Here is a 57,671-nt window from a genome sequence, read left to right as displayed (position 1 = left end):
GTTTCCTTTAGTTCTAATAAATCTTCTGTTGTTAAATTTAGTTTTTTCTGCATTTTTGAAGGAATTTCACACGCTTTCTGCTGCAAATTTCTTCCCTTATCAGCTAAAAAAACTTCAACTACTCTTTCATCTTCTTTTTTTCTTTTTCTGATGATAAAACCCTTAATTTCAAGTCTTTTCAGTAGCGGTGTTAATGTACCGCTGTCGAGAAACAGTTTTTCGCCAACTTGATTTACAGTCATTCCATCTTTCTCCCAAAGCACCATCATCACAAGATACTGCGGGTAGGTAATATCAAGTTCATCAAGAAATGGGCGGTACAAACCGATAACTTCCTTTGAAATAACGTAAAGCGGAAAACAAAGCTGGTTTCCCAATTGGAGCGAATGGTTATCTTTCATAATCTAATGGAAAAAAATAAAGTAAAAATTATTTTCTGATGATAAATTCCTCCATAGGAATTCTTACTTTCTTCATTTGAGATAGCCAGTCCTTTTCTGTATCTCTATAACCAAGATATAAAAGTGTAACGCTTTTCAACCCTAATTCCTTGAGATTCAAAATCTCATCTACGACTTCATTGCTAAAACCTTCAGCCGGAGTAGAATCAATTTTGAGTTCGGCCGCCTGTGCCATTGCCAAACCTAATGCAATATAAGTTTGTCTTGCTGTGTGTGCAAAATGCTGCTCAGGAGTTTGAGCTCCGTAGATTTGCTTAATCTGATCTGTGTAACTACCAAAACGACCTCTTGGTAATTCTCTTACGTCAGTATGATGATCATAAACTTTATCGATTTTCTCATTAGAGTAACTGTCCCACGCTGCAAAAACCAGTACATGAGAACAATCTCTCATAACTTCAGGATTTAATGCACCTTTTACCATCTTCTCTTTTAATTCCTGATTTTCAACAACAATCACACGAAAAGGCTGTAAACCTGATGAAGTTGGAGCTAATCTAGCCGCTTCTAAAATTTTATCTAAATCTTCTTCTGATACTTTTTTTGTTGAGTCATATGCTTTTACGGCATGTCTCCAGTTTAAATCTTCTATTAATGACATTTCTTCTTATTTTATAAATTAAAAAACTAATTCTTAGATCTTTTTAAATAAAGATAACAGTGCAAATGTATAAAATAATTAAATTGCGCACAATTTAATTGCTGGAAATATATTTTCTTTTAACAATCCTTTACCATATATACAAACCGCTATGGAGTCAAAATGTAAAATAATTGTCTTATTATTTTACTTGATAAATTTCCCAATGAACTTTAAAGATACATTAATAACTAATTTATAATGAATCGATTACACCTTATAAAAAATAAACCAATTATCAGTAATTTCAGATTTAAAAAGTATAGAGCTATACCCTTTCTATTTTACAAATAAAACAACAGGCCTCTGAATTTCTTGCATGAAGATATTCGACATCACATTTTGTTTCAAAGATTTCAGCAATTAATAAATCGATATCATCATTACCCACTAATTTAGTAAAAATCATTTTTTGTTCTTTGCTATAGCCAATTAGCGATAAAGGGAAGTTTTCTTTATCTGCTTTGATTTCTGCGGGAAAATTGTAAATATCCGAATATTGCTCTACTTCGTTTTTATGAATAAATATTGGTCCGGATTGATTAAAAGCATTGCGCTCTGAAAAAGGACTATAAGCAAAAACCAAGCGAATATCCTGATTAACATTAAATGGTTTCAATGAAACTCGACACGGTCCTTTTCCTGTTGCTAATTGCTCGTAAACTTGATTACCAAAATTATCACTTTTTGTTTCCCGAATTTGTCTTGCAAACTCTTTAGACAACGGAACAATTTTAAAATTTTTCATGTTTTTTATATTTTAAATCAAAACAAATTTATATTCTGGTTCTCTTATTAAAAATCCGTTTCTTGCTCAATTAAAAACCCCAACCAAAAGAAAATTTTCTTGCTGGAGCAGAAAGATGTAATTGAAGACAAACTCTTGAAACAAATTTCGGCAGTATTAAAAATTCCTGTGGAAGCTTTTCAGAATTTTGATGAGGAACAAGCGATAAGTATTATTTCTAATACTTTTACAAGTAATGATACATCAACATTAAATGCAGTTAACCCACATTGTACATTTAATCCAATTGACAAAATTGTTCAATTATATGATGAAAAAATTGCTTTGTACGAGCGTATATTGAAAGAGAAAGATGAAATGATGGTGAGGCTTGAAAAATTGATCAATAAATAATTATTTGTATAGATATATTAAAACAAAATAGAGACTTTCGAGTCTCTATTTTGTTTTATAACATTATTTTCGGGTGCGAAGTCAGAAGATATTCAAAGCTTTTCATTAGAACTCTTTGGAGATCTGAGGTAAGATTTTTTACTAGATCGTAATCATGATTTTCCATTCCCTTCCAATATTTTTTCAGTTCGATAATTTGCATTTCCATCATCGTTTTATAAATTCAATACTTTATAGGAAATCTGACAAAGTATTATTTATTGTCAAATTCTCTACGGTTGTAAAAGGAATCATCGTCACTGTAATATGCAGAATCAGGATTATTTTGAGGATAGTAAGAATTCATTACCTTTCTTTCATATTCCCTGTCAAAATTCTGCTGTCTATCATATCTGTTAGTGTTTCTAAAGGTATCATATCCTAAAGTGTTCGCCATAACAGTTTTGGTGTCTTTATTTATACTTACCGATCCTATTGGTATAATAATATGACTGGCTCCTTCTTTATAAATAAACTCTTTACCATTGTCATTTGCTATAACATCTCTAACTTCGTTACGGCTATCCTCTAACAATCGTTTATCTAGTTTAACATCAAGATAAATAACACGTTGCATGTCTTTATTCACCCATAAATTATCAATTTCGCCTATAGTTTGATTATCAGAATCAACTATTTTCCATCCTCTTACATCGGAATAATTTGATGCTATTTTATAATCAGATAGTTCGTCTAACCTGTATAAATTTTTATGTTTATTTTCCATAATTTCTTGTTTTAATTGTATGCATTCATATTCACTTTTCGGCTGGGTTTAACTTTCGTAATTCCCATTCATTGTGTTCTATTTTGCACTTGTAGTATTTTCGATTTCTACATTGCTTTCGGTATGAGTTTCATGGTCCACAAAATAGATGTAATATATAAGTCCTCCGATAACCAGTAATAACGCAATCCACGGCCATACTGGTTTTTTCTTCTCAATTTTAATTTCTGCCATAACTTAATATTTTTTGATTTTATAATAGTTTTAATAACAATATTAAAGGTACAAATGAGGAGAGACTACGAAGTATTTAATTTCAGCAGGATGTTACAAAATTCCCAGTAGATTTGTTTCCTAAAAAACACTACAACCTGACTATAAGATACTTGTTATGTTTTTAATGATAATATCTTCGAGATAATTGTTTTTTAAGAATGATGTAAAAGCAAAGTCGCTAAAATGCAATGAATAATCTTTTAGCATAAAAAATGTAGTGAAAAGAGAAGCTTTCTAATTCTAATACACAACTTGAACAGAACAAATATATCCTAAGTCGAAAGGCTTTTAATCACTGATATAAAGAATTTTATTTAAGTAACATCCTCTCAGTAATTAATTTATTTGAAGAAGCATCAATTCCAGTAACTTCGGCATATTTTACATTTGGCAGCCAAAAAGAACCTCCTTCAATGCGTACAAATATTTTTTCTACTTGTATTCTTTTCTGATTTACACTTACAAAAACATGGTATTTTTGATCGGAATCTATCTTTTTTAAGGTTAAGGGCAATTTTTTATACGATACAAATTGAAGTTCAAATTCCTCATTATTTACCGTTTTGCTTTCTATTCCGTAGGCAAATTTGCGTTGCATATAATTAAAATCCTTCTTCTCTCCTTTCTCGGCATATCGAATCCAATACGCTTTTATAGGATTGCTTTTGTCTATTTTTCCATTTTCCTGATAGTTTATGGCATAAATAGCAGTATTTGTATTTGGGTCTCGCTGAATATAAAATAGCATATTATCTATATTTTTTGGCGTAGGAAAATTTAATGGCGACGGATTTTTAGATTGTGCCAATAGATTTCCAGAAACTATAGTTACTAAGATCGTTGTAACGATTAGTGATTTTGTGAAATATTTTAATGATAATTTGTTCATAACCGAAATATTTATATGAAGTGTTGTGCATTATTTTAACACATAGTCCCGAAGCCTCGGGATAGATGCAGAACGCTTAAAAAAGGCGTTTCACTTGTTTAAAACAAACATAGCTATGTGTAAAGAAACTAGTTTCTTTTTTTATATTCTTTTTACACATCTAAAATCTATCCCGAGGCTTCGGGACTATGTGTTTAATTACTTTTTTTGATTTACAACCAAAAGATTAGTTTGATTCGGTTACATTTTGTTTTTCGTTTGTTTTAAAAACCCAATATTTAATAAGTGGATAATTAAACCCATAAGAAACAAAACTATCCGTGATTAATCTTCCGATTCTGTAATCTATTTGAAATACTTTTTGCAAAATAAGCGTACCAAATGATTTTAAGGAAATACTTCCTAATACAACCAACGCAAACTTAAAAAGCTGACTATTGATGCGGCTGCTATAACCCGATTGATTTTTAAATACCCAAAATCTATTGATGCTAAAATTGACAATTGCGCCAACGCTTCCAGAGATTAGAATAGAAAAAGTAAAATGCAATTGAAAGACTTCTGTTAGTAAAATCATTAAAGCATAATCGGTAATGCCGCCCACAAATGCTGCAACTTGTGCTTGTAGAAAAGTATAAATAGACTTTTTCCTGAACATTTCAGTCTTGGTTTTTATCTTTCAAATCGCCCTGCTTCAAAAGTTTGAAGCTATCTATGGTATTGATTATAAATAGAACAATAGTGATTAAGCCTGCTAAATAGGTTATTGATCCCTGAAATAAAACTTCCAGAATTAAAATTAAAGCAATAATAAATCGAAGTTCTGTTGGGCCAACAAAGCCGGAATCTATACTGTATTCATTTGTAATTTTGTAGCGCAACTGGCTAATGATGATAGACCAGCCATACAAGGCTACAAAAGCAAAGGCTACTATTTGTGTGCCATTTTTAGCATAAATGTAGTAGCCAAAACCTATTAGTACAATACCAATCCAATCGGCAATAATATCGAGTGCAAAACCATACCAGCGACGCGGAATATTTCTATAGTAGGCTAATCTTCCATCAAGAGAATCGCCTAACCAATTTATAACCAAACCAATAATTCCCAAAAGCAAATACCAATTTGTTACATAAGTTCCTAAAACAAAAGCGAGAAAAACCAATCCCGAACCAAGCGTACCTATTAAGGTGAGTAAGTTTGGCGAAATGAAATTTGGCACCTTTGGGAGCAAAAATACAATCGTAATCTGTTCTGCCTCTTTTAAAATATTAGTACGCTTACGGTCTGAAAATGTTCTTTGTGCAATTGCGCTATACGCTTCAAGCTGTGTTTCCTTTCCCATTATTAGCCCAATATTTGTAAGCCAGATAGTATAGCCAATTCTAATTTTGCAGTTTTTAGTTTTATTTTTCTATGTGTATTTTTAAAAAAATCTGAGGTACTTTTTAGCTTACCTGATCTAACCAGATAACTAAATGCGAGGATAATTAGCATAATTATTTAACAATACCTGCAAAACGTTGATAAAAAACCGTTGGGCTGTTCTCATTTTTAGGAGCATATTTTCCTGCTATAATTGGAACATAAATAACCCTTCTTCTACTTTCTTCGCCACGAATAGAAGATTCTGCAACTCTGTGCCACAAACGACCATCGTGAATGGTTAAATCTCCAGCTTCCGGATTGATAGAAACCTCCTCTGAGTCGGGTTTATTATCTAAAAAGTATTTTTTACGAAAAAGCATTTGATAAATACTTTGTTTGTGAGTACCCGGAATGATTTTAAGACCACCGTTTTCGGGTTTTAAAGTGCTTAAATGAATACCCACATTTAGCATTGGGTTTAATTTTCCACCATAAAAAATGTCTCTTAAACCGTCTGTATGCCAGCCCATTTTAGTAAACTTACTTTCAGGGCCATTGATGTAGTGATTAAAAACCATTCCGTCTTTTTCTTCCGTACCTAATCTTGCGTCGTCGCCTGCTAACGGTAGTAAAGCATTAAATCTTGGATCAAGTAAAAGACCGCTTAAGGTTTGATGATGTTGATTGATAAAAGCAAAACGTTGTACTATAGCTGCGCCATCTAAATCTTTGCCGTATTTAATAGGAACACCATTTACTTTTTGAAGATCGTTTTCAATCCAATTTTGCTCTACTTGTTTCGAGGCATCAATGATGGATGAAACCGTTTCCGGATTTATAAATTTTTTGAAATGAATGAAGCCATGTTCGTTAAAAAAGGAAATTTGCTCATTAGTCAATTGCTCAGTAAGGGTAAATGTTTTATAAGAAGATACCATGATAAATATATTTAATAAATGAAATAATAGTGTTTGTAATTTTCTAAAAGTCTAGCAACAGCAACAACAGCACATTCGCATATTTGCGTGCATTCGATCTTTAGGAAAATTAAATCTATTTTTTCTTTTATTTGACATACTCTATAGGATTAGTAGAATTTAATACAAACATAATATATATTTTCTCTTTTCCAAAAATTATTTTTTATTTTTTTTCGAAAAAAAATTAAATTTTATAAATTCCTGCTGCCGTTTTTTCGATGAATCCCTTTGGTAGTATACGATTGGCATACACCGAAATGATATTTGTAAAACCCGGAATAACTTCTGATTTTTTGCTGAACATGGCTTTTACTGCCATTTTTGCAACTTCATCAGGCTGCATATTAAACTTTTCAGCCATTTTGCTAAAAGCATTTAAACCTGCTCTTGCAGCAAAACCCGTATCGACCGGGCCTGGACTAAAACAAGTTACTGAGATTGAAGTTTGTGCAAGTTCAAAACGCAAAGCGCGCGTAAACGATAAAACAAAAGCCTTTGTAGCCGAATAAACAGCCAACGTAGGTACAGCCTGATATGCAGCAGTACTCGATATATTTAAAATATAAGCTTCTTTTTGTTGTGAAAGTATAGGTATTAATAAATGCGAAAGTTCAACCACTACATTCATGTTAAGTTGCATCATACCAAGCTGATCGCTTAGAGAAGACTGACTGAAATCGCCCCAAACACCATAACCGGCATTGTTAACTAAAATGCCAACGGGATAGTTATTCTTTTTTATCCAATCGGTTACTTTTAGCGACGCGTCATTTATCGAAAGATCAATCGATAAGGCAGATGCATTGGTGCCGTATTTAACTTTAAGATCATCAGATAATGCTTTTAGTTCGTCCTCACTTCTTGCAACAAGCAATAGTGGATATCCCTGTTTAGCCAATTCATAAGCAATAGATTTTCCAATGCCTTTGCTGGCGCCAGTTATTAAGGCATACGGTTTCGTTTTTTCGCTCATTTTATTTATTTAATAAATCAAATATAAAGATTAATTGTAAACTGTTGGGTGCAATGTACATAATGGTTCTCCCCTTCCTTGCTATTCGTCTTTCTTACAATCTTCCTCTTTTAAGCAGGCAGATTGTACTTTTAAGCCAATTATTCGACCAAATTATCAGTACTAAAAACAAATACATAACATTAAAAAAGGCATTGAAATCAACTAAAATTTGAAATCAATGCCTGTAAATAATATATATGACTTACCTATTTTTTTGCTTTAAAAACTTTGTAAAATACAAATAGAATCACCAACCAAATTGGAATTAACTCTACAGATAATTTCATATTTGTCATCCACATGATGGCTAAAATACCCAATAAAAATACAAAACAGATATAATTACTTACGGGATAAAATAAGGATGGAAACTTCGTTTTTGTGTTTTCTTTATCCTTAGAAAGTCTGAATTGTAGATGTGTATACGAAATCATAACCCAATTGATAATTAGTGTAGATACTACTAAAGACATTAAAATACTAAAAGCTTCTTTTGGAATTACTTTGTTTATTAAAATGCAAATCGCCGCAAAGCACGATGAAATTAAAATAGCATTAATGGGTACTGATTGTTTGTTTAACTTCATTAAAAACTTAGGTGCATTACCTTGATCTGCTAAACCATACAACATACGAGAATTGCTGTATACGCTACTATTGTATACAGATAAAGCTGCGGTTAATACAATTAAATTAAGCACATTAGCAATAAGGCTTGTAAAAAATATTTTGTGCCCAAAAAGCTCAAATTCCATTCCGTTTAAATTTTGGAAAACCATTACAAACGGGCTACTATCTGTCGTAATTTGTTGCCAAGGCGACAAAGCAAATAAAATTACCAATGCTCCAACATAAAATATTAGAATTCTATATATAACCTGATTGGTTGCTTTTGGAATATTTTTTTCCGGATTTTCGGCCTCAGCGGCAGTAATTCCAATTAGTTCTAAACCACCAAAGGAAAACATAATTAGAGCCATTGCCGATAACAATCCCTGAAAATCGCCTGTTGCCGTTTTTTCAAAGAAACCTTTTGGAAAAAAGCCTCCATCGTTGTATAAATTATGAATCGTAGCGTGCTCTCCTCCTGTTCCACTTATTAGCAAATAAATACCAAAAAGAATCATTGCAATAATTGCAACAACTTTTATAATTGAAAACCAAAATTCAGTTTCTCCGTACACTTTTACCGAGGCAAAATTCAATGCATTTATAACCAAAAAGAAAAACAAACTGGATGCCCATAGCGGAATTTCGGGCCACCAAAACTGCACATATACACCAATGGCAGTAAGTTCGGCCATACTAACCAAAATATATAAAATCCAATAATTCCAACCTGAGGCAAAACCCGCAAAAGAGCCACAATATTTATAAGCAAAATGACTAAAACTTCCTGATACCGGTTCTTCGACAACCATTTCGCCAAGTTGTCTCATAATAAAAAAGGCAATAATTCCGGCAATAGCATATCCCAAAATAACTGATGGACCTGCTAATACAGCCGCTGGACCAATACCAAGAAAAAGACCTGTTCCTATTGATCCGCCTAAGGCAATTAACTGAATGTGACGATTAGTCAACCCGCGTTTAAGCTGATTCTCTTCTACGACTTCCTGTTTATTCTTCACAAATTAAATTTTTAAATGAGTAAAATGTACTCACAAATGTATAAACCGCGAAGATAAGTTAAAAGAAGATAAGTTAAAAAAGGAATTTATCCCGTAAGAGATTCTCCTTTTAAGCTAAAAAGAGCGGTCGATTTATCTAGTTTTCTATCATTTCATATAAAAGATTATTGTTGGCATGCGATACATCAGTATTCCTTTTTTCTCTCATAACTCCCCATTTTAAGCAAGTTGCACCCCAAGAAAATCCTGCTCCAAAAGTCGTGATGAGAATGTTTTGTCCAATTTTAAAGTCATTTTGAAAATCCCATAAACATAACGGAATTGTTGCTGAGGTTGTATTGCCAAATTTTTCAATATTAACCTTTACTTTATCCATTGCAATATTTAGATTTTGACCTACGGCCTTGATAATTCTCAAATTTGCCTGATGTGGAATTACCCAGTCAATATTTTCTGTTTCTAAATCATTAGTTTTTAGAACCTCTTCACAAACCACACTCATCGATTCTACAGCTTTTTTAAATACAAATGCGCCATCTTGATTTATAAAATGCTGTTTGTGTAATATGCTTCGCATACTGGCGGGAAATCTTGAACCTCCGGCTCTTACCAATAAAGATTCTGTTCCGCTGCCATCAGTTCTTAAAATGCTTTTCATTACTCCGTATTCTTCTTTATCGGGTTCTAAAAGAATTGCTCCTGCACCATCGCCAAAAAGAATACAAGTATTACGGTCTTCATAATCTACAATCGAACTCATTTTATCTGCCCCAACAACCAGAATCTTTTTATAACGTCCGCTTTGTATCATGGCAGTTGCCATTTCCATTGCAAATAAAAACCCACTGCAAGCAGCATTAACATCAATTCCAAAGGCATTAATAAGACCGCTTTTTTCGCATACTTTGCTCGCTGTAGGAGCCAAAAGATGATCCGGAGTTGCTGTAGCCAACACTAATCCTTCAATTTCTGTTTTGTCAACATCATAGCACTGCAGAAGATTTTCAATTGCAGCCGTTGCCAAGTCCGAAGTAGCCTGCTCACTTTCAAAAGCAATTCTTCTTTCCTTAATTCCCGTTCTTTTCTCAATCCAGTCTTCAGTAGTCTGAACCATCTTAGAAATATCTTTATTAGTAAGGGCTAAAGTTGGAACAAATCCACCGATAGCCGTAATTGCTGCATTCATTTGTAATTTTATATCTAAATTATACGTGTTTTTTTATTTAAAAATTAGGAAGTGATAATAGTGGAATATCCAAACCAACTGCCATTATTCTGGTTTTACTAATATGAACCAGTGAGTCCCAGAATCCATATTTTTGCGGTACCATTACCAAAATATCGGCATTGTAATTTTTAATTTCTTGTTTTATTTCATTTACAACTGAATTTGATCTGACACTTTTATAAACAAACCTTACCTTTTCAAAAGCTTCTGGATCTGTATTGTTTAAAATTCCTTGCTCCTGAACGAGTTCTTCTACTTTTTCATCAACACTAAAAAATTCTACTTCTGACTGCAATTTTTCTACAATCTCCATAAACCATTTAAATTTTTCGATGGTTGTTAAACTTAAATTATCTGAAGCAAAAAGGAATTTTTTGGCGCTTTTAAAAGCAACATTTGCCGGAACTGCTAATACTGGTATAATTAGATTCTTAATTACCGAAGTTGTTTTATTTCCTAATAATTCTTGCTCAAGCGAACGTTCTGCCATTCCCATAACTACTAGTTCTGACTTATTTTTTTCGATAAGATGTACAAGCTGATCTTCTAAAAAAGAATAACTGCAAAAACTTTCTACTTCGATATTAAACAAAGTACTAAGCTCTTTTCCTAAAGAATTAAGTTTCCATGTTGCAGTCTCTAATTCTTTTTGCATTCCTTCGGCCGAAATCCTTGAATTTGAACTGTGTATCGATAAAGTAAAAGAGTTGAATAAAATAAGTTTTGCTCCTATTGCCTGAGCTAGTCCGGCAGCATATGTAACAGCATTTGTTGCTGTGTCTGAAAAATTTGTTGCAGCAATTATTGATAATGGTGAATTCATAACTATAATATTTAAGTAATTTGATAATTAGATTTTTTAATAAAGTCGAGATAAAAATGCTTATTGCTGAAACATACAAGATGTCCATAGCGGAAGCATTTTTTTTCTTTCTTCAAGCAAAACAAGGTATCGCCTGTTTTCTGTAATTTCTGAATTTGCAAAGCGTTTAACGGTCGCCAATGGTAAGAGAATCATTCCAATAAGATTTAAAATTTGCTGTACTGGATTAAATTTATTCTTGCTCTCTTTTTTAAGTTCTAAAATTTGCATCATAAAATAAGAATTCAGCAAATATTCCCGCTTAATTGCAATGACATCTATTTTACTGGAATCTGATAATAATTCATTCAGGATAAAAGCAGCAAAATCTGGTTTTTCTAGCAGTAAATCAATATAGGCCAATACTATAAACTCTATTTTTTGAATAACGGTTTTTTCTCTACTATTGAGAACCGGAGCCAGAACATTAAAAAGCATAATAGTATTTTGTACGATCACTTTTTGAAGAACTTTTTGCTTATTGTTAAAATAGTAATTTGTCAACAATGCACTGCCGTCATTTTCCTTTCTTACATCCCAAACTTTATGACTCGCATAATTTTTTTGTTTAAAAAAGAATCTAGATGCGGCTATAATTTTTTGTTGTCTAATTTCTTCAATATGGTTTCTTATCGTTTTTTCAGCTTTCATCATTATAAGTTTTAACAATGTTCCTCTTTTAAACATGGAAACAAAATATTTGCTCCAACTCTATTCACAATTCCATGAAGAAAAAAACTATTGATATACGACAAAATATTATTTTTCTCCACGACAGCTATAGAATCATCTTCAAGCGCAATATCTATTTGTTTAAAATAGAGTTCGCCCGTAAGTTTACTATTTACTGATTTCCTGTAACATCCTTCCAGTATACCCTTGTCTACATTTTGTATAAAAAAAGCAAAAACTTAGTGGTTCTGTATTTTAAGAGATCATCATTTACCGTTGGATAAAACTTTAAAAGATCACTTATAAAAATGGGTGTAAACACAGCAACATTAGCCTGTAAAAACTTCAAAAAATTAATGAGTTCAGCTATTGCATCATTGGCAATCTCTAATAATGTTTTAATATAATTATCAATCTTGCTCAAGGCATTTATAACAACATCTTTTACAATAGTTTCTTTATCTCGAAAATATTGATAGAATGTTTTTTTGGATATCCCACAATGCTGACTGATTATATCTACCGAGGTTTTCTTAATTCCTTCTTCAGAAAAAAGTAAAGAGGCAATCTCGATAATTTCTTGTTGTTTGCTTTTCATTACTACACTAGTTTAATTACCGTTTTGCATTTGCTTTTAATGAAAAAGCGATAACTTAATTAAGGCGTTTATGAATTGAAAAAAAGAATATTTTTTATTCCTACACGATCTAAAAGCTAAATTTGCATGGCGATAATTCTACAAAGATATTTCTATAAACGGCAATCAAAAAGGTCGATTCAACGCCAAGATTAGTTTATTTGTCGCTTTATTTTAACTTTGCCGTAGAATTTCAGTAAAATGATATTTTATTGTACTATTGCACAAACAGGCAAATCTGTTATTACTTCGGCACTGTTAGCATTAAAATAGCTGTATTTCTTACATCAAGTAGTTTCTTAAACAGACATGCTGAATATTTTTTTTTTGATTGATTAATTTCTTTGCTATACTATGGATAATCAAGTTTATAATCTGACTCTTGAAGAGCTTATAAATCAAGTAAAAACCGATTTAATTACGAGAGAATATGTTGTTTGTTCGATGGACAGTACTAATTACAATATAGAACTTAATATGCCACATAAGGCAGATTTTTTCTCTCTTGTATTAATTGAAGAAGGTTTTTGTACCTACAAAGTAAACGACAATAAATCGAGAGTTGAGGCAAATGATGTGCTTTTTTCGCCTATTTCTGAAACATTTATAATCGACCATATTTCTGATGATTATAAGGCCAAATACATTCTATTTACTACTAATTTTATAACTCAAGCCGGCTTTAATTACCGTTCAAACGACATATTAAAAAGTATTTCGAGTAATCCTGCCATAATTATCAATAATGAAATAGCCTTATTTAAAAGATTAAAATTTTATCTCGATGAACTGGAATCTTTAAACGATGCCGAAAATAAAAACTATTATTTCAACGAATTAATCTGGCATTCCTTTTCGCTTCTTATTTATGAAATAGACAACTATTTTAGGAAAATTGAAATTGTCCGCCCTACAACACCTCGAGGAGAAGATTTAACTACCCGATTTTTTGAGCTTTTACGAGAAAACTATAAAGAGCATCATGATGTACAGTTTTACGCTGACAGTCTTTTTGTTACCCGAAAATATCTTAGTAAAATGATAAAGAAAACAATGCTTAAATCCAGCCGAGAAATCATTAATCATTTATTGGTTACCGAGGCCAAAATATTATTACGAAATTATAATACTTCGGTAAGCGACGCGGCAACAGAACTTAAGTTTTCTGATCAATCTGTGTTTAGCAAATTTTTTAAAAAACACACCGGACAAACTCCATCCGACTACAAAAAAGACGATCTCTACTAAAATCTAAAACACAAAAGCCTTTTAGACATACACTTCATTTATATTACTAACTTAAAGTTCTTAAAATCATACATTACCCTATTATTATAGGATAGCAAGCCTGCTTTAAATGTTTTAAAATAGGCGACTTTTAGACAAATATAGGCGTCTTCTGGTTTTTTTTCATGATCTTTTTTAATCGAAATTTGCACCCGATTATTAAATTTCTAATTAAAAAAATCAATGAACCGATACTCCATTTTCACGTTTTCAGTACTTTTTTCTGCTCTTTTTCTTTTGGAAGGATGCGGTAAAAACAATCAAGATCAGGGTGCGCAACAAGGCCCTATAGAACTTCCTATGGCAACTATTGTTAGTGGAAAAGTGACCACTCAAAAAGAATACACTGCAAGCATAGAAGGTGTTTCTGATGTCGAAATTCGCCCGCAGATTTCTGGATATTTACAAAAAATTCTTGTTGACGACGGTGCCTATGTAAAAGCCGGACAAACGCTTTTTGTAATAGAAAGCAGCATTTACAGAGAGCAATACAATACTGCTCAGGCCAATCTAACTACTGCCAAAATTGAACTTGACAGAAAAAAGGAACTTGCAAAAAGCAAAATAGTTTCTAATCTTCAGGTTGAACAAGCGCAAGCCGTTTATCAAGCCGCTGCGGCACAAGTAGGATCAGCAAGAATAAATCTGAATTTCTGCACGATAAAAGCGCCTGTAAGCGGTTATATTGGTAGAATTGGATATCGAATGGGAAGTTTGATTGCGCCTACAAATACAGCTCCGCTAACACTTTTATCTGACATCCAAAAAGTGAATGCTTATTTCAGTATGAGCGAAAATGATTTTAATACTTTTCAGCAGCAATATCCCGGAAAAAACATCATTAAAAGTGGACCAAAAGTTGAACTTCTTGTCTCAAATGGAGATAAGTATGAGCTTCCCGGAAAAATTGATGCCGTTGACGGACAATTTGATAAAACGACTGGTTCTATAACTTTAAGAGCCAAATTCGACAATCCAAAAACCGTTTTAAGAAGTGGTAATACGGGCAAGATTATTATACAGCAGGACAATAACAATGCTGTACTTCTTCCTATTGCTTCTACAATTGCGGTTCAGGACAAAATATTTGTGTTTACAGTAGATGCGAAAAGCAAAGCCATACAAATTCCTGTTGAGGTTTCTGGAAAATCAGGTACAAACTATGTTATTGCAAAAGGGCTTCAGGCTGGTGATACTTATATCGTTTCCGGATTTGACAGACTACAAGCGGGCGCTTCTGTAATCGCTCAAAAAAATGCAGCAAAATAATTTTTAATTATTCTCAAAAACAACAACATGTTAAAAACAATCATAAAAAGACCTGTGCTTGCAACAGTAATTTCGCTATTGCTGGTCATACTGGGTATTGTGGGAATGACTGGACTTCCTATCACAAAATTCCCAGATATTGCGCCTCCTACTGTAACGGTTATGGCTACTTATCCGGGAGCCAATGCAGAAACTATTGGGCGATCTGTGGCTCCTCCGTTAGAAAATGCCATTAATGGTGTAGAAAACATGGATTATATTAATTCTGTTTCCAGTAATGATGGTACGCTGGCTATTACCGTTATTTTTAAATTAGGAACAGATCCTGACCAAGCAGCCATAAATGTACAAAACAGAGTTTCGCAAGTTACCAATCAGCTTCCTGCCGAAGTTGTTCAGGCCGGAGTTACTACTCTAAAAAGACAAAATAGTATGATGGCCATGATTACTTTAAGTAGTGAAGATGGTAAAATCGACGATTTGTTTTTAGAAAATTATGCCAAAATCAATGTCCTTCCGGAACTTAAACGTGTTAAAGGTGTTGGAGATGCAATGGCATATGGAAATAAAGATTACTCTATTCGTGTATGGCTTGATCCTGCAAAATTAAAAGCATATAATCTTGCTCCTGCCGATGTTTCTCGTGCTATTCAATCTCAAAATATGGAAGCCGCTCCTGGAAGATTTGGAGAGCGAACAGATGAATCGATGGAGTACGTAATGCGTTACAAAGGTAAATTTACGGAGCCTGCTCAATATGAAAATATTGTTATAAGAGCCAAAAGCGACGGATCGATCCTGCGTCTAAAAGATGTTGCAAAAGTAGAATTTGGAGCTTATAATTATGCTGTATCTTCTAAATACAACAAAAAAGCCGGTGTTGTAATGGCTATTTTTCAAATGTCGGGATCTAATGCCAACGAAGTACAAATTGCGATACAAGAACGTATGAAAGTATTAGAAAAATCATTCCCTCCAGGCATGAAGTACGATATTCCATACGCAACAAAAGAATCTCTGGATTTATCTGTTAGCCAGGTAATTCACACGCTAATTGAAGCCTTTATTCTTGTATTTATTGTCGTTTTTATCTTTTTGCAAGATTTTAGATCTACCCTTATTCCTGCAATTGCAGTGCCTGTATCTATTGTGGGTACATTCTTTTTCATGCAGCTTTTTGGTTTCTCCATCAATACCTTAACATTGTTTGCATTAGTGCTGGCGATTGGAATTGTGGTCGATGATGCCATTGTGGTTGTAGAAGCCGTGCACGCCAAAATGGAAAAAAGAGGTTTAAATGCCAAGGCAGCCACCATGTCTGCCATGAGTGAAATCTCCGGTGCGATTATCTCCATTACACTGATCATGTCGGCGGTATTCGTTCCGGTAGCTTTCATGGAAGGTTCAACAGGATTATTCTACAAACAGTTTGCTATCACACTGGCAATTGCCATTATAATTTCGGCAGTAAATGCCTTGACGCTTAGCCCTGCCCTTTGTGCTATTTTACTTAAATCGCACGATCCAAGTCATGCAAAAACAGGATTTAAAGAACGCTTTTTCTCAGGCTTTAATGCCGGATTTGATAAATTAACAACTCGATATGCAAAATCAATATTGTTTCTGCTAAAGAAAAAATGGGTAGCATTCTTAATTATATTTCTTTTTGGAGGATTGTTTATCTGGATGTCTATGACTACGCCAAAAGCCTTTATTCCAGACGAAGATCAAAATTTTATCATCGTTACAGCCAATCTTTCTCCTGGTGCTTCTCAAGACAGAACAGGAAAAGTTATTAATACTGTCGAAGACAAACTTATGGCAAATCCAGCGGTCGAAAAAGTAATTACCGTAGACGGATTAAATTTGTTTAGCGGTTCATTATCTTCTTCTTCAGGAACTTTCTTTGTGAAATTAAAAAATAGTAAAGACCGAGGCAAAGTTCAAAAAATAGACGATGTAATGGGACAAATACAGGCAACTGTATCTCAAGACAAAAGAGCTAATTTCCTTGTACTAAATGTTCCTACTGTTGACGGATTTGGAAATACCAGCGGAATGGAATTAGTGCTACAAGACCGTACAAATGGCGAGTTACAAAAATTAGGCGCTACCTCTTACGGCATGATGGCGGCCTTAATGCAACGTCCGGAAATTGCCGTTGCATTTACCACTTTTAATGTAGGATTTCCGCAATTTGAAGTTCTTGTTGACGAATCAAAAGCAGCACAATTAGGCGTAAGCGTCGCTGATGTTTTAAGTGCAATGCAAGGTTATTATGGTAGTATACAATCTTCTGATTTTACCCGTTTTGGAAAATACTATCGTGTACTGGTACAGGCAAATCCGGAAAACAGAAAAGACAAGGAATCGCTAAACAGTATTTTTGTTAAAAACAATAACAACGAAATGGTGCCTATAAATTCAATTGTGAGTTTAAAAGCCACTGCCGGTGCCGAGGTAGTCGATCGTTTTAATTTGTTTAATGCTGCCAATCTTACCGTAATGCCAAAACCGGGTTATAGTACAGGACAAGCCATGGCGGCAATTAAAGAAGTAAGCGAACAAGTTTTGCCTCCGGGTTATACCTACGATTACAAAGGAATGAGCCGCGAGGAAAGTTCGTCTAGTTCGCAATCGGCCGTTATTTTTGCCTTGTGTTTTATTTTCGTGTTTTTCCTTTTATCAGCGCAATACGAAAGTTACATTTTGCCACTTGCTGTACTTATTGCAATTCCTGTTGGACTTTGCGGTGTTTTTATCGGAATCTCTTTTGCAGACATTGCCAACAATATATATGTTCAAATTGCCATGGTAATGCTTATCGGATTACTAGCAAAAAATGGTATTCTGATCGTCGAATTTGCCATACAAAGACGTCACGCAGGAAAAAGTCTAATTGCCTCGGCGGTCGAAGGTGCAAAAGCACGTTTACGTCCTATTCTTATGACTTCGCTTGCGTTTATTACAGGATTATTACCGCTAATATTTGTTGTAGGACCATCGGCTTTAGGAAATCATTCTATCGGATATGCTGCCATTTTTGGAATGTTAATAGGAACTGTGCTTGGAATATTTATTACGCCTGTACTTTTTGTAGTCTTTCAATATCTGCATGAAAGATTAAGTGGTAAACAAGTAAGTGATGCAGATTGGGAATACTAATTCAAAAAATAAGAAATGAATTCATTTAAAAAAATAATTTTCATCACAACAGTTTCAGGCTTAATTGTTTCCTGTTCTGTACAAAAATACAAGCAGCCGGCACTTGACATTCCTGAAACTTTTAGAAATGACGAAACTGTCCAGAAAGACAGCACAAGTAACATTGCCAGAATTAGTTACAAAGATTTTTTCAAAGATCCTGTCCTTGTCGATTTAATCGACAAGGCAGTACAAAACAACTACAATATGAAAGTTGCTTTGAAACAAATCGAATTTGCTTCTTTAGGATACCGTCAATCAAAATGGGGCAATGTCCCAACTGTAAGCGCCAATGTTGCATCGGCAAATATTTCGCGCCCGTCAGACAATAGTTTAAACGGACTTTCTTTAGGACAGTTTTTAGGGCAAAAATATATTGAAGACTACAGCACTTCGATCAATATTTCGTGGGAAGCTGATATTTGGGGAAAAATTAAAGGTGCTAAAGAAGAATCTCTAAACAGCCTTTTGCAAACCCAAGAAGCTGCCAAGGCTGTAAAAACTCGTTTAGTTTCTGAGGTTGTTACCGGTTATTATAACCTGTTAATGCTGGATAAACAACTTGAAATTACGCGTAGCAATTTATCATTTGCCGATAGTACTCTTACAATCCTGAAAAAACAGCAAGAACTTGGTATGATTACTTCATTGGCTGTTGAACAACAAGGAATTACAAAAGATCAAATTCTAAAAACCATACCAGCAATAGAAGGTTCTATCAACATGCAGGAAAACGCATTAAGTATTCTAACGGGCGTATTGCCTAACCGAATCGAAAGACATGCAAAACTAGATCAAATTGAAATTCCCGAAATGTTAGCTTCTGGTTATCCTTCAGAAATTTTAACTTTACGACCAGATGTAAAAAGTAGAGAATTAGAAGTTAGAAAATCGATTGCAACAATACACGTTGCCAAAACGAGCATGTATCCGGCTCTTAATATTACGGCTCAGGGAGGTTTGAATTCTTTTAAATCAAGCAATTGGTTTGAGATTCCCGGATCTTTATTTGGCATGGCAGCGGGTTCGATCATGCAGCCTATTCTTGGCGGAAAACAATTGAAAACCAGATTTGAACAATCAAAAATAAGCTCAGAACAAGCCGAATTAAATTTCAAGCAAACTGTACTTACTGCTGTAGCCGAAGTTTCGGATGCGCTGGTGCAAATTCAAAAATTAGAAGAACAACAAATAATTGCTCAGGCTCTCGTTACAAGAACAGAACACGTAGTAGTTAATTCTTTAACGCTGTACAAATACAACGAAGCCAACTATCTTGATGTTATTGTAGCGCAAACCAACAGACTTCAGTCTGAACTCGAGTTATCAGCTATCAAAACGCAAAGACTCAACGCCATAACAACTTTATACAGATCCTTAGGCGGAGGATGGCAATAAAACCATGACAAAAACTGTCGTCTTTTACAGACGGCAGTTTTTTTTTATACAAATTCCTTCTCTCCCATCTTTATTAATAACTATTTGATTTTTAAAGTTTAACTAAAGAACATTTAATGCTGTTACAGAATCAATGTTATCGGTTGTTCTGCATGCTAATTTTTCTATTATCATTATTTTATTTAATTCACTGGATTTTGTTAAATAATAAGAATAGTTTTATAAATACATTTTAATTGTAAGAAATAATTTATATTTGATCTTTAATATTTTTAATATGAGATCTTTTAAAAAATATAAAGTTCAACGCGGAGATACAATAGAAAGCATTGCTGAAAAAATTGGAATTCCCGCTGTCGAAGTAAGAACATTTCATAATCTATATTGCGATGACCGTGATTTGGTAGAATTTAGACTTCCTATTCGACGTGTCGAATATATTTTACTTCCTGACTTAGAGGAATATGTAGCTGCTAAAACGGCTCAAAAAGATGCAATTAAAAAAGTATTTAACAATCCGGAAAATAATCTGAGACTATTGGTTTCAGAAAATCTAAAACTCGATTACGGAACTATAATACAGTATAAAGAGAATAATCGAGTAAAAGATAAAATTCATTTTACATCTCAAATAGAATTCTTAAAAAGAGATGGAAATTTTTCTATTGTAAAATTTCAAATAAATCAAGTTTACATCAATAACAAAGAGCCAGAGTTAGTAATAGAAAAACTAGCCGACAGAATTTCGAAGGCTTTATATCCTGTTTTATTGCGTTTGAATGATAAAGGCGAAATAGACAATATAATTAATATTGATGCTATTCAAAGAAGATGGGAAACAATAAAACCTGCAATTCTTGAATATTTTAGAGGTAATGAAGTAGATAAACTAATTGCTTCTTTCGAAAAAACCATAATGTCGGCGTCTTTATTAAAAAGAAGCTTTGACGATCATCCTTTTTATCAAATATACTTTGCACCTATTTACCAAAAGTATACTTCTGATTTGTCATTTTCCCAAACTGACTCTACACTAAAAACAATTCAAATTATTGATGAATTTCAAACTTCGACGTCTAAGATTTGTTTAAGGCGAAAAGGTCTTGAACAATTGTTTTTAAATGACTCAGAAGATTTGGAAAAAGATCTAAATAAATCTGAATTTGAAATTGGAAAATTGGAAGAAGAAAATAGCAGTAATATAGATTTTCTATACAAACTGCATCACGATAACAACACTATATTTTCTATTACTGGTTTTATAAACTCAAGAAAAAACAGCGATGTTGTATCGACCATAGAGTTTGAAACTTATGAGCGAGCAAAGAGAAAACCAAAACAAGAAATAGTAAATCCAATATCAAGAAAAATAGATTGGAGTGCAGAGGTTATTAATGAGAGAGAAATAAAAGAAAAAGGGTTTTGGGATACTTTTTGGGGAACCTAGCAGTAATAAGGTTTAAGAGTCTAATTGATAATTTTAATTGTAAAAAGATTATGGAATATATAGTAGTATACGGAGCAAAAATAAATTGTGAGTACGGTAGTACAGATTCAACTTTTTTAGAAGTGCCATATGATGGATGTACAATTGATGATAAAAATCCAGTGCTTGAAAGTAATTTAAATATTGGTGATTTTGTTTTTTGTACCCTTCGTGAACAAGCTTGTGTTTTTAAATCATTGGATAAGACTTGGAGAGAACCCGCAAATTGCGGTACTACAGAGGGCAAGTATATTACAACAAAGTCAGTTTTGTTTTGTCAGGAAAGAGGAATGTTATCAATTACAAATCCAGGACAAAATTGCGTAGCAGAAGTTAATGGTATGTTGGTCGTTACCGATTTATAATAATAAAGCTTTTAAGTAAAGTAATTTCTAGTAACCAAAAAAAACAGAAGATGAGCGAAGTACATTTAGTGTGTGAGGGAGCAACTTGCAAGTGCCAGTTTGGTACAGCTCCGGATACTTTGAAAGTAAAAACACAAACCAAACGTTTTATAAATGATACCAAAGGAAAATCAAAATTAACTGCAACTCACAAAGATATTGGGCAAACTTTTGAAAAAAAAACCTTTGGCAGTTGTGCAAAAATGAACAATAATCCATGTAAGCCTGCAATTACAAAATGGGAAAACCTACATGATAAAGTCACACTAAAAGACAATAATGGCAAACCATTATTAGAAAACAGTAAAGCAACTTGTGCAGTTGCAGGTAGTGCTTGTGTAGAAATTATTAATCATGGACAAATTACAGAAGTGACCCAACAGAATATTCAAAATAGCAATGCCCAAATTATTAAAGCAATTAATCCGGCACTAAGTTTAAATATTGAGGACACAGGATTATTACAAATACCAAATATGTAAACATTATGGCCGATAACAAACTGCATTTAATTCCTGAAGTAACCAAAGGACAAATCTATAATCCCGCAATGGGAAACATTGTGCTTAATAAAGCTGATTTTTTTTATGTAAAAATAAAAGAGTATCAGGAAGATGAGAAGTTAATTAAAGACTTAGAAAGCAAGAAAAAGCAAGCCAAAGAATCTGCTGTACAAAAATGGGAACAGCATGCAAAGGATGGTTGGAATGAAAAAAGACTTAAAGAAAATTACGATGCTGACATGGAGGGTTGGCAAAAAATGGACAAAGAATTTCAAGCTCTTACCGATAAATACAATGATGTAAATTGGTGCTGGCAGTTAGTGGGTAAAAAATTAGATTACAAAAATATTTCACATAATCAAACGTTTACCAAAGGAATTGGCGAAATTAAAAAAACAGGTAAGCATAGTATTAAGTTTCCGGAATTATTGGTAGGTGGCGGAATGGCTTGGCTCGAAGCATTTCACGAAAAAGAAGGTGCTACAGGAAAAATTCCGAATGGTATATACGTTCAGGCATACGGAAAACCTAGAATTCTACAAATAGAATGGACAGATTTTGAGTATGAGCCCATAACAAAAAGTGTAGGTTTTATGTCTAAAGTTATTTTGCATATATACACTGTGGATATGTACGGACAAGAGGTTGAAATTAATTTATTGAATAAAAATGTAATTTTCTCTAACGACGAGCTAAATATTTCTAATGTAAAAGTTTTTAAGAGAGAAGTAACAGTTTTAAAAGTTAAAAAAATTGATATTGGCAAAAAAGGAGTGTCAGATCAATTGAACCAAACTAAGCATGATAGCAACAATACAGTAGAAAGTGAACAATACATACAAAAAATTGAAGTACAAGTATTAATTGATGCAAGTTGGGAAAAGTTTGGAAGTAAGTTAGAAATATACCCAAAAATTAAATCAATACAAACCGGAACTTATTTTGAAGATTTTACGCCCAAAACTATAAAAGTCGACGCTAAAAGTTTAATATTAACAGCTACAACTGAAGTAAGCAATAAACCTGTGGTGATTGGACAAGTAGAAACCAATGTAGGTGCTTTTCATCTATGCCAGTATACAGGAATTACACTAGAATACACAAAAGACAAAAAAACTGAAACGTTAGAAATATATAAAGAAGATCCCGGTGTGAGCCAAAACCCTAATATCGAGATAGGACTAATTTTAGGTTCTGCCCCCGAAAAATTCTCCATAAAAGTTGATCAAGAAAGTGATACAAATGAATGTGTGTACAAAGGTAAGCCCAATGATCATGGAAAAAACATTTTTGTTTTTGATCAATCAAGATTGCCTAAAAACATTAATATTACCAAACATGATGCTAAAAGTATTGAAGGGACGGCCCATTTTGATTATGATGTAGACGATTTGCCTAAATATTTCTGGCTTTCAAAAAATAATTCTAGTGCAATGTCGCAGTTGCCTTTAATGGTTTCTACTTGCAGGCACAAGCATAATATTGTATTAAAAGTAGTACCGGAAATTGAATGGACTATTAACTTTTTTTACAATACGCCAGATCCTGTATGGTTCGGACGATCTGAGCCTAATTATAATATTTACAGTACGGAAACAACAGCTATAAGAGATAATATATCTCCTAGTGATATTAAAAATAAAGGTGATGTTGTAGCATTGGCAGATCTTAAAAAAGAAGAGATTATACACAATAGCAACACAAAAGACGGAAAAGTTAAAATAGCCACAACAGCCAATAGGTATTACGGAAATGCTAAATCAAACTTTGGACTTACTGTAAAAGCAACGTATGACGGTGGCAAAAGCAAGGAATTGAGTTTTAAGTTTGCCGAAGAGTACCGTAAAACATTAGGTATTATTAAATCTGTTTATGATTTGGTAGATAAGATTGCAAGGGCAAAAGAGGCAAGAAAGGCCTCCGAAACTTTGCCTCCTTCCTTATTAGGAAGAAAAAACATGATGAGTCTTTCTCTCCTACCTCCTGCTCCATCTGTAGGTATTGGTTGGAAATATACTAACACAAACAATCGATTAGGTATAGAACTGGCTGCAAGAGCAAAAATAGCACCGTTAATAGGCGGAGAACTAAAGATAGATGTGCTGGCTCTGGCCGATAAAATACCTTGGTGCGGAAAGTTAGTAACAGCACTTGATTTAACTACGTGGCTGATTGAAAAAATATCTAGGGATACGCTGACTATAAACTATAGAATCGATCTTACTTTTTATGCCAATGTTGCGCTAGAAGAAACTTTTATAAAATATAGTCAAGCGCAGGAAAAAGGGAAACGTTTGGATGCCGATTTAAATTTGTCAGGAACATTGGGAGGAAAACTAGAAATTTCTACAGATGTTAAAGTGAAAGTAAAAACAGCTACAGAGTTAACTTTTGAAGCAGGAATCAAAGGGGATTGCTATTTTAAAATAGCAGCAAGCCCTAATGCAAATTATGATAATATGATAGATTGGACCACTAAATTTTCAGGTTTAATAGTTACTGGATATATTAAATTTTCAATGAAATCACAAAGAAAGACGGAGCCTAAAAATTTGGATCCCATTCCTTTACTTCCAAGTTATACTGGAAATGCTATTATTATGAAATTATGGACTGATTAAAAAAAAGAAATGTTAATAAGGATAGAAAAAATATTAATTACTTACATTTTAAAGAATGAAAAATATGATTTTAATTGGTTTACTAATATTTAATATAGCAAGTTGCCAAAAAAAAGAAAATGATACTCAAAAAAAAATAATAAATATTAATAAAATGACTTACCAACCTATTTACACTTTAAAAATATCTGTTGCAAATCCATATGAAACATATGTAAACGATATGCCTTTAGAAATCGATTACCAAGCTGGTTCAACAAACAATGAATTACCTATTAATAATTATATCCTAAAAAGCGGTATCCAAGAAATAAAAATTGTTTTATTACCAGACGAAGGGAAGAAAATAGTTGATAGATTAGGAATTAATTATGTTGCTGTTAAAATATATAAATATCCACGTGGACTTGATTACACTGGAGAAAATCGTGTAGAATTGATTAAAGAAATTAATCTAAGAGATTTGAAGGAGTCTCCATTATTAGTGAAAACATTTCAAATAGACATAGATGTGCCATATAATTTACAGGGTTGGTCTGAATCTGTAGATTTAAAAAAAGAAAATCAAAAAGAGTTAAATAATGAGTTGGTTAATAAATTCAATGAATTTAGAGATTTATTAAAAATTCATGATGTAAAAAGCTTTTTATCAAAAACGGAAAAAAGTGAAAAAGATTTAAATGAGGCTTTGTTCTTATCTCAAGAAGAAATTAAAAGTGATTTGAATGATTTGAGTGCAGATATTAAAAATATTATAGATGTATATCCTATTGAAAATTATGAAATTAAATTTTATGGCAATGGTAGAATTATTACGTTGTTAAGAATTGATGGCAAATTAAAAGGGACGTCTGTGTTAAGAACTGATAAAGCAGATTATAATACCACCTATAATCTATATTTTCATCGCCCAAAACCGGGATCTCAATTAGAGGTAATAAGATAAATATAGGTAATGATACTAAGGTGTTTATTAGATAATTTTGTATTTACTTTATTTAACGGTTATCTATTATATCAGTATATGCATGCATGGTTTAGTATAAATCCTGATCCTTTAACTGTAGAAACTTTAGCTGTTTTAATTTGCTCGGAATTTATTATGGTTAATTCTGGAGTTCTTATGGCTGTCTTTCAGAAAAAGCTTTTAATATTGTTTTTTGCATTAGTATATGCACTTTTTGCCTATGAGTTTAATAAAATGCTTCCCTTACAAGATAACAAGATAATGATTGCTTATTTTGTCCTTGTTCTTCATAGAATGCGTTTTGCATTCTATAATAAAAGCGAAAAACAACGAGATAAATTATTAGGACTTTCCGGATTAGCAGCTATACTATATATAGTATCTATTGGTTTTTGTGTTGTGTTTTCAAATTTTCTACGCAAATTAACTTATACCAAAGCTTTTTTGGATGAAAATAATTTTCAGCATAATAATTATGATCCTTCACAAAATTCAATACTTATGGCAACAGGTAGTATTTATTATTCGTTATTAATTTTTTCTTATTTGTCTAATGAATATTTGGAAAAGAAACAAGGTCATTAATTCCCTTGCTAGCGCTAGGAATAAGTTCCTAAATGCAAAAAATATATTTTATTATTATAAACATACAACACAAAACATCATGACTAAAAATATTATTTTATTCTCACTTTTATTGTTTACATCAATATTTACAAATTGTAAAGGACAGGAAAATCTAACTGCCAAATCACTTGGTGAAGAATCTTTAAGATTAGAGGATTTTGATTTCAATACCAAATTATCAACTTTATTACCTGAAAGTAGTAAAAGTAAAAAGTATCATGGATATTACGAGGTAAAAAATGAGCTTATAGAAGTTGATACAGTTTCAGAAATAACATATGACGGTAATAAAAAAGTCCGAATTGATTACAGACAACGAAGCTATTCTAGCAGAGATACTATGGCTAAATTTTGTGAATTCGAATTTAATGCTATTAATCTTGCGACGGATTTAAACGGGAAGATAATACTTATTCATGCAATGATGGATAAAACAGACTTGAAGCAATCTAAAGATTTAATTGCTATTTTAGATAAAAAATACGGAAAATCAAAAAAAAGCGAAAATACTTTCTTTGCAAATAATTTTGACATCTACACTTGGCATTTAAAAGACAGAATCATTAGATATAGTCTTGTTTTTGATAAGGAAGAAAATGTGGTGTATCTTGAAGTAGATGAAAACAATAAAAAGATTGACAGAATAGATACAAAGAACGAGCATTTCAAAGGGTACTTCTATATTATCAAAGCCGAAGATAAGGATAAAGTTTTTGGAAAAGATAAATCCGGAGATTTAGTATATCTCGAATAAAAACTTCCCCGTGATAACGCAAGCATCCTGTTCGTAAATTATTGAACTTTAAAAATATTGTGCTCACGAGCGGGACGCTAGCGCTAGCGAGGGAAAAGTGGTTAGAAGCTTTAGAAGAAATTAAAAGATTAAATGCAGAACTTTTGAAAGCTAAAGATGAGAAGATTGAGGTTTTGGAGAAATTATTAAAAGATAAATAGACTTTTATAAAAATATATTATTTCAAAGAAAAAAAAGAGACTTTAAAAGTCTCTTTTTTTTCTTTGGTGTATTATTTGTTTGAAGACAGAAAAGTTTTAATAAGTTAGTTTCCATAAAACAATATCCAGATTAATAATACAATAGAAATTGTAATCAACACTAAAGGAATTACACATTTTCTCTTTTCCATCAATTCTAAGTAACTTATATTTAATAACTATTTTCATTTAAATATTTATGTATAGCTGAATAAGCTATATTTTTACTTTTTTTAATCTGCTTTTGAAAAGAATTTGTCTGAAATTCATAGCAACAGCGTTTTATATAGCTATGATAATTAGCTTGCTTTTTATTATTTCGCGCACTAAATTTAAATTCATAAAATCCTCTCTCATTTAAAACAAGATTGTACCTCATTTTTCTATTTATTTTCTTTTCAGTTAAATCCCCATCTGTAAATTTTACTGGAAGATTATAAATTTTTCTAAGCTGGTTTTTAAAAATAGTTTTCTTGGCATTTGGATTTTCTTCCATTAACTTTAAAGTTCTTTTACTTTTCCTTTTAACAGTAGAAATTATCTTCCTATAGTATTTTGCTAGATTTGTTGATTTTATTCCTGTATGAAAACCTCTGAACTCAAAACCTAAATACGTCATTGCCGAGGCAACTTCTTTTGAATCTTCAATAATTCTAAAGCACTCTAATCTTATATTGTCATTTTTTTTAATATTTCTGAAAACAAATTTTTCGGTTTTTTCCGTACTTATCTTAATTTCATACTTTTTGATTAGATTGTTTATATCCTTTTCAATTTCATCGCATAAATTCTTATCACATACAATAAATATATCATCTGAATATCTTCTATAATAAGCGTTATGAGGCTTAACCCAACGATTAACAATATCTAAATCAAAATCAAAAAGGTAAAGATTGGCTAAAACTGCACTAATTGGCAGACCTTGCGGTATTCCGTTCTTGACAGTTTTTCCATTTTCTAATTTTTTAGAAAAAGGATTTGAGTAGATAGGTAATTTCCCTTCTTTAATATATGTTCTAAAATCTTCATTAGAATCAAAAAAACATCTAAAACCTTTTGTCTTTCTAATCTGTGCTAATTTACTTTCATTATAAGGAGCTTTTCTTCCATTCTTATTTCTTTTAATACGCAAATCATCTAAAAGTACATATTTAAAATTGGTACAAGCTTTAAACACTTTATAATGATCCTCAGGAATCTGATCATTCTGATTTAAAACTTTGCTCCATTGCTCTTTTAAAATCTTATGATCTAATGTAGAAAAAAAACTTTTTAAATCAATTGCTAATACCGCAACTTCATTATCATTTTGCGCTCTATTTTTAATTTCTTCAAAACATTCTTTTGCAAAATGAATATTAGATTTACCTATTCCTGACCCCTTAAAGGTTTCAATTTTTCTATACGCAATAACAGCTTCATCCTGTAGAGGTTCTTTCACTAAAAGATTCTCATATTTTTCTCTTAAAATATCAGCATAATAGCCATAGATCAAAGCGTCCATATGACTAGCATAATGTAATGGTCGATTTTTTGAATTTTTAACCGGGTGCAAAGTTTTAGTTCTGTAATGTGTATGGCTTCTTTTGTCTGTAGTAAATTTTTTTAAATTTCCTTTTTTAAATTTTCTATCAGAAATGATAGTATGAATTAATGGATAAAATGCATATTTTTCTATATACTTTTTGTCGGTAATTTTTTTTACAGTTTTATGCCAATTATTTCCTAATTCTAAGGATGGAGATAAATGTATATATCCTTTTTCTTTGAGCCAAATAGGTTTATTCATAAGTCAAATTAAAAAAGAATCTGCGATCAGCAATAACGTTAAAAAAATTACATAACTCTCAATTTGTGAGTTGGATCGGTACCCAATTACTGAGTCATTGGTTATGTGAGTAAATATAAAAGATTGTATATGGAATATCTAATAATTGTATTAACTTTGTTTGTATCGCTTGTAACGAATGAACCAAGTATAGTACTAATAGAAATAATTATCCTTCTATTGGAGGGTAGTTTAAAGCTAAACAGCCCAACCGTTGATAAATCTCATTTCCTAATATACCTTTTTGTATAATAGTAAAATAGAATAAATTCTATTTTGCGATCCACACAGCTGTAATTTTACTCATCACGCAGATTCTTTTCAAATTTAACATTAAAATTCATATATTCGACATCTATCCTAACTAAAAAGAAATTATGTCAGAATTTAAACAAGGTGAACTAATTGTTTTCAAAACACATCCCTACATTAACAAACTAACTAATATTAAAATCACAGCATATTCCGACTATTCGTCACCTGTATTAGTTATAAAAGAAATCAAAGAAAAATCATTTGACAAAGAAACTGGTATCGATATTGGACAACAATTAAACTGCATTTACTATAATTCTAAAGAGGGAAAATTCACAGATAAGTGGATTAATAGCAATCTTGTAAACAAAATCTTTTTCTCAATAATAGATCAAAAATTCCTTTTTGAATTTAATTTCAAATCACAACTAGAGGAAAAAAACAAGGAACTAACTAGTAAAAATTATGAAAATTTAATTAAGCAATCATACATTAATAGAAAAGTTGTTTTAAAAAGTGTAGATATAGAATTAAATAAAGTAAAAGTTAACCGAACAAAGGAAAATGGTGAATTAATGGAAACGAATCATTTAGAATTTTTACCTCCAATCATGACTATAATTGGCTTTAAATTTTCTGATGAAAAAAATAAATTTTCTGAAAAATCAGGATTGCCATTAATAGACTTAAAATGCAAATGGTACAATTCAAACTCCAAAACTTTTTCAGAATTATATCTTCCAAGCGAAACTTTATATGAGGTTAAAAATACTCATGATTTATTTCCGGAAAAAGATTTATTGTCAGATATTGTAGAATCAGTCGAGAAAAATTCTTTTTTCAACTTGCCAATATTACCATCAATAAATTCTTTTACATTAGAAGGTAGTTCCACAAAAATATCAAGAACTCTTGGTCACTCCAAAGCAATATTGTTTAAGCATTATTTCTATCAAATGAATTATTTTGATTATATAACACAAAAAAAATCTGCAATAACAATTAATGATACTTTTAGCGTAAAAACCGAAACTCAAATATTTGGAAAAAAGTTTCCAGATTATAACTCACGTGGGTTTAAGTTAAAAACCTTCGATTGTAAATTTGCCCCAAACAGTTACTATTATATCAGATATAAAGACACCTATAATAACATTACCACGAGATTAATAAAAATTATTGATTTATTCATTTATATTAAAGATTTAAAAAAATTTAAAGATTTATATAAAAACTTAAATTCCTGGATTACAGATGGAAACCAAGAATTTGTAAACTACAACTATAATGACAATGGCAGTATATTTATTCATTCACCTGGCGAAATAATTCCTGACAATACTTTACCTAAAACAATTTTTGAAGATCAAAATGTTGAAATAATATTGAAAACAAATTGTCTTCTAAGAGAAGGAAAAATTCGAAACTTCAAAATTAATAGTATTCTTGAAATTCAAGAAATAATTAATGGAAATGAAATTTTTGAAAGCGCAGAGGTGTAACCATGCCCGCAAAGTATATCTTAACCGTTTTTTATTAATATAGAAGCGGGCACGGAAAGAATTTCCACGCTATCGTTACGCATTTATAAGCGATAGAATAAACTACTTCATCTACAGTCCGAAAATAAAAAGCCCATTTCTTACGAAATGGGCTTTTTTTATAACTTTTAGTGTGATTAAGCAAAAGGAATAAAAAAAAATTAGGATTTAAGCGCACCTGATCGAGAATTCGAAATACTCGAAAGCAATTCCAAAGGCTCTACATAATGTTGATTTTTGCTAATCTTTCCGTCTTTAATCACGTAAGGATGTGTAAGCAATATATCTGTAAGTGTGTTTTGGCTGAAACTATTAATATCGTACATACAAATTAATGAAACGGCATGTTGTGGCGTGAGTAAATTCAGTTTAGCCTCATATTCTAAAAGTTCATCGGTTCCTGGTAAGTTTTTAAGTGCCCATACCATATCTCCGCACGCTCTAACACTTTCGTAACCGGCTCTTGAAGCTGATAATAAAGTATTTTCGAGCATAGCATACATTTTATCGGCAGCAAACTTACCACCTTCAATGTAGGTGTTTTCAGAAGCAAGAACTTCTAATTGACCGCTCACTAGTTTTTCGGTAATAGATATTCCATTATCGGCCAGACAACGACAATGTTCGCCATGACGGTTTCCTTCAAGGATATTAATTACTTTATCATTCGCATCCAAGCCCTCTAAAATATAAGGAATAATTACATCATATTGCTGTTCTCTCGAATCGAAAAAACCGCAAATGTGCATTGGAGCCGACAATGATTCTCCACATACCGAAAAAGGTGTCTGTTTGTTCATACATCAAAGATACATAATTAGTATTCTTGAACAACTTTGTAAAAAAATTTTCAATGCACATTCCTTGTTGCTCCTGCTTGATTATCTCAACAATTCTCTCAACAATTCTCTCAACAAATTAGCAACAATCGATATTCTCCTTCATTTTCTATTGGCGCTCTATGAATACAAGGCAGTACTTCTTGTTTTGGATGATCTACAGCCAGTCGCCAAAGATGTCCTAATCCTAAATTAACAGGTTCTGCATCTTGATGTAATTGATAATGCAAATCAAAATAATTTTCTTTCAAAAAGTCTTCAAATTCTTCTTCTGTTCCGTCGTTAAGTTCTTTGAGCTTGGCTCGGATTTCTGGAATCAGGATTTTTTGTTCGGCTTGCGCATTCGATACAATATCGCTTGCCGCTCCGTGATAAGTACACAAATAAGTATCTGTCGCAATGGGCGAACGATCTACATGAAACGAATATACATCTGTCGATATAAAATCAAATTCGTCATCGCGTTCGTAACACTTTAGTAAATTAAGCGAGGGCGAAGCACCAAAATCTGTCAGTAATTGTAAATCGTTTAAGATTATTTCTCTTGCTATATTTCCTTTTTCAGAGAGTTGTAGCGCGAGTAAATCTTTGGCAGAAACTTCGGTTATATTTTCTTCTAAACGTAGTTGGGTTACAATCTCGTTAAAATCGCCCTCTAGATTTCTGTACCAGCACAACGCATTCATTTTTTCTTTGAAATTGGTATGCACAAGATCAGCAAAAGTAGACACTACTCCTATTTGGCTGTTGTTAGAAAATATATTGTTCATTGTATACTATTAAAAAGCTTGTTATTTCATGCATTACAAAATTATGTAATAGTAGTTGGTTACGGCATTTTACGGCTATAAACTTTTATTTAATTTTACGAATAGCCATAAAAAGTTAATTCGTATTTTTAACAGTAAACAAAATCAATATGAAACAGCTTAAAATATTTATTGTATCACTTATATTTATTTTTATCTCTTCGTGCTCGACTGTTCTCAATAGTCCGAAAATTGATTATCTGACTAGCAATTACTGCCAGCCTACAATAGAATATGATTATTCTAAACTCGAAACATCTCCAAACAAAATACCCAAACAAGACAGCATATTACATGCTAATTTATCTAAGCATGATATTTTAATCAGCAAGGCTATTGGCATTGAAACTTATTTGGCAGAATATCTCCTGACAAAAAAAGACACTTTAAAAAGGCTGGTTTTAAAACAAAAAATTACCGATCGCTTAATTCTTACGAGTATCGAAATAAATGCACTAGCATCTGAATTAGACTGCAATGGCGAACGCATCGACAAACTAGCCAATTTTGTTACCGACATCAATAACAAAAAAACTAAAAATCTTACGGTAGCTTCGGTAACGATTGGCGCATTAACCACTGTGGCGACTGTTTTAATAAAAAACAATAATTCTAGTAATATTGTGGGTGTAAGCGGCGGATTATTAAGCGCAGGATTAGGAGCGCTGACGATTTCGCCTAAAGGAAAAAAAATTGAATTAAAACTACAACGAAATCTGCTTAGAAATATTTGGTTCAATGACAATGCTAACGGAGCCTATCCTAACGCAATATGGACCATTCTAAACGATAAAGAATTTAGTAATTCGGGGAAAAATGATCTACAGGAAAGCATTAAAAACAGATGGCTTCAATACAATTTTGATGGAAAAATAGATACTGAAACCGAAAAGCTTTTCTTTTATGATGGCGGAATTTATACCGCAGATGATTTATCGTCCAGAGCCAATATGCTCAACGAATTGCAGGCGACGGTTCGCTCTCTCGAACAAGATTTAAAAAGTCTATCGATAAGGCTTAATAGTATTTAATCGAAAATTTGCTTACGAAATTAAAACTGTCTTAGAAATTGAGTTTAAATACTCTCGAGGAGTAAAAGTCGTAATCTCTTTGAAATATCGATTAAATGATGATTTCGAATTAAAGCCCGCTTCGTAAGCCAGTTCAAGAATGTTAATACTATAATTTTGTTCAGACAAACTCTTTAATTTCTCTTTAACATAAGCTATTCTGTACTGATTAACAAAGGTGTAAAATGGTTTATTGATAAAATGATTTAATGTTTCGCTTATATGGTATTTACTTAAACCTGTAAGTTTTGCCAACTTGTCAAGAGTCAATTCGCTCTGCATGTAATACTGCTCTTTTTCCATAGCATTTTCAAGCTTTAGTACGATCTTAAACATCTCACTCTGGCTTAATATCTCTTTTCGTTTTTGTGCCAGCAAAGTTTCTTTTTCTTCCAGTACAGCATTTTCGGCAGTAACAGTATTTGATAAAAAATCGTTTACGGTTGTTGGTTGCATTTCGGAATTTATTCCTGAAACTTCGATAAAATTAGGATCAGATAAAACCATTTTATTTTCGATGCCTGTTGAAACAGCATCACCAATTGCACCATATTTATAAGTAATAATTCGAATTGTAATTACAATAAGCAACGCATAAATAATAGACCTGCTGAAATAATTTAAAGAGAAAGTAATACTGCTAAAAACGGTAAACAAAACCCCCAATATACCAATGCATAAAAAAAGTGACGCCAGTTGTACAATTAGTTTTTTTTCCTGCGAGCTTCTTGGTAATTTATTGATGGCGAGATAAATAATTCCACAGGAAAAAATAATATCCAACGGAAGAAGCGTATACAAACTAATGGTATTGTACCAATACAAAACCAAATAAGCTTTTGGCGAAGTAACAGTCAACACACATACTGTCGAAAAATAACCTATTGCACCTATAATAAACGGAATAAAAAGATACCATTTTGAAGCACTCACAAATTCCGGACGTATCGTTTTTAAGGTATAGAGATATAATAAAGGAATGTAACAAAACCCTATAAAGGTATTCATCATGGTAAGTACCTGCTGATCTTCGACGAAAGTAAAAATGAAAAATTTAATCGAAAGATGCAGTCCTATACATACCACAAGGGAAATTAATAAATCGTCTGCATTTTTTCGGTACCTAGTTCTTAATAGTAATACCACAGCTAGCAGTGCCTGAAATATCCCAATGGCAATAATATATTTCATCTTATAATTCTTTGTGCTAAAGTAAACTCAGCCTGTTAATTTAATGTTTACTAATTACCAAAAAATTGATTCGTAACAATTTAATAACAAACTATAAATAACTAAAAATCAAACACTTAAAATAAATAAAAATAATTGACACTTCTTAAAAGTAGTTCTAGTTCGATAAAGTCGTTTCGTGGTTTAATTCGACGCAATCTTTGCAGAAAACTACAAAACATGACACCAAAAATTAATTTAAAATCTTTACTTAAACAGAAAAAGATTTTTAAAAAAGTACTTTACATTGCCGCCCTTACAATGGGCTCTATTGTATCAACAAATGCCCAAACAGTAAAAGGAGTGGTTACCAGCGATGCAGGAACACTGCCAACGGCAAATATTGTTGCCAAAACACTCAACAATTCAGTAATTTCAGATTTGCAGGGAGCTTTTACTCTTACTGCACCAACCACAGGAGAAATAGTACTTGAGATTAGCTATATAGGTTTTGAAACCAAAACAATTACCGTAAATCTTGTAAAAGGAATAAATGATCTTGGCCTTATTCAAATGTCGCCCGATGGTTCGAGTTCACTAAAAGAAATCGTAGTTAAAGGTACAATGGCGCCTTCTCAGGCAAAAGCATACAGCATCAAGAAAAATTCGCTTGCCATTATGGATGTAATGGCGGCAGATGCAATTGGAAAATTACCGGATCGTAATGCCGCCGAAGCAGTACAGCGTATGCAAGGTGTAGCCGTTGCCCGTTATCATGGTGAAGCAGATCAGGCAACTGTAAGAGGAACTCCTTTTGCTTGGACTTCTACTCTATTTAACGGTAATCGTTTGCCGAGTTCGAATGTAATGGGAAACCGTTCTTCTGTTTTGGATGCTGTTCCTTCAGAAATGATTCAGTATGTTCAGGTTTCAAAAGCAATCACGCCTGATATGGAAGGAGATGCTATTGGAGGATCTATTAATTTTATTACTCGTACTGCTCCATCAAAACGTGTTTTAAATGTTAGTGCTGCTGGCGGTTACAATACTTTTAGCCAAAACGGTACTTACAATGGTTCGATAACTTACGGCGACCGTTTTTTTAATAATAAACTGGGCGTAATTGTTTCCGGAGCTATCTGGAGCAGACAATGGGGTTCTGACGAATTTGCTGCCACTTACAACACAGGCGCAACTGTTGCTCAACAAAAAAGATCGCTTAACACGGTACTTTTTAAACGTTATATGGGTGAGCGTGAAACCAAAGGGTTAAATGTTGGAGCCGAATATAAGCTTACTTCTTCTGATAAAATATTCTTTAGAGGAATGGCAAATAAATTTGACGACGTTCGTCCAGTTTATGAATCTTATATCGATTATACCAACACTCGTTTTCAATACAATTACAGATACTCTCACTATCAAACTGCTTTAAATGGTTTTGAAGTGGGCGGTGAACACCAAATGAACGAAAAGTTTAAATTGGACTGGAGTTACAGCAATCATAAATCAGAATATTATTTAGATACGCCTCCTACTTCTGGCAACAAAGGACTTCCTATTGCAACTTTCCGCCAAAAAATAACAGGCGGTTTCAATGACCTTTCAAGCGATGGAAAACGTTACTGGGGTTTTGATTCTCCAAACGGAGTTGGTGGTACGGTAGATCATTTTGAAACAGGTATTGCAAATCCAAACGAAGTAATGGATCCAACAAAACTATTATTAAACCAATTGGTAATTGCTCAGCTTAACAACAGCGAAAGAGATCAAATTGGTCAAGTAAATTTAAAAGTCGAAGCCAGTTCAAAAGTCAATTTAAAGTTTGGTGCAAAATACCGTCATAAAGACAGAACAAATACTTACGGTTCTAATTATGTTTATTTGCCGGGAGCAGCTGTGGGAGTACCAAATTCACCAGCTTTAGTGCCACTTTCAAATTTACAAACAACCAATTTTCCAAGCGGAAGCAAGTTTTTTGGAAACATGAATGGTGATTTTAGCCAATTCATCGTAAATCCGTTAACTAAAGATCAGTTGTTTGCAATGTACGGACAACCTTTTCAAACCGCCAACGGATTTATGGATTTTACATCCAAAACTAATGCAACTTCATTTTATACCGGAGACGAAAATGTAATTGCAGGATATGCAATGGCCGAAATCGATGCTACAGACAATTTCAAAATCGTGGCTGGTATTCGCAACGAATATACCGCTATGACCTTAAACGGAACTAAAGCAACTACAGAAGGAACTCCTGCTGTTATAACTCTTAGCCCATCTGTGGTCGAGAATAATTATAATTCATTTTTGCCAATGCTGCATTTAAAATACAAATTAAGCGATAAATCAAATCTACGTGCCGCTTATACACGCACATTTGTTCGTCCGAATTTTGGAGACATGACACCCGGAAGTTCTACAAATACTACTGCTTCGCCAATGACAATTACTCAAGGAAATCCTGATCTAAAGCCAACCTTTAGTAACAATTATGATGTAATGGGAGAATACTATTTTGACAATGTTGGAATTTTATCAGGAGGCGCTTTCTACAAAAACATTACCGATGTTGTATTTACTGATGTAAACATGCAGAATATTAATGGTAGCGATTATTTGGTTACTCAGGCAAAAAACTTAAACAAAGCTTCTTTATTTGGATTTGAAGCCGGAATCAATAAAAGGTTTGATTTTCTAAATGGTTTCTGGAGTGGTTTTGGAGTAGAATTTAACTACACTTATTTAGATTCAAAAACAGAAGTACCACGTGTTAGCGGAACCACTGTTTATAATGATAAAACAAGCTTGCCAAATCAATCTAAAAACTTGTTTAATGCGATTCTTTTTTACGAGCGCAACGGCGTAATGGTTCGTCTTGCAGGTAATTACAGAGGAAACTCTGTAGAGTCAATCAATCAGCAATTAGGTCCTGATTATTATATCTGGACAGATTCTAACTTTACAATTGATGCCTCTGCAACAGTAAATATCAACAAACGATTTAAGGTATTTATTGAGCTAAACAACCTAAGTGATTCTCCGGTTAAAATGTATATGGGTCAGGACAAACGTCGTATTACTTCACAAGAATGGTATGGCAGCCGTGGACAGGCAGGTATACGTTATGACATATTTTAAAAATAAATAATTTAATAAATAAACCCAAAAATAAAATGAAAAAGACACTATTAGCCATGGCCATATTAGTACAAACATTAGCAAATGCGCAACTTACAGACAGCATAAAAAGAGTAGTTCCTTTAAAAGGCGGATTAAATTTTAGAGATGTTGGCGGATACAAAACCACAGACGGAAAAGAAGTTGCCTGGGGAAAAGTTTACAGAAGTGCTGCTATTGATAAATTGACCGATAACGACGTTTTACTTTTAGATAAAAAAGGAATCCACACCGTAGTAGACTTTAGAGGTGTAGCAGAATCAAAAGCAGCTCCAGACCGTTTGCCAAAAAATACCGATTATACGCTTAGTCCGGCAGGAAGCGACAGTATTCCTAATCCGGCGCAAATGGTTAAACTATTAAAAGAAGGCGGTTTTCTTGAAAAATTTTACGGTACAGATGCGGTAAAATACAGTGGAGACCGATTTCGTCCTTTATTTGTAAAACTATTGGTTTTAGACAATAACGAAGCCATTATGTACCATTGTACAGGCGGAAGAGACCGTACAGGAATGGCAACTGCCTTATTTCTTTACATCTTAAACGTTCCGCAAAAAACGATCGAAGAAGATTATGTTGCATCAAACATTTATTTGAAAAAAATGAATAAAGGTATGATGGCACCTCTTGCAAAAATGAGTGGTTTGACTGAAGCGCAAATAGAAAATGAAATGGCACTGAAACCAGAACTTATTCGTACATTTTTTACAGGACTTAAAACCCAATACGGAAGTATCGAGAATTTTTTACAACAAGAAATGGCAATTGGACCTAAAGAGATATCACTTTTAAGAAAAAAGTACACCAAATAAAATTCAATTTACATTATTTTAGAAATCAAAAATTAACAGAGCGATTATTTTTAATCGCTCTGTTTTTTTAATTAGTCTTTCGCAAAACGAATAATCAAATTTGTTACTTCAAGCGCAGAACGTGCAGGTTTGTTTTCGTCTGGCACAACTAAACGGAATGGCCCTACTCCATCAGCCAAAGGTTTTCCGTCTTTTGAATCGGCCAAAATAACCACTCTGTTTGTAAAACTTGGATCTAATTCTGCTAAGGAAAAAACAACTTCATAACCATCGCTGCTTCTTACAAGCATATACTTAGTGAGATTTTCGCCTTTCAATTCTTTTCCAACCGTAACTCCGGCAAGTCGTAACAAATCAAAAATTGGAACACCAGAATATTGCTGTAAAACACCTTCGCGACTTTTCATCGTGACGTCTACATGTTTCAGTTTTGCAAAATCTGAAAGACTTAGCGATAAAGGTTTTAAAACCTCTCCTTCTACTTTTACGACCGCTTCTTTTGCAACAGTTTGCGCATGTACACTTTGAGATATCGTGATAAAAAACAATAAAGCTAAAACGATCGTGGATAAATAGTATTTTTTCATTTTTTAAAAATTTGGTTTAAAAATGGATAATAATATAATGGCTTACCTTTTATTTCTGTTTGATATGCGGATTCGAAAACTTAGGATTATTTACAAAAGTAGAATCTGTAAGCATCTTTAGGAAACTTATAATATTTGCTTTTTCGGTTGCCGTCAAGCCTAGACTTTTCCCATCTACATCGTTTGGTCTGTTTTGTAAAGTTACACTTAAAGACTTGCTAGGCATGATATGTTCATTATAATGATCTAAAACTTCCTCAAGATTTTTAAATCTTCCATCGTGCATATAAGGAGCCGTAAGTTCGATATTACGAAGCGTTACAACTCTAAAACGTCCGCGGTCATTTGCCATTCCGGTAAGCGATTCTCTCCCTAAATCCTTCGGAATACTGTCCAGACCATTGTTATGAAATAATTCCATATAAATCTTTGGCGTACCGTGACACTGCGCACAGCTAGCACCTCTAATATTTTTGTTTGCTTCTGCCGAATTCATAAACATTTCCATTCCGTTTAATTCAGCAGCTGTTGGTTTATATTCTCCACGTAAATACTTGTCATAAGGAGAATTTGCCGAAATTAAAGTTCGCTCAAATTGGGCAATTGCCATTGCAATACGATCTTTTGTGACGTCTGGACTTCCAAAGGCATCATTAAAAAGAGCAGGATAATTTTTTGTTTTTTGAAGATCTTTAACTGCTTTGTCCAAATAAGCACCCATTTCGTGCGCATCATTAAGCGGTATGATGGCTTGAGCTTCTAAACCTTTGGCTCGACCATCCCAAAAAAAGTTTCTCACCCAAAGCAGGTTTGCCAGCGACATCGAGTTCCGTTTTGTAGGTACATTATTAATTCCGGAACTAAATGCTTTTCCATCCGTAAATGCCAATTTTTGCTGATGACAACTCGCACAGGAAATTGTTTTACTCGACGATAATTTCGTTTCATAAAACAACATTCTGCCCAAATAAACCCCTTGTTTAGTTGTTGGGTTATGGTCCGGAATACTAATTCTGTTTCCAAAATAATCCGGATATTCCAATTTATAAGGATCCGTATAAACCGGATCTGCGTTAGTAGCCGCTACTAATATAAGAGCAGCCACAAACACTAATAAAAGCGTAAATTTTTTATAATGAGATTCTATTTGCATTATTATACTTTTCATAATCCGTTGAGTGATTTTTTTAAACACATAGAGACATAGATTTGTATTCTCAAAAAAGGCGTTTCACTTATTTTAAATACACATAGTAACTATGTGCGAGAAATATATTTCTCTTTTATATTCTTAATTGCGCAAAAAACTATGTTTCTATGTGTTTAATTTTCTTTACCCTTTGAGTGTTTTTTTTAAACACATAGAGACATAGACTTTGTATTCTCAAAAAAGGCGTTTCACTTATTTTAAATACACATAGTAACTATGTTCGAGAAATATATTTCTCTTTTGTATTCTTTATTGCGCAAAAAACTATGTTTCTATGTGTTTAATTTTCTTTACCCAATCACATTTTAGAATCAAAAATTAATTAAAAAAACGAAGCGTTACAAAAAAATTGCGTCCTTCTTCAGGAAAGCCTTCTACAAGACTGTAATTCCTGTCGAATATATTATTTAATCCCGCATCAAGGCTAAAGTTTTTTAATATTTTACCCGAAGCATACAAATTTAAAAGCGTATAATCTGGAACTCTTGTACCATAACTCGTGCTGAATCTTGAAGAATTAAATTCGGCATTCGCGATTAATCTCAATATTTTAATCGGTTCATATTCTACAGTTCCCATAACTTTAGTATTAGGAACATCAGTAAAATGAATGCTTGGACTAGTAATATTTTTTCTTTCGATATACGTATAATTTACATTCAGTGAAAGATTTTTCAAAATAGAATAAGCCGCCTGAGCCTCAATTCCTTTATAATCGGCTTTACCAAAATTCTGCATTTGCGCTTTTCCAGGCTGAACATTGCTTACGCTCAAAATCGCATCAGTAAGTTTGCTATAAAACAACGCAGTTTGAAAAGTCAGTTTATCAAAAAACTTACTCGTATAATTTACTTCATAATTTAAAGCAGTTTCGGGTTTTAAATCAGGATTTGGAATCGCCGTTCCCATTCTATACGAATAACGGTCTTTGATAGTAGCAAATCTCGTTTTCTGCGAAACCGTAGCGCCCAACTTTTGATCTTGATTCAATTGATAAAAAAGACCTATTTGCGCATTATACGCATCACTTGCATCCGCGCTTGGATAATCTGAAATTACTTTTGTAGTACTATTATAATCCTGCGCTTCGATGTTTTTTCGAATGTTGTAACTCAAACCCGGAATTACCGTAAATTTATTCGAAACTTTATAGACATCTTCAATTCCTATCAATACAGTATTGTCAATAAAATGGCGTACTGGTTCTCCAAGATTATGCTCGCGATGAACATCTTCTTTAAAATGTACAGCAAATTTGAAATCATTTTTTGGAATAATCTGCGTGTTGTATTCGACATTTCCACCAAAAGTATAATCATCATAAAGACTCTGAAAAGCGTAACCTTTAGTCATTTTCGAATACGTATTGTCATCGTAACTATTCAAAGTATTTTTAAACTTATCGTAGTAAATTCTGGTTTTTAGACTGTTTTTTGTATCCAAATTAGAATTAGAAATAAAGTAATAACTCTCTTTATTCCAAACCGGCCATTGCCAAAAACGAGGGTTCACCAATAATGAGTTTTTGGTATCACTTCCTGCATATACCGGATTTCCTTTTTCGCCTTTTTGGTTGATATAACCCAATGCATATTCACTTTTTTTATTAGGAGTCCATCCTATTTTAAAACTTATCTTTTGATCTGTTCGGTACGAATTATCTCTTTCTCCTCCATCTTCATTTTTCATCGGAACAAAATTGGAAGACATTCTGGTTGAATTTCGATCTAAATAAGAAAATCCACCCTGAACATAAAATTGCCCCAAATTAGAACCAACATTAACGTTTCCTCTATAACCGTTTGAGTTAATCATTCCCAGTGAACCATCGTATTCTAATTTCTTTGAAGGTTTTCTGGATATCAAATTAATTGCTCCGCCCAAAGAGTTTGGTCCATAAAGCACAGACGAAAAACCTTTTGAAACATCAATTGCAGCAAGATCAAAAGTCGTAAATCGTGCTAAATCCACATAACCATCATAAGGAACATAAACCGGAATTCCATCCATATAAACAGGAACCTGTCTCAAATCAAAACCTCTAATCGAAACCATAGATTCGTTTCTTGGTCCGGAAGCTGTTAAAGTAACGCCAGGAAGCATATTTAATGCTCTCGAAACATCGATTTTATTCTGAGCCTCCATTGTTTTAGAAGTTACTCTGTTTAATGTATCCTTATTTTGATGCTGAGTTACGATAACTTCTCCCAACATAAAAATATTTGATGTTTTTACAGAATCTGTCGGTATTGAATTATTCTGCTGACAAAAACCAATAAGCGGAAAAAGCATAAATGCTATACATTTTAGTTTCATAAATTTTACGATGTTTTCAGTATGTTTTTAAATGAATACTGACGGTTAAAAAAAAATGGTTTAGTTAATTGCTCTTTTTTTTCTTAAATACAGTTGATTTCTAAGACGTAAACACTTTGACAGTTTAAACCTTTAGCAAAATAAGTTCTTTTTAAAACTACAAAATATGATCTAAATCATAATCAGAAAAATTAGAATCATGAAAATGTTTACTTTAAAATAATCGCGAGTTAATAAATACTTAGTTTTAAAAATTACAATAATACGTATAAATACTTAATAAATACATTTTATCTACGTGAAATTTAAATTTTGTACTAAAATCGAATACCCTGCTTAATAATTTCACGATATATCGTGAATAAAATCATACTTCATAAACACATAACATATTGTTAAACAATAAGTTATACCTTTAGGCATATTGTTTGAAAATTCAGTTGCATCACAAATTATTAAAACGATGCAAAACGATAGAACTATAAATAGAAATAAAAAATACAATATTTTTTTTTCTTAATCTAGGTTAACCAACAGACTTTCGAAACTGCTGTAAGTTTGTCAAAGAAATAAAACAACATCAATAAAAATAAAATTACAATTAATTATCATTTGAATTTTAACAATTATACAAATAATTTAATAATCTAAAACCATAACAAAATGAGCACATTTAAAACACAAGACGGAACAGAGATTTTTTACAAAGATTGGGGAACAGGACAACCTGTTGTTTTTCACCATGGATGGCCTTTATCAAGCGATGATTGGGATGCACAAATGATGTTCTTTCTAAAACAAGGTTATAGAGTTATTGCTCATGACCGCCGCGGACATGGTCGTTCTAGTCAAACTTCTGAAGGAAATAACATGGAAACCTACGCATCAGATATCGCTGAATTAACTGCTGCGCTTGATTTAAAAGATGCCATTCACGTAGGTCACTCAACTGGTGGTGGCGAAGTAATACGCTACGCAGCAAAATACGGAAAAGGACGTGTTGCAAAAGCAGTTATTATTAGCGCTGTTACACCAATCATGATTCAAAACGAATCAAATCCGGAAGGAGTTCCATTGTCTGTTTTTGACGAAATAAGAGAAGGAACAGCATTTAACAGAGCACAATATTTCTACGATTTCCCAATTCCGTTTTACGGATGGAACCGCGAAGGAACAACAGTTCACGAAGGAATTAAACACAACTGGTGGCGTCAGGGAATGATGGGTTCTGTATTGGCACATCATGACGGGATTAAAGCTTTCTCTGAATCAGATTTTACAGAAGATCTTAAAAGTTTAGACATTCCGGTTCTTGTTTTGCACGGAGAAGACGATCAAATTGTTCCTTACGGACAAGCACCAAGAGCTGCTGCATTATTGAAAAACGGAAAACTAATTTCGTATCCTGGATTTCCTCACGGTATGCCAACAACAGAGGCAGAAACAATCAATAAAGACATTTTGGCTTTTATTAAAGCATAATTAGACAAACTCTAAAATCAATCAAAACTGCCTGCAAAGGTTTTCTTTTAAAGGCAGTTTTAAATTTTCTAACTATGAGCACTTTCCAACAGCCAGCTTTTGATACCGTTACCGAAGCTTTACAATGGCTAAATCTACAAGGTTTTACAGAAAACTTTAACCTTGACGAAAACTGCATTCGCTATAATAATAACACACAAACTATGTCTCCCGAAGAATTTAAAATCGAATATCTGTTTCGTTTTGAAGGAGATACAGATCCCGGAGATGAAGATATTGTATACGGAATTGTTTCTGAAATCTATAATCTAAAAGGAGTCTTAACCAGCGCATTTGGAATTTATGCTGATGCTGTTTCGACAGAAATGATTAAAAAGCTTTCTACACATTTATAATGATTTTCATAACGCAATAATAAAATTACGAAATATCGTAAGATAAAATTATCGCCAAAAATCACAATTACCATCATAACAACACATTACTAGTTTGGCATTTTGTTGGCTTAACTAAAACTATTAAAATAAATAATCTATGAAACCATCAGTAAACTTATTATCACCAGATAATCACGCATTAGTATTAATTGACTTTGAAGGACAAATGGCATTTGCTACAACAAGCATTGCTTTGAGCGAATTACGTAACAATGTTGCCATTATTTGCGGTGCATCAAAAATTTTTAATGTGCCAACAATCGTAACAACAGTTTTTGAAGAAAGTTTTGCAGGTCCGGTTTTTCCGGAAATCGAAGAATATTATCCAATCGCAACCTCAGGATATATCGATCGTACTACAATGAATACTTGGGAAGATGAAAACGCTTATAAAGCAATTACCGGAACAAAAAAGCAAAAATTAGTTCTTGCCGGATTATGGACAGGAGTTTGCATTGTTGGGCCAGCTTTATCTGCAATTGAAGAAGGTTACGAAGTTTACGTAATTACAGATGCCTGCGGAGATGTAAGCACCGAAGCTCACGAACGCGCCATACAAAGAATGATACAAGTTGGTGCACAACCTATCACTTCTATCCAATATTTATTAGAATTACAAAGAGACTGGGCACGTCAGGAAACCTATGTTCCGGTAACTAATTTAATGAAAAAACACGGTGGTTCTTACGGTTTAGGAATTCATTATGCACACAACATGTTGAAACACTAATTCATTTCGACCTAAAAATTAAAATAAAACAAAACCCTCTCACACTTCATTATGTTGGAATCATCAAAATCCATATTGTCAAAAAACAAGAACTTCAAAATCATCTTGATGTGTTTTCTTTTAATAGGAAGCGCAGCATCTGCACAAAGTTTTAAACTTTTGCGATATGATGAAAACTACGAATTTCTTAAAGATTCAAGCAGAAACTTTTATGAGAATCTAAAATTCATTCCGTTAAACCAACAGAAAGATTTTTATATGTCTCTTGGAGGCGAAGCCCGATATGAATATGTCGATTTCAACAATGAAGATTGGGGAAGATTGAATATTGGTCACAACAACTTTTTATTACAGCGTTACGATCTTCATGCCGATGTTCATTTAGGAAAAACCTTTAGAGTATTTGCACAATTGCGAAGTGCTTTGCAAGACGGACGCATCAATGGCCCACGTGGTATTGACGAAGATCAGCTCAATGTTCAGAATCTGTTTTTAGATGTAAATCTATATCAGAAAAAAGATAAAAAACTAACCATTCGCGCCGGAAGACAAGAACTCGATTACGGTTCAGGAAGATTAATATCAGTGAGAGAAGGTCCAAATGCCAGACTTTATTTTACAGGAGGAAAAATAATGTACTCCTCTGCCCGATTCTCTATTGACGGATTTGCGATGATGGCAGATACTATTTACAAAGGAGTTTTTGATAATAAAATGTCCAAACAACTCAATCTTTGGGGAGCATATTCAAAAATTATATTCCCAAAAGCAGGAAATCTGGATTTGTATTATCTCGGAATCAACAGAAAAGAATCACTTTTTGAAGAAGGAATTGCTCCCGAAAAACGACACACTATTGGTACAAGATTTTGGAAATACGGCGGCGGTTTTATTTATAATCTCGAAGCAGCCTACCAATTTGGAACTTTTGGAACGGGAAATATTAACGCTTGGACAGGATCTATCGATATTGGTTATATGTTTGAAAACGTAAAGTTTAAACCCACAATAAACCTGCGAAACGATTATATCTCAGGAGATAAAAAAGATGGCGACGGAAGCCTGCAAACATTCAACCCATTATATCCAAAAGGAGGATATTTTGGTTTCAGTCCGCAAATTGGCCCAGTAAACCTTATCGACATTCATCCCTACGCCACGATGGATTTATTGCCTCAGCTAAAGATGCAGGTCGATGTGGTTTTTAACTGGAGATATTCACTGCAAGACGGTGTTTACAGACCAAGCGGTTCGCTAAATCTTCCGGGAAGTGCCTCAACAGAACGATATATCGGGACCGCTTATCTTGCCAATTTTACCTATAGCGTAAACAAATTTATTTCGGTCGTAAGCGGAATTCAATATTTTAAAACCGGTGCATTTATCGACGACATTATTCCAAACTCTAAAGACGGTGTTTTCTTTAATGCCCGACTTGGATTTAAATTTTAATAATACAAATAAATTTGAACACTGATGACGCGGATTTGCTATCGCAAAAACGCAGATAAAACGGATTTAGAGATAGAAATCAAAAAAGAATCTGTGTAAATCAGCGTTTTTGCGATAGCAAATCCGTTTTATCCGCGTCAAGATCTATGTCTTCATTTGTTTAAACCTTATAAAAACAACATCAAATAAATTTCAAAACATGAAAAAATCAGTCCTTTTTAAAAAATATACCATTAGAACAACGATTCTAATTCTTCTATTATTCGCAGGCTTCACAAATAATGCCTTTGCACAAAACGCTTCTCTGGGAACAACTGTTACTTGGGGAAAAGTAGACGGAGTTGCTGTAAACGGATTAGTTCAAGGCCCATCGGCTTCGGTAGCAGATTTGCAAGTTGCCTGCGTTTTCGAATATACCGAAGGTGATATTTTTAATCCTCCTGCACTTCCAGCCAACCTAAACGGAATGATTCACTTAGACGATGCATTAAAAGGCATTATTACCGAATTACGCAAAAGCGGAAAATTTACAGGACATTCACTAGAAACCTTATTAATTACACCTCCAAAAGGCACATTAGCATCTAAACAATTATTATTGATTGGTCTTGGTGACCGCAATAAATTCACACCAGATTTAATGATTAGTGTAGGAAGTGTTGCCATGCGCGAAGCTTTACGTTTAGGCGTTTCAAACTATTCTTTTGCCAGCGATATTAAAGATGCGGGAATCGATTCGCCAACCGCTTTAGTAGCCACAAATGTAGTTTTAGGATCATTTGAAGCTTACAGAACACAAACCTATTTAAAAGATAAAAAATTAGCCCACTACAAGCCTTTAACCAAAATTATTCTGCTTGCAGGACCTGCTTTTTATAATGTTGCAGGCGAAGGAATCAAAGAAGCCATTGCAAAATTGAACTCTAAATAACCAAACTTATGAAAGCAGATTTAATCTTATTCAACGGGAAAATTCATAGTTTCAATTCCGAAACACCAAATGTTACAGCAGTAGCCATAAAAGACGGAAAATTTATTGCAGTTGGAAACGACAGCAACATAATGGAATTTGCAGCTGAGGAAACCAAAATAATTGACCTTCAGAATAAAAGAGTCGTTCCGGGAATCAACGATTCGCACATTCACCTTATTCGTGGCGGTTTAAACTATAATTTAGAATTGCGTTGGGATGGTGTTCCATCTTTAGCCGATGCACTTAGAATGTTGAAAGAACAAGTTGACAGGACACCAAATCCGCAATGGGTTCGCGTTGTTGGCGGTTGGTCAGAGTTTCAATTTGCCGAACGCAGAATGCCAACTCTTGAAGAAATCAATGCCATTGCTCCGGAAACTCCTGTTTTTATTCTGCATTTATATGACAGAGCCATTATGAACAGAGCCGCTCTAAAAGCAGTTGGTTATACCAAAAATACTCCTGCTCCTCCGGGAGGACAAATCGAAAGAGATTCTAAAGGAGAACCAACCGGACTTATTATTGCGACGCCAAATGCCATGATTTTGTATTCGACTTTGGCAAAAGGGCCAACACTTTCATACGAACATCAAATCAATTCGACACGTCATTTTATGAAAGAATTGAACCGTTTCGGGATTACAAGTGTTATTGATGCCGGAGGCGGATTTCAAAATTTTCCAGACGATTACAAAGTCGTGAATGAACTAAACGAAAAGAAACAATTAACGGTTAGAATTGCCTATAATCTTTTTACTCAAAAACCAAAACACGAATTTGAAGATTTTTCAGATTGGATTGATACCGTAAAATTATATCAGGGAGACAATATGTACCGCCATAATGGTGCGGGCGAAATGTTAGTTTTTTCGGCTGCCGATTTTGAAGATTTCCTTCAGCCAAGACCAGATCTTCCGGAAAATATGGAAGCCGAATTAGAAAAAGTAGTTCGCCTATTGGTCGAAAATCGTTGGCCGTTTAGACTTCATGCTACATATAATGAAAGCATTACAAGATTTTTGAATGTATTCGAAAAAATCAATCAGGAAATTCCGTTTAACGGATTACCGTGGATTTTTGATCACGCCGAAACTATTGACGAACGTAACATCGAACGTGTTAAAAATTTAGGCGGTGGAATCGCAGTTCAAAGCCGAATGGCATATCAGGGCGAATATTTCACAGATCAATATGGCGCAAAAGCAGCAGAGAATACTCCGCCAATTAAAAAAATGCTCGAAATGGAAGTTCCCGTTGGTGGAGGATCTGACGCTACTAGAGTAAGCAGTTACAATCCGTGGGTTTCAATGTATTGGATGACCGTTGGAAAAACCGTTGGAGGATTGCAATTGTACAACGAAAGCAGATTAAGTCGAGAAACAGCCTTAGAATTATATACTAGAGGAAGCGCATGGTTCTCGCAGGAACAAGCCAAAAAAGGAGATATTAGAGTTGGAATGTTTGCCGATTTAGTGGTTTTAGACAGCGATTACTTCACTATTGCCGACGAAGACATTAAAAAAATTGAAGCTGATTTAACGATTGTAGATGGAAAAATTGTGTATGCAAACGGAGATTTTTCATCCTTTTCACCGCCACATATTCCAATTTTGCCAGATTGGTCGCCAACTAATATTTACAACGGTTATCCTGCCAAAAGCAGCTTGCAAAGCGCAATCGAAAAAAATACAAAAGCTGATGCTAAACCAAGCCTGACTTCGCAAATACACAGTTGTAGCGGAAGTTGCGATGTTCACGCTCACAGTCACGATGTTGCCCGAATGAGCAATGTGCCGGTAAATAACTATAACGCATTTTGGGGCGCACTTGGGTGTTCTTGCTTTGCCTTTTAAATTTAAACAAATGACTCAAATTATAAACCAAATTCTGTATTCAGATCTAGGAACAGCATTTAATAATGCAGCTCTTTTAGTTTTCAGAATTTTACTGGCGGTGGAACTTTTTAGAGTTCACGGAATGAAGAAATTCAGAGTTGAAAACGGGCAAAAAGAACACGTTCCGAATCCGTTACATTTACCCGAAAAACTAAATGGATTAGTTGCCACTTTTTCAGATACCGTAGTTCCTTTTTTTATCATTCTGGGTCTCGGAACCAGACTTGCCGTACTGCCTACAATTGGCGTTACAGCCATAGGATATTTTGTCGTACATAAAAATGATTCGCTCGAAGTACGCGACGTTCCGTATATGTACACTTTATCTCTGCTATTAATCCTTGCACTTGGCGCAGGAAAATATTCACTTGATTATTATCTACTAACATTTATAAACAATTAATTTAAACACATAGAAAAATAGATTTTGTTTCACGCAGATTTTACAGATTAGAGCAAATTTAATTTTAGATTTTTATTAATTTAATCTGCGCTTATCAGCTTAAATCATTTTAAATCTGCGTGAAAAAATATCCAATACATAAATTTAAAATGATTACTTATTAAACCTTATATAAAATGAAAGCAAACATCGGAATCAAACAAGAAAGCATCACAAAAGTTGTAGATGTATTAACGAAAGTTCTGGCGGACGAATTTGTACTTTATACCAAAACAAAAAAAGCACATTGGAATGTAGAAGGTCCGGATTTTTACAACAAACATCTTTTCTTCGAACAACAATACGAAGCACTTGACGAAATTGTAGATGCTGTTGCCGAAAGAATTAGAACTTTAGGACATTATGCGCCTGGAACTTTAAAAGAATATTTGGCTCTAACGCATCTTACAGAAGAATCAAGAGAAAAAAATGACAGCACCGGTTACATCAAAGAATTGCTTTTGGATCACGAAAGTATTTTGATTCACTTACGTGAAAACATCAACAATTTTGCGACAGAACTTCACGATGCCGGAACCAGCGATTACATTACAGGACTATTAGAAAATCACGAAAAAATGGCGTGGATGCTTCGCGCTCACCTAAAATAAAAATTATGGAAATACAAAAAAACATTTGGTACGTAACCCTGCTTCTCACAATGATTGCAGGGTATTGTGACACGGTAACTTTTGTTGCCGCCGATTCTATATTTTCGGCACACGTTACAGGTAACTTTATAGTCTTTGCTTATCAAATCATCAAAGGCTCAGATATACATGCGTGGATAAAACTATTAACTTTTCCTGTTTTTATTATTGCCGTTATTACCGGAGGACGAATTGCATTAAAAGCAACAAACCGTTATACTCTTTTATTTTGGGAAGGCTTAATATTGGTTTTAAGCGGAATTGCCTCGTACGTTTTTGGCTATCTGGAAATTTTTTCAGAATGGACAATATACACCGTTGCAATGACAACTGTATTCGCAATGGGCCTTCAAAATGCTTTTGGAAAATTGTATGCTAAAGAAACACACGGCCCAACAACCATGATGACAGGAAATGTTACTCAAGCTTCTCTTGATCTAGGAAATCTATTAAAAAACGGATTAAAAGATGTAGATGTTCTTTTAAGTTTTAAGAAACAATTGGTTACCATAATTGGGTTTCTTATAGGTTGTTTTTTAGGAGCAATAGCCGGAAAATTTTTCGGATTAGGAACTTTAATTTTACCTGGAGCAGCAATGTTAATTTGTTATTGGTATCACCGTAAATAGTAAAGAAAGAGTTGGACAGTTGCGAATTTCTGATAAAATATTATCTTTAAAAAATGAATTTCATCCCCTTTATTTCTCTTAAAAAATACCCGTGCATTTTATGTACTGTGTTCTTATTTTTATTGGCTTCGTTTAATGGAATGGCACAGCACAAACAAGATCCTGTTGTATTAAAAAAGAAAATTGCTGTAGCCGAAAGTAACAACCAAAAAGTCGAATTACTAATTGCTTTAAGCACTTATTATCTAACCAAACCTGGAGAAATAAAAGAAGACCTCGACAGCGCAACTAATTTAAATTTTGAAGCCAAAAAACTAAGTAATACCTTAGGGTATAAAGCAGGTAAAGGGAAAGCAATTCTTTTAGAAGCTCAAATCGACCGAGAAAAAGGAGATTCTAAAAATGGATTAATAAAAACAAATACAGCACTCGCCTACGCTGTAAAAAACAATTTACCAGTTTTAAAAGCCGATGTTTACAGAGAACTTTGCGCTTATAAAGGTTATGAAACCGAGGATTTTGAAGAAAAAATAAAATATCTCGAAATCGCAATTCCGCTTTATAAAAAAGGCAAAGCTTATAAAAAAGAAGCAGATGCCTTAAAAGATCTTGCCGATTATTATGGTATTGTCGAAGACCATCAAAAAGCATTAGAACTTTTAGAAAAGGCCGTTGTTATTTATAAAGCTATAGGTTTTAAAGAACTACAAGGAGTTTATACCTTAATGTCTGATAATTACGGAATATTACAAAACACACAATTATCGTTGCAATATGCATTGATGGCAGAAAAAACAGCCGAAGAAGTTCACGATACAAGTTATCAGCTTTGCACAATTTACAATCATCTTGGACTTGCTTATTATGATCTTCTAAAATATGATTTAGCATTTTCTAATTTTGAAAAAGCCTTAAATATAGCTTTAGAAAACAAGAATGTAAACGACATCAACATTATAGGTTATAATTTGGCATCATTATATTGCCAGCAAAAAAATTATCAAGGCGCATTACGCACACTAAAACGTACCGAAAAAGATTATCCGCCAACAGATGAAATTAACAAAATCAGACAGCGTTTTATATTTGTAGTAAGCTATTCCATGCTCAAACAAATAGCAAATGCAAAACCTTATTACGAACAATTATTAAAAGATTATCAGGAATCTGATGCAGGTCTTGCTTATAAACTCACCGGAATTATCATTTATTTACAACAATCCGGTCAGGTCGAAAAAACGTACGCATACATTGAAAAATTCAAAGAATTTGCCAAAAAATCAAACAAGCTAATTCTATTTTCGCAAATCGAACTCTTGTCATTTCAATCCGATCATGCCAGTAAAAAATACGAGTCGGCGATAAAACATTTGCAAAAGCATCAACTTTTAAGAGATTCCATTTTTAATGTCGAAAAACTAAAAACGTCCGCAGCTTTACAAGTTCAGTTTGAAACAGAAAAAAAGGACAAAAACATAAAACTTCTCACAGAACAGGGAAAATTACAGGAAATAAAAATTCATAATGATAAAGTACTTCGTAATATTTTTATAGGCGGCGTTGTAGTTTTAATTCTTTTTATAGGCTTATTATACAACAGTTACAGAATAAAAAAGAAAAAGAACGAAGAATTAGAAATCAAACGTCAGCAAATAAATGAGCAAAACGAACTGAACAAAAAAATGCTGATTGAAAAAGAATGGCTTCTAAAAGAAATACATCATCGAGTAAAAAATAACCTTCAAATTGTGATTAGTTTATTAAACACACAATCGGCTTATTTAGACAACGAAGATGCTTTAATGGCCATTCAAAATAGCCAGCACAGAATGCACGCCATGTCATTGATACATCAAAAATTGTATCAATCTGATAATCTGGCAAATATTGATATGTCTTGGTATATTTATGAACTCATAAGTTATATGAGAGAATGTTTTGATACTGATACTAAAATTAACTTTGTTCTAGATACAGAAAAGGTTTATCTTGATGTTGCTCAAGCAGTTCCGCTGGGTTTAATTATAAACGAAGCCATAAATAATGCCATTAAATATGCTTTTCCTTTAGATAAAAAAGGAGAAGTAAAAATAAGTCTCAAAAATATAGGAAACAGCGATTACAAGCTTTTGGTTGCAGATAATGGTGTTGGACTTCCAAAAGATTTTGAAGAAACAGAAAGAAATTCACTCGGCATGAATTTAATGATGGGATTAACCGATCAAATTGACGGAACTTTTGAGATGAAAAACGATAATGGCTTAAAAATCACCATTACATTTACAAAAAACACCGAATTTGAAGGCGCAACAGAAAATAATGAAACCATATAAATAACGAAATGAAGGAGAAAATTCTAATTGTTGAAGATGAATTTATAGTTGCAAATGATTTAAAAATCATGTTGATCAAAGCAGGTTATCAAGTAGTTGGTATTGCATCTTCTGTGGTTCAGGCTCGAAAATTAATCGAAGAAAAAAAGCCCGAATGGATATTGCTCGATATTATGCTAAAAGGCACTTTAACAGGAATTGATCTTGCTTGGGAACTTCGCGCAATGCAACTTCCGTTTCTTTATATTTCTGCCAATACCAACCAAAGTACATTAGAAGCCGTGAAAGCAACGCATCCGTATGGTTTTATGGTAAAGCCTTTTCGCGAAAAAGATCTTATCGTAATGCTCGATATTGCCAAATATAGATACGATCAGGAAAGAGGAACATTAGCCGGAAAATCAACTGAAAATGAAAATCAGGAAATTGAAGGTATTATTGGTACGAGTGAACTTTTAAAAGAGGTTATTGAAAAAATAAAAATTGTCGCTCCTGCCGAAACTTCTGTCTTGATTTTGGGCGAAAGCGGTACAGGAAAAGAAAGAGCGGCACATTCTATTCATGAACTATCGGCACATAAATCAAATGCAATTGTAGTTGTCAATTGTGCAGCTTTGCCACATTCTTTGATTGAATCTGAACTTTTTGGACATGAAAAAGGCGCTTTTACAGGCGCCAATAGTTTACGAATTGGAAAGTTTGAACAAGCCGATAATGGCACTATTTTTCTGGACGAAATTGGCGAATTACCGCTTGATTCTCAGGTAAAATTATTACGTGTTTTACAGGAAAAAGAAATTCAGCGACTTGGCGGAAATAAAACCATTAAAATCAATGTTCGCGTTGTGGCAGCAACCAACAGATCGCTGGAAAAAGAAGTCGCCGAAGGACGTTTTAGACTCGATTTATATTATCGTCTAAATGTATTTCCAATTCAATTGCCAACTTTAAAAGAACGAAAAGAAGATATTGAAGCATTGGCCAATTATTTCCTTAAAAAATACGCTACAAGCTCACGCAAAAATGTCAACGGAATTAGTGCCTCGGCATTAGCACAATTACAAGGATATGACTGGCCGGGAAATATTAGGGAACTAGAACATTTAATCGAAAGAAATGTGCTTCTTGCCAAAACAAACGAAATTGAAAAATTTGATCTTCCAACAAGTAATTCAAATCCGTTAGAAAAAAACAACGGAAAAATGTTGTCGATGGAAGAAATGGAAAAAGAGCATATTATGAATGCGCTTCAAATTTGTGACGGAAAAGTTTCAGGTTCGGGCGGTGCCGCAGAACTCTTAAAAATGCAGCCACAGACTTTGTTTTCGAAAATGAAAAAACTAGGTATTAAACAAGGATATAACTAAAAAGATATGGAAACGATAAAACTAGAATTAAACGAAAAAAAACACGGCGCTTTTAATCTTTATATTGATGATAAAAAGCTAGGCGAAATGACTGTAAGCATAAAAGATGATGTACTAACCGTTTATCATACAGGTGTTGAGCCCGAAATTGAAGGAAAAGGTTATGCAAAGAAACTTCTGGAAGAAATGGTTTCGTATGTGCGTGAAAATAATTTAAAAGTTTTACCGCTTTGTCCGTACGTACACGCACAATTTAAAAGACATCCCGAGGAATATCAGGATATTTGGAAGAAATAATTGAATAGCTTTTAAAAAACTTTGCGGCTTTGCGGCTTTGCGCGCGAATTTCTCGCCGCTTAGAGAAAAAAAACAATCTCGCAAAGACGCAAAGTCGCAAAGTTTATTATATAAAGTGAAACAAAAAAAACACGCCATCCCTTCACATCAATTTAAAAATAAAACTCATGAATACAGACATTTTAACTGACGGTATTCCTTTAAACGAAGCCAAAAAAGCCCTAATCATGATTCATGGTCGTGGTGCTGGTGCTCATGATATACTCTCGATTGCAAAGCATCTTAAAGTCGATGATTTTGCTTTGGTTGCACCACAGGCCGAAAACAGAACTTGGTATCCGTATTCGTTTTTAGCACCAATTGAAGAAAACGAGCCTTCTTTTTCAAAATCATTAGACGCCATTCACCAAGTTGTTGTGGCGATTCAGCAAAACGGAATCGAAAAGGAAAACATCTATTTCCTTGGATTTTCCCAAGGAGCTTGTTTGGCATTAGAATTTACAGCCAGAAATGCAGCAAAATACGGTGGTGTAGTCGCTTTTACAGGCGGACTAATTGGCGATAAAGTCTATGAAAATCATTATGCTGGAAATTTCGAAAACACACCAATTTTCATCGGAACAAGCGATCCAGATTTTCACGTTCCTGTCGAAAGAGTAAACGAATCTGAAGCACTTCTTAAAAAATTGGGTGCGTCAGTTACCAAAAAAATCTACCCAAACATGGGACATACGATTAGTCAGGACGAAATAAATTGGGCTAATGAACTTGTTTTTGCAAAGTAATGATTCAGATAACAAGAATTTATAGCGATGCGAATGGCGAAAGTCATTTTGAAGACTTCGAAGTTCCGTTGAAAAACAATGGCGATATCGGTTTTTTATCTGATGATGAACCTGTTAAATCAATTGTATTTAGAGAAGTTAGTCCATCTTACGATTATGATTTTCATAATGCACCAGATCGTCAATATATAGTTTTGTTAGAAGGCGGCGTAGAAATTGAAACTTCATTAGGAGAAAAAAGAACCTTTGAAACAGGATCAATTCTACTAGTCGAAGACACAACCGGAAAAGGACACAAAACAAAAAATATTGAACCAAAACTTCGAAAATCAATATTTATAAAATTATAGATTAAAAAATATATAGCCACGAATTCACGAATTATTATGATAGCATTTGAATATATAAATTCGTGAATTCGTGGCTAAAAAAACTTTGCGAACTTGGCGTACACCTTTGCGCCCTTTGCGGTTAATAACTACATAGAAATTAAAAAATGGAAAAAGAAACCGTAAGAATAGAAAATTTCAGCGATGCCGTATTCGCTATTGCCATTACACTTTTGGTTTTGGATCTTCACGCACCCAACACGATTACCGTAAAAAATGGTACTGAATTATTGACTTTTTTAAAAGGGGAATGGACATCGTATCTTGCTTTTACACTTTCTTTTTTCAGTATTTTTATCATGTGGGTCAATCATCACAAGATTTTTAAACAAATTTACAGCCGCAATACCGCGATTATGTTTGCAAACGGATTGATTCTATTTTTGGTAACACTAGTTTCTTACCCAACCGCTTTATTGGCTCGTTTTTTCGAGAGCGAAGCATCCAATATCGCTGTAGCAATTTATACAGGAATCTTTGTTTTAATTAATATTTCGTACAATTTATTGTGGTTTATAGCAAGCCATAACAAAAAACTTTTGCGTCCGGAAATTACAACTTCAGCAATAAAAAAAATTAGAAACAATTATTTATACGGATTACCCACTTATTTAATTGCGTTTGGAATTTCATTTCAATACCCAACAATTGCTTTAATTATCAGTATGGCTTTATTGATTTTTTGGGCTATTTCTTCGGGGAAAATAAAAATGATTCAGGAATAAATCAATCTGTAGAATGTTCTTTTTTAATGCCCAATTTCTGCATTCTCGACATCAAAGTTGTTGCCGGTAAACCTAATAAAACTGCTGCGCCTTGAGGTCCTGAGATTCTTCCGTTGCATTTTTTTACCACTTTCAA

At 33.3% G+C, this 57,671-nt stretch carries 53 protein-coding genes and 1 pseudogene (2 of these 54 only partly in view); 31 read left to right on the top strand and 23 right to left on the bottom strand.

The genetic code is table 11. The annotated features are described in order from the left end of the window. The 3 genes from IW18_RS16585 to IW18_RS16575 form a co-directional block, all read right to left on the bottom strand. On the bottom strand, positions 1-401 hold the 5' portion of the coding sequence (locus IW18_RS16585; protein ID WP_041518990.1) for a MarR family winged helix-turn-helix transcriptional regulator. The gene continues 34 nt to the left of window position 1, outside the view; only the first 401 of its 435 coding nucleotides appear in the window; it begins with the start codon at positions 399-401; its stop codon lies beyond the left edge, outside the window. A 28-nt stretch (positions 402-429) separates the two neighbouring features. After that, complete coding sequence (locus IW18_RS16580) at positions 430-1,062, bottom strand: NAD(P)H-dependent oxidoreductase (RefSeq protein ID WP_041518989.1); 633 nt, start codon at positions 1,060-1,062, stop codon at positions 430-432. Positions 1,063-1,369: 307 nt separating this feature from the next. Then, entirely contained in the window at positions 1,370-1,849 is a 480-nt protein-coding gene (locus tag IW18_RS16575; protein ID WP_041518988.1) for a DUF1203 domain-containing protein, read from the bottom strand. 81 nt (positions 1,850-1,930) lie between these two features. On the opposite strand from IW18_RS16575, the pseudogene IW18_RS16570 reads away from it, so the two are divergent. After that, positions 1,931-2,242, top strand: a pseudogene (locus IW18_RS16570) (XRE family transcriptional regulator); the annotation flags it as partial. A gap of 253 nt (positions 2,243-2,495) precedes the next feature. On the opposite strand, the gene IW18_RS16565 reads toward IW18_RS16570, so the two are convergent. From IW18_RS16565 to IW18_RS16515, 12 genes are all read right to left on the bottom strand, one after another. Next, on the bottom strand, positions 2,496-3,008 hold the full coding sequence (locus tag IW18_RS16565; protein ID WP_041518987.1) for a PRC-barrel domain-containing protein: 513 nt from the start codon (positions 3,006-3,008) through the stop codon (positions 2,496-2,498). Positions 3,009-3,086: 78 nt separating this feature from the next. Beyond that, entirely contained in the window at positions 3,087-3,242 is a 156-nt protein-coding gene (locus tag IW18_RS23220) for a hypothetical protein (RefSeq protein ID WP_165587338.1), read from the bottom strand. Between the two features lie 352 nt (positions 3,243-3,594). After that, positions 3,595-4,173 (bottom strand): DUF4833 domain-containing protein, encoded by a 579-nt coding sequence (locus IW18_RS16560; RefSeq protein WP_041518986.1) that lies wholly within the window; start codon positions 4,171-4,173, stop codon positions 3,595-3,597. Positions 4,174-4,399: 226 nt separating this feature from the next. Next, entirely contained in the window at positions 4,400-4,831 is a 432-nt protein-coding gene (locus IW18_RS16555; RefSeq protein WP_041518985.1) for a GtrA family protein, read from the bottom strand. A 1-nt stretch (position 4,832) separates the two neighbouring features. Then, positions 4,833-5,519 carry a CDP-alcohol phosphatidyltransferase family protein gene (locus tag IW18_RS16550; RefSeq protein WP_052480199.1) on the bottom strand — a complete coding sequence of 229 codons (687 nt, stop codon included), beginning with the start codon at positions 5,517-5,519 and terminating at the stop codon, positions 4,833-4,835. Between the two features lie 154 nt (positions 5,520-5,673). Beyond that, positions 5,674-6,480 carry a phytanoyl-CoA dioxygenase family protein gene (locus tag IW18_RS16545; RefSeq protein ID WP_041518984.1) on the bottom strand — a complete coding sequence of 269 codons (807 nt, stop codon included), beginning with the start codon at positions 6,478-6,480 and terminating at the stop codon, positions 5,674-5,676. A 226-nt stretch (positions 6,481-6,706) separates the two neighbouring features. After that, complete coding sequence (locus IW18_RS16540) at positions 6,707-7,495, bottom strand: SDR family NAD(P)-dependent oxidoreductase (protein ID WP_041518983.1); 789 nt, start codon at positions 7,493-7,495, stop codon at positions 6,707-6,709. Between the two features lie 248 nt (positions 7,496-7,743). Next, entirely contained in the window at positions 7,744-9,168 is a 1,425-nt protein-coding gene (locus tag IW18_RS16535; protein ID WP_041518982.1) for an amino acid permease, read from the bottom strand. A 136-nt stretch (positions 9,169-9,304) separates the two neighbouring features. Next, the gene (locus tag IW18_RS16530; RefSeq protein WP_041518981.1) at positions 9,305-10,354 is read right to left on the bottom strand and encodes a beta-ketoacyl-ACP synthase III; all 1,050 of its coding nucleotides are present in this window, start codon (positions 10,352-10,354) and stop codon (positions 9,305-9,307) included. A gap of 37 nt (positions 10,355-10,391) precedes the next feature. Continuing rightward, the gene (locus IW18_RS16525; RefSeq protein WP_041518980.1) at positions 10,392-11,219 is read right to left on the bottom strand and encodes a universal stress protein; all 828 of its coding nucleotides are present in this window, start codon (positions 11,217-11,219) and stop codon (positions 10,392-10,394) included. Between the two features lie 60 nt (positions 11,220-11,279). After that, positions 11,280-11,909 carry a hypothetical protein gene (locus IW18_RS16520; protein ID WP_131676008.1) on the bottom strand — a complete coding sequence of 210 codons (630 nt, stop codon included), beginning with the start codon at positions 11,907-11,909 and terminating at the stop codon, positions 11,280-11,282. Between the two features lie 232 nt (positions 11,910-12,141). Beyond that, positions 12,142-12,528, bottom strand: coding sequence for a TetR/AcrR family transcriptional regulator (locus IW18_RS16515; protein ID WP_041518978.1), 387 nt, complete (start codon positions 12,526-12,528; stop codon positions 12,142-12,144). A gap of 393 nt (positions 12,529-12,921) precedes the next feature. Here IW18_RS16515 and IW18_RS16510 point away from each other — a divergent pair, with 393 nt between their 5' ends. From IW18_RS16510 to IW18_RS16460, 11 genes are all read left to right on the top strand, one after another. Beyond that, positions 12,922-13,815 carry a helix-turn-helix domain-containing protein gene (locus IW18_RS16510; protein WP_041518977.1) on the top strand — a complete coding sequence of 298 codons (894 nt, stop codon included), beginning with the start codon at positions 12,922-12,924 and terminating at the stop codon, positions 13,813-13,815. A gap of 222 nt (positions 13,816-14,037) precedes the next feature. Continuing rightward, positions 14,038-15,123 carry an efflux RND transporter periplasmic adaptor subunit gene (locus IW18_RS16505; RefSeq protein WP_041518976.1) on the top strand — a complete coding sequence of 362 codons (1,086 nt, stop codon included), beginning with the start codon at positions 14,038-14,040 and terminating at the stop codon, positions 15,121-15,123. A 27-nt stretch (positions 15,124-15,150) separates the two neighbouring features. Then, complete coding sequence (locus tag IW18_RS16500) at positions 15,151-18,288, top strand: efflux RND transporter permease subunit (protein WP_041518975.1); 3,138 nt, start codon at positions 15,151-15,153, stop codon at positions 18,286-18,288. A 15-nt stretch (positions 18,289-18,303) separates the two neighbouring features. Continuing rightward, positions 18,304-19,725, top strand: a complete 1,422-nt coding sequence (locus tag IW18_RS16495) for a TolC family protein (RefSeq protein WP_041518974.1) — start codon at positions 18,304-18,306, stop codon at positions 19,723-19,725. Between the two features lie 277 nt (positions 19,726-20,002). Further along, positions 20,003-21,172 (top strand): LysM peptidoglycan-binding domain-containing protein, encoded by a 1,170-nt coding sequence (locus IW18_RS16490; RefSeq protein ID WP_041518973.1) that lies wholly within the window; start codon positions 20,003-20,005, stop codon positions 21,170-21,172. Positions 21,173-21,222: 50 nt separating this feature from the next. Further along, positions 21,223-21,576 carry a PAAR-like protein gene (locus tag IW18_RS16485; RefSeq protein WP_041518972.1) on the top strand — a complete coding sequence of 118 codons (354 nt, stop codon included), beginning with the start codon at positions 21,223-21,225 and terminating at the stop codon, positions 21,574-21,576. Positions 21,577-21,626: 50 nt separating this feature from the next. Next, positions 21,627-22,097, top strand: a complete 471-nt coding sequence (locus tag IW18_RS16480; RefSeq protein ID WP_041518971.1) for a DUF4280 domain-containing protein — start codon at positions 21,627-21,629, stop codon at positions 22,095-22,097. Positions 22,098-22,102: 5 nt separating this feature from the next. After that, complete coding sequence (locus tag IW18_RS16475) at positions 22,103-24,739, top strand: hypothetical protein (RefSeq protein WP_041518970.1); 2,637 nt, start codon at positions 22,103-22,105, stop codon at positions 24,737-24,739. Between the two features lie 55 nt (positions 24,740-24,794). Next, on the top strand, positions 24,795-25,685 hold the full coding sequence (locus IW18_RS16470) for a hypothetical protein (RefSeq protein WP_041518969.1): 891 nt from the start codon (positions 24,795-24,797) through the stop codon (positions 25,683-25,685). Positions 25,686-25,763: 78 nt separating this feature from the next. After that, a complete protein-coding gene (locus tag IW18_RS16465) occupies positions 25,764-26,291 on the top strand; it encodes a hypothetical protein (RefSeq protein ID WP_041518968.1) in 528 nt (175 codons plus the stop codon). A gap of 79 nt (positions 26,292-26,370) precedes the next feature. Then, positions 26,371-27,087, top strand: coding sequence for a hypothetical protein (locus tag IW18_RS16460; RefSeq protein ID WP_123902602.1), 717 nt, complete (start codon positions 26,371-26,373; stop codon positions 27,085-27,087). A 411-nt stretch (positions 27,088-27,498) separates the two neighbouring features. On the opposite strand, the gene IW18_RS16455 is transcribed toward IW18_RS16460, so the two are convergent. Then, positions 27,499-29,118 (bottom strand): reverse transcriptase domain-containing protein, encoded by a 1,620-nt coding sequence (locus IW18_RS16455; protein WP_041518966.1) that lies wholly within the window; start codon positions 29,116-29,118, stop codon positions 27,499-27,501. Between the two features lie 416 nt (positions 29,119-29,534). On the opposite strand from IW18_RS16455, the gene IW18_RS16450 reads away from it, so the two are divergent. Continuing rightward, positions 29,535-30,914, top strand: coding sequence for a hypothetical protein (locus IW18_RS16450; protein ID WP_041518965.1), 1,380 nt, complete (start codon positions 29,535-29,537; stop codon positions 30,912-30,914). 200 nt (positions 30,915-31,114) lie between these two features. Here IW18_RS16450 and IW18_RS16445 read toward each other — a convergent pair whose 3' ends face one another. Beyond that, the gene (locus IW18_RS16445; RefSeq protein WP_041518964.1) at positions 31,115-31,753 is read right to left on the bottom strand and encodes an MEDS domain-containing protein; all 639 of its coding nucleotides are present in this window, start codon (positions 31,751-31,753) and stop codon (positions 31,115-31,117) included. A 110-nt stretch (positions 31,754-31,863) separates the two neighbouring features. Beyond that, entirely contained in the window at positions 31,864-32,562 is a 699-nt protein-coding gene (locus IW18_RS16440; protein WP_041518963.1) for a DUF1826 domain-containing protein, read from the bottom strand. Between the two features lie 149 nt (positions 32,563-32,711). Between IW18_RS16440 and IW18_RS16435 the strand changes: the two genes are divergently transcribed. After that, positions 32,712-33,632, top strand: a complete 921-nt coding sequence (locus tag IW18_RS16435) for a hypothetical protein (RefSeq protein WP_041518962.1) — start codon at positions 32,712-32,714, stop codon at positions 33,630-33,632. Between the two features lie 12 nt (positions 33,633-33,644). On the opposite strand, the gene IW18_RS22730 is transcribed toward IW18_RS16435, so the two are convergent. Further along, positions 33,645-34,862 carry a helix-turn-helix domain-containing protein gene (locus tag IW18_RS22730; RefSeq protein WP_052480198.1) on the bottom strand — a complete coding sequence of 406 codons (1,218 nt, stop codon included), beginning with the start codon at positions 34,860-34,862 and terminating at the stop codon, positions 33,645-33,647. 219 nt (positions 34,863-35,081) lie between these two features. On the opposite strand from IW18_RS22730, the gene IW18_RS16425 reads away from it, so the two are divergent. Beyond that, positions 35,082-37,985 carry a TonB-dependent receptor gene (locus tag IW18_RS16425; protein WP_052480197.1) on the top strand — a complete coding sequence of 968 codons (2,904 nt, stop codon included), beginning with the start codon at positions 35,082-35,084 and terminating at the stop codon, positions 37,983-37,985. Positions 37,986-38,020: 35 nt separating this feature from the next. Then, the gene (locus IW18_RS16420) at positions 38,021-38,836 is read left to right on the top strand and encodes a tyrosine-protein phosphatase (RefSeq protein ID WP_041518961.1); all 816 of its coding nucleotides are present in this window, start codon (positions 38,021-38,023) and stop codon (positions 38,834-38,836) included. Positions 38,837-38,907: 71 nt separating this feature from the next. Here IW18_RS16420 and IW18_RS16415 read toward each other — a convergent pair whose 3' ends face one another. The 3 genes from IW18_RS16415 to IW18_RS16405 form a co-directional block, all read right to left on the bottom strand. Beyond that, positions 38,908-39,423, bottom strand: a complete 516-nt coding sequence (locus IW18_RS16415; protein ID WP_041518960.1) for a molybdopterin-dependent oxidoreductase — start codon at positions 39,421-39,423, stop codon at positions 38,908-38,910. 49 nt (positions 39,424-39,472) lie between these two features. Further along, a complete protein-coding gene (locus tag IW18_RS16410) occupies positions 39,473-40,591 on the bottom strand; it encodes a cytochrome-c peroxidase (RefSeq protein ID WP_205625290.1) in 1,119 nt (372 codons plus the stop codon). Between the two features lie 360 nt (positions 40,592-40,951). Next, positions 40,952-42,949: a TonB-dependent receptor plug domain-containing protein gene (locus tag IW18_RS16405; RefSeq protein ID WP_041518958.1), complete on the bottom strand. Its 1,998-nt coding sequence runs from the start codon at positions 42,947-42,949 to the stop codon at positions 40,952-40,954. Between the two features lie 663 nt (positions 42,950-43,612). Between IW18_RS16405 and IW18_RS16400 the strand changes: the two genes are divergently transcribed. The 15 genes from IW18_RS16400 to IW18_RS16330 all read left to right on the top strand — a co-directional run bounded on the left by IW18_RS16400 (position 43,613) and on the right by IW18_RS16330 (position 57,535). Continuing rightward, on the top strand, positions 43,613-44,431 hold the full coding sequence (locus IW18_RS16400; RefSeq protein WP_041518957.1) for an alpha/beta fold hydrolase: 819 nt from the start codon (positions 43,613-43,615) through the stop codon (positions 44,429-44,431). A 74-nt stretch (positions 44,432-44,505) separates the two neighbouring features. Then, on the top strand, positions 44,506-44,826 hold the full coding sequence (locus IW18_RS16395; RefSeq protein WP_041518956.1) for a hypothetical protein: 321 nt from the start codon (positions 44,506-44,508) through the stop codon (positions 44,824-44,826). A gap of 139 nt (positions 44,827-44,965) precedes the next feature. Next, on the top strand, positions 44,966-45,598 hold the full coding sequence (locus IW18_RS16390; protein WP_041518955.1) for a hydrolase: 633 nt from the start codon (positions 44,966-44,968) through the stop codon (positions 45,596-45,598). Between the two features lie 108 nt (positions 45,599-45,706). Beyond that, positions 45,707-47,050 (top strand): alginate export family protein, encoded by a 1,344-nt coding sequence (locus IW18_RS16385; protein ID WP_240475571.1) that lies wholly within the window; start codon positions 45,707-45,709, stop codon positions 47,048-47,050. A gap of 199 nt (positions 47,051-47,249) precedes the next feature. Continuing rightward, positions 47,250-47,981: a M17 family peptidase N-terminal domain-containing protein gene (locus IW18_RS16380; protein WP_041518953.1), complete on the top strand. Its 732-nt coding sequence runs from the start codon at positions 47,250-47,252 to the stop codon at positions 47,979-47,981. Positions 47,982-47,989: 8 nt separating this feature from the next. Beyond that, entirely contained in the window at positions 47,990-49,876 is a 1,887-nt protein-coding gene (locus IW18_RS16375; RefSeq protein ID WP_041518952.1) for an amidohydrolase, read from the top strand. A 10-nt stretch (positions 49,877-49,886) separates the two neighbouring features. Next, positions 49,887-50,321 carry a DoxX family protein gene (locus IW18_RS16370; RefSeq protein WP_041518951.1) on the top strand — a complete coding sequence of 145 codons (435 nt, stop codon included), beginning with the start codon at positions 49,887-49,889 and terminating at the stop codon, positions 50,319-50,321. Positions 50,322-50,497: 176 nt separating this feature from the next. Continuing rightward, positions 50,498-50,971 (top strand): Dps family protein, encoded by a 474-nt coding sequence (locus IW18_RS16365; protein ID WP_041518950.1) that lies wholly within the window; start codon positions 50,498-50,500, stop codon positions 50,969-50,971. A gap of 5 nt (positions 50,972-50,976) precedes the next feature. Further along, complete coding sequence (locus IW18_RS16360) at positions 50,977-51,639, top strand: YoaK family protein (RefSeq protein ID WP_041518949.1); 663 nt, start codon at positions 50,977-50,979, stop codon at positions 51,637-51,639. A 53-nt stretch (positions 51,640-51,692) separates the two neighbouring features. Beyond that, positions 51,693-53,972 carry a tetratricopeptide repeat-containing sensor histidine kinase gene (locus IW18_RS22725; RefSeq protein WP_084607972.1) on the top strand — a complete coding sequence of 760 codons (2,280 nt, stop codon included), beginning with the start codon at positions 51,693-51,695 and terminating at the stop codon, positions 53,970-53,972. Between the two features lie 8 nt (positions 53,973-53,980). Continuing rightward, positions 53,981-55,339: a sigma-54-dependent transcriptional regulator gene (locus IW18_RS16350; protein WP_041518948.1), complete on the top strand. Its 1,359-nt coding sequence runs from the start codon at positions 53,981-53,983 to the stop codon at positions 55,337-55,339. Positions 55,340-55,345: 6 nt separating this feature from the next. Then, positions 55,346-55,636 (top strand): GNAT family N-acetyltransferase, encoded by a 291-nt coding sequence (locus IW18_RS16345; protein ID WP_041518947.1) that lies wholly within the window; start codon positions 55,346-55,348, stop codon positions 55,634-55,636. Positions 55,637-55,803: 167 nt separating this feature from the next. Next, positions 55,804-56,421: an alpha/beta hydrolase gene (locus IW18_RS16340; RefSeq protein WP_041518946.1), complete on the top strand. Its 618-nt coding sequence runs from the start codon at positions 55,804-55,806 to the stop codon at positions 56,419-56,421. Then, entirely contained in the window at positions 56,421-56,771 is a 351-nt protein-coding gene (locus tag IW18_RS16335; protein ID WP_041518945.1) for a cupin domain-containing protein, read from the top strand. Before IW18_RS16340 ends, IW18_RS16335 begins: the two co-directional genes overlap by 1 nt. Before the next feature lie 146 nt (positions 56,772-56,917). Next, the gene (locus tag IW18_RS16330) at positions 56,918-57,535 is read left to right on the top strand and encodes a TMEM175 family protein (protein ID WP_041518944.1); all 618 of its coding nucleotides are present in this window, start codon (positions 56,918-56,920) and stop codon (positions 57,533-57,535) included. 1 nt (position 57,536) lies between these two features. Here IW18_RS16330 and IW18_RS16325 read toward each other — a convergent pair whose 3' ends face one another. Then, positions 57,537-57,671, bottom strand: the end of a protein-coding gene (locus IW18_RS16325; protein ID WP_052480195.1) for a sigma-54 interaction domain-containing protein. 1,458 nt of this gene lie beyond the right edge of the window; the window shows 135 of its 1,593 coding nt (coding positions 1,459-1,593); the start codon falls outside the window, past its right edge; its stop codon occupies positions 57,537-57,539.

Origin of the sequence: Flavobacterium hibernum (assembly GCF_000832125.1) — a bacterium.
GTDB lineage: Bacteria > Bacteroidota > Bacteroidia > Flavobacteriales > Flavobacteriaceae > Flavobacterium > Flavobacterium hibernum.
This window is presented reverse-complemented; position numbering and strand designations above follow the sequence as displayed.

Bases quoted from the DNA above. Each gene is read 5' to 3' on its own strand.
- IW18_RS16580 (WP_041518989.1), bottom strand. From the start codon at position 1,062: ATGTCATTAATAGAAGATTTAAACTGGAGACATGCCGTAAAAGCATAT.
- IW18_RS16575 (WP_041518988.1), bottom strand. From the start codon at position 1,849: ATGAAAAATTTTAAAATTGTTCCGTTGTCTAAAGAGTTTGCAAGACAA.
- IW18_RS16565 (WP_041518987.1), bottom strand. From the start codon at position 3,008: ATGGAAAATAAACATAAAAATTTATACAGGTTAGACGAACTATCTGAT.
- IW18_RS23220 (WP_165587338.1), bottom strand. From the start codon at position 3,242: ATGGCAGAAATTAAAATTGAGAAGAAAAAACCAGTATGGCCGTGGATT.
- IW18_RS16560 (WP_041518986.1), bottom strand. From the start codon at position 4,173: ATGAACAAATTATCATTAAAATATTTCACAAAATCACTAATCGTTACA.
- IW18_RS16555 (WP_041518985.1), bottom strand. From the start codon at position 4,831: ATGTTCAGGAAAAAGTCTATTTATACTTTTCTACAAGCACAAGTTGCA.
- IW18_RS16550 (WP_052480199.1), bottom strand. From the start codon at position 5,519: ATGGGAAAGGAAACACAGCTTGAAGCGTATAGCGCAATTGCACAAAGA.
- IW18_RS16545 (WP_041518984.1), bottom strand. From the start codon at position 6,480: ATGGTATCTTCTTATAAAACATTTACCCTTACTGAGCAATTGACTAAT.
- IW18_RS16540 (WP_041518983.1), bottom strand. From the start codon at position 7,495: ATGAGCGAAAAAACGAAACCGTATGCCTTAATAACTGGCGCCAGCAAA.
- IW18_RS16530 (WP_041518981.1), bottom strand. From the start codon at position 10,354: ATGAATGCAGCAATTACGGCTATCGGTGGATTTGTTCCAACTTTAGCC.
- IW18_RS16525 (WP_041518980.1), bottom strand. From the start codon at position 11,219: ATGAATTCACCATTATCAATAATTGCTGCAACAAATTTTTCAGACACA.
- IW18_RS16520 (WP_131676008.1), bottom strand. From the start codon at position 11,909: ATGAAAGCTGAAAAAACGATAAGAAACCATATTGAAGAAATTAGACAA.
- IW18_RS16515 (WP_041518978.1), bottom strand. From the start codon at position 12,528: ATGAAAAGCAAACAACAAGAAATTATCGAGATTGCCTCTTTACTTTTT.
- IW18_RS16510 (WP_041518977.1), top strand. From the start codon at position 12,922: ATGGATAATCAAGTTTATAATCTGACTCTTGAAGAGCTTATAAATCAA.
- IW18_RS16505 (WP_041518976.1), top strand. From the start codon at position 14,038: ATGAACCGATACTCCATTTTCACGTTTTCAGTACTTTTTTCTGCTCTT.
- IW18_RS16500 (WP_041518975.1), top strand. From the start codon at position 15,151: ATGTTAAAAACAATCATAAAAAGACCTGTGCTTGCAACAGTAATTTCG.
- IW18_RS16495 (WP_041518974.1), top strand. From the start codon at position 18,304: ATGAATTCATTTAAAAAAATAATTTTCATCACAACAGTTTCAGGCTTA.
- IW18_RS16490 (WP_041518973.1), top strand. From the start codon at position 20,003: ATGAGATCTTTTAAAAAATATAAAGTTCAACGCGGAGATACAATAGAA.
- IW18_RS16485 (WP_041518972.1), top strand. From the start codon at position 21,223: ATGGAATATATAGTAGTATACGGAGCAAAAATAAATTGTGAGTACGGT.
- IW18_RS16480 (WP_041518971.1), top strand. From the start codon at position 21,627: ATGAGCGAAGTACATTTAGTGTGTGAGGGAGCAACTTGCAAGTGCCAG.
- IW18_RS16475 (WP_041518970.1), top strand. From the start codon at position 22,103: ATGGCCGATAACAAACTGCATTTAATTCCTGAAGTAACCAAAGGACAA.
- IW18_RS16470 (WP_041518969.1), top strand. From the start codon at position 24,795: ATGAAAAATATGATTTTAATTGGTTTACTAATATTTAATATAGCAAGT.
- IW18_RS16465 (WP_041518968.1), top strand. From the start codon at position 25,764: ATGCATGCATGGTTTAGTATAAATCCTGATCCTTTAACTGTAGAAACT.
- IW18_RS16460 (WP_123902602.1), top strand. From the start codon at position 26,371: ATGACTAAAAATATTATTTTATTCTCACTTTTATTGTTTACATCAATA.
- IW18_RS16455 (WP_041518966.1), bottom strand. From the start codon at position 29,118: ATGAATAAACCTATTTGGCTCAAAGAAAAAGGATATATACATTTATCT.
- IW18_RS16450 (WP_041518965.1), top strand. From the start codon at position 29,535: ATGTCAGAATTTAAACAAGGTGAACTAATTGTTTTCAAAACACATCCC.
- IW18_RS16445 (WP_041518964.1), bottom strand. From the start codon at position 31,753: ATGAACAAACAGACACCTTTTTCGGTATGTGGAGAATCATTGTCGGCT.
- IW18_RS16440 (WP_041518963.1), bottom strand. From the start codon at position 32,562: ATGAACAATATATTTTCTAACAACAGCCAAATAGGAGTAGTGTCTACT.
- IW18_RS16435 (WP_041518962.1), top strand. From the start codon at position 32,712: ATGAAACAGCTTAAAATATTTATTGTATCACTTATATTTATTTTTATC.
- IW18_RS22730 (WP_052480198.1), bottom strand. From the start codon at position 34,862: ATGAAATATATTATTGCCATTGGGATATTTCAGGCACTGCTAGCTGTG.
- IW18_RS16425 (WP_052480197.1), top strand. From the start codon at position 35,082: ATGACACCAAAAATTAATTTAAAATCTTTACTTAAACAGAAAAAGATT.
- IW18_RS16420 (WP_041518961.1), top strand. From the start codon at position 38,021: ATGAAAAAGACACTATTAGCCATGGCCATATTAGTACAAACATTAGCA.
- IW18_RS16415 (WP_041518960.1), bottom strand. From the start codon at position 39,423: ATGAAAAAATACTATTTATCCACGATCGTTTTAGCTTTATTGTTTTTT.
- IW18_RS16410 (WP_205625290.1), bottom strand. From the start codon at position 40,591: ATGAAAAGTATAATAATGCAAATAGAATCTCATTATAAAAAATTTACG.
- IW18_RS16405 (WP_041518958.1), bottom strand. From the start codon at position 42,949: ATGAAACTAAAATGTATAGCATTTATGCTTTTTCCGCTTATTGGTTTT.
- IW18_RS16400 (WP_041518957.1), top strand. From the start codon at position 43,613: ATGAGCACATTTAAAACACAAGACGGAACAGAGATTTTTTACAAAGAT.
- IW18_RS16395 (WP_041518956.1), top strand. From the start codon at position 44,506: ATGAGCACTTTCCAACAGCCAGCTTTTGATACCGTTACCGAAGCTTTA.
- IW18_RS16390 (WP_041518955.1), top strand. From the start codon at position 44,966: ATGAAACCATCAGTAAACTTATTATCACCAGATAATCACGCATTAGTA.
- IW18_RS16385 (WP_240475571.1), top strand. From the start codon at position 45,707: ATGTGTTTTCTTTTAATAGGAAGCGCAGCATCTGCACAAAGTTTTAAA.
- IW18_RS16380 (WP_041518953.1), top strand. From the start codon at position 47,250: ATGAAAAAATCAGTCCTTTTTAAAAAATATACCATTAGAACAACGATT.
- IW18_RS16375 (WP_041518952.1), top strand. From the start codon at position 47,990: ATGAAAGCAGATTTAATCTTATTCAACGGGAAAATTCATAGTTTCAAT.
- IW18_RS16370 (WP_041518951.1), top strand. From the start codon at position 49,887: ATGACTCAAATTATAAACCAAATTCTGTATTCAGATCTAGGAACAGCA.
- IW18_RS16365 (WP_041518950.1), top strand. From the start codon at position 50,498: ATGAAAGCAAACATCGGAATCAAACAAGAAAGCATCACAAAAGTTGTA.
- IW18_RS16360 (WP_041518949.1), top strand. From the start codon at position 50,977: ATGGAAATACAAAAAAACATTTGGTACGTAACCCTGCTTCTCACAATG.
- IW18_RS22725 (WP_084607972.1), top strand. From the start codon at position 51,693: ATGAATTTCATCCCCTTTATTTCTCTTAAAAAATACCCGTGCATTTTA.
- IW18_RS16350 (WP_041518948.1), top strand. From the start codon at position 53,981: ATGAAGGAGAAAATTCTAATTGTTGAAGATGAATTTATAGTTGCAAAT.
- IW18_RS16345 (WP_041518947.1), top strand. From the start codon at position 55,346: ATGGAAACGATAAAACTAGAATTAAACGAAAAAAAACACGGCGCTTTT.
- IW18_RS16340 (WP_041518946.1), top strand. From the start codon at position 55,804: ATGAATACAGACATTTTAACTGACGGTATTCCTTTAAACGAAGCCAAA.
- IW18_RS16335 (WP_041518945.1), top strand. From the start codon at position 56,421: ATGATTCAGATAACAAGAATTTATAGCGATGCGAATGGCGAAAGTCAT.
- IW18_RS16330 (WP_041518944.1), top strand. From the start codon at position 56,918: ATGGAAAAAGAAACCGTAAGAATAGAAAATTTCAGCGATGCCGTATTC.